Genomic DNA, 53,362 nt, shown 5'->3' on the forward strand with positions numbered 1-53,362 from the left:
ATCAGCATTTAATTAAAAAGCGAGGGAAAGCAGCTTAGTAGTATTAAATTTTGACAGAGCCTGAATCACTCTATAAAATGAAAATTAAAAAATAGAATAAAACTCTAGGATATCAGGGGTCAAAACATCCCTTGCTCAAAAATAATTGCAATAAATGCTTGCCTTTGCTCCTTTCATCAGTAAGTGCTTTGTACTTTTTTTATCCATTGCAGTTTGGCTTTAGCCAACTGAATTCAAAATATGCCAATCTTTTGCTTTAGCATCATTTTCAGTTCTTGCAATTCAGCACATGAAATTTGTATTGGTAAGCTAAGCAATTGGCAGATTGGTCCAAACCTTAGTTTGCCTATTACTCCCATTGTTTTTTATGTGGCTAAAGCCTATTTATTAATTTCTTGCTATCAGTTGGCTAAAGCCAAACTGCAATAGATGTTTTACTAAGTATCATATTATTTCTTCAATCATTTTAATTCCTGGTTATCTGTTGTTTGAAAACAATCACAATAAACACTCAACTTTGCTCCTTACATCAGGAAATGCTTTGTATTTTTTTATCCATTGCAGTTCGGCTTTAGCCAACTGAATTTAAAAGTTTCTCATCTTTTGCTTTAGCATCATTTTATTTCTTATAATTCAGCACATGGAATTTGTATTGGTAAACTAAGCAATTGGCAGATTGGTCCAAAGCTTAGTTTGCCTATTACTCCTATTGTATTTTATGTGGCTAAAGCCTATTTACTAATTTCTTGCTGTCAGTTGGCTTAAGCCAAACTGCAATAGATGCTTTGCTAAGCATCATTTTCATTTCTTCAATCATTTATATTTCATGCTTTAGCAGTTCGAAAACAAATACTGAAACTATGGAAAATAATATTTCATAATAACCAAATACTGTTTCGTGCATTTTGCAACAATAAAGTATTATTTTTGAAGTTTATTTTAAGTAACGAACAGGTGTAACGCCCCTGTAAAAAGTGCTACACACAAAGGCATGATTATTGATAATAGTAAGTTCTCCTGAAAAATTCAGGACAAGCCATATAACAACTAAAAAACAAATTATAAACATATGAAACGACCCGACGAAAAGTGTTACACACAGGAGAATGAGTGTAATTTGGGAGTTCCATATGGCAACTAAAAAACAAATTATAAACATATGAAACGGATCACATTATTTTTTTTATGCATTGCTGCAGCAGCACTTTTCTCAACCTCTTGTTCTGAAGAAGAAACTCACCCCAGTTTTGATGAGTCATTAATTATCGGCAAATGGAAAAGCGGGACTTTGTTCGAAAGATACGACTCTGACAAATCGGGTGCTACCTGGGATACTGCCGATGATGTTAAGGAATCAGAAGCTCAGAAATTTACCTGGACAATAACAAAAGATCAGCTGGAGCAGATCCACATTATCGAAAATGGCGGTAACGTTCCTAAAGTATACACCATTACGAATTTAACGGCATCATCATTAGAGTACGAAGACGCTTACGGAAAAACAAAATCATTTAGCAAACAATAGTAAAATGCGGATAGTAAAAAAGGCAGGAATAGCTTTACTGGTACTGGTTTTTGTAGGAATAATAACTGCAGCAATAGCCTTGTGGTATGTTCTTACGCCAGAAAAATTAACACCAATAGTTAATAAACAGGCAAAAAATTATTTAGCCTGCAATACGGTCATCGAAAAAGTTGAACCCACTTTTTTTAGTACCTATCCGTTTTTTGGCATAGAGCTGACAAATCTCTGTTTAACCGGAAATAACAATTCTGTGAAAACAGATACTCTGTTGTATGCTAAAAAATGCTTTGCCTCGCTAAATGTTAAGTCGTATTTATTCCACGGCGATATAAAGCTTAACCCGTTTTTGGTTGAAAATGGGTATTTGAATTTCAAAACAGACTCATCCGGGCAGTCTAATTTCGATATTTTTAAAAGCAGTTCCGATGCAGCAGAAGCTGATTCAGAAGCCTCTTCGTTGGGTGATATCGACATCAGCAATGTAGAATTTACAAATTTTAATGCCAATTATGCGGATGAGACTACATTTAGAAAGGCTGCTGTTATCAACGGAAATGCTGCGCTCGGCTTTGTATATACCAAGGGGAAACAGTCTTTTGATTTGGATCTGCAAGTCAGCCGATTGCTGTTTACAACATCCGACTCGATGGCTCTTCGTATTGATGCCAAAAACTGCGATCTGAAAATGACTTTGAAGGCTGCGGACAAAAACCGATTCAATTCCGATGCAAAGCTTGTTTGTAAGGAATTGTTTCTCGCTATGGCTGGCGATACAATTTTAACAAACATGAAATTGGACACACATCTGCCATGTGCTGTAAACATCGCCGAAAACAGTTTTGATTTAAAAGAGGCAAAACTGATTGTGAACAATGAGCAAGAAGTAGTATGCAGCGGGATTGTAAAAATACAGTCCGATAATTCGATTGCCACCAACATAAACTACTCGACCAACGAATTGGATATCGAAAAAATTATGGCTCTTGTTCCCAAAGCCTATTCGGCTCCGCTAAAAGATCTGATTGCTAAGGGTTATGCACAATTATCCGGATCGGTAACTGGCCTGTATTCTGACACAAGTTACCCTCTTGTAAACACAAACATAGAGTACAATAAGGGCGAAATTAACTATGCAGCCTATCCAAAAGTGAAGGATATCAAATTATCGATGTCGGCGAAGGTAGATCTAAATAAAAACCAGACTTCGGATATCACTGTAAACAGCAGTTCTGCCAAAATACGAAACAGCAAAGTTTCTGTTGCAGGAAATATATCGGACATATTGGAAACGACCCGCTACGACATCTATTCGAAGGGTGATGTTAACCTGGCCGATTTTCAGTCGTTTGTACCCAAAGATCAGAATGTAATTGTTCGGGGTTGGGTAAATGGAAATCTGCATACCCGGTTTTCTCAGTCTGATTTGGATCAGGAGGCATATCACCGTATCTATTTAACCGGCGATTTCAACACCCGGGATTTTGATGCCGTTTATAACGACACGACAAAGGTAAATCTCCCTTCGGCAAAAATTAAGCTTACTTTACCGAGCCAAGCCAGAGCAGACAAAAACCTTCTGTTTGCAAACATCAAAATGGATGCTCCGAACTTTACAATGCACCTATCTCCTACTGTAAGTGCGGTGACTGAGAATCTTGAGCTTTCTGTCGATATCAATCATCCGGCAAAAGGAGCCCCGGCACCCATAACGTCGTGTATTTTTAAATTGGGCAGTCTTACTGCTGTGTCGGATACTTTATCGGTTAGCGCAAACAATGCAAACGGACGATTCGAATACGTTCCAGGCCGTAACGGAAAACAAGAGATTGCTCTTATCAATTCAACAATTAACAGTGATGAAATTGCAGTAGCCGGCAAAGACTCTATTCTGTTTGATGCTAAAAAGCTGTATGCAAAAACGAATCTGAAGTACGACGACTCGCAAAATAATATCATTCTTAAATGGCAGCCCGAAGTGGCAATCAGTTTCTCCGATGCAGTTTATGATTTGAGTGAACAGCTAAAGGGTAAAATTCCCAACATCTCGTTTACACTTAATCAAGACACGATGGAGATTCAAAAAGCGGCTTTAACTTTGGGCAATTCCGACTTTAGCCTTACGGGCCAGCTTACCGACATCTCCAACTATTTAAACGATCAGGCATTGCTGAAAGGAAACTTTAATTTGGTCTCTAAAAATACCGATGTATATCAGCTGATGGACATTTTTAACGGCATGGGCAGTCAGGATTCAACTCTTGCCGGCAATAAAGATACTGCCCCCGAAGACGATCCGTTTATGGTGCCAAAAGGTGTCGAAATTCGGTTGAACACAACAATTGCGAAGACTTTAGTAAATAATAATGTAATCGAAAACATTAAAGGAGGACTAACTGTAAAAGATGGTACTCTTATTCTCGATCAGATGGGATTCACCAGCCGGGCTGCCAACATGCAGTTAACGGCCATGTACCGTTCCGACAGAAAAAACCACCTCTTTAGCGGCATCGACTTTCACCTTTTAGATATTGATATTGCTGAATTAATTGCTCTGATTCCTTCTGTTGATACAATGATTCCCATGCTGAAATCATTCAAAGGGAAAGGTGAATTTCATTTGGCCGGAGAAACCTATCTTAAGAGCGATTATTCTTTGAAACAATCTACAATTCGTGGTGCGGCGGCTTTTCAGGGACAGGAACTAACCCTTATGGATACCGAAACTTTCGACATGATTGCTAAAAAACTACTGTTTAAGAAAAAAACAGCAAATGTGATAGACAGCCTTAGTGTTGAAATGACTCTGTTTAAAGACGAAATTGATTTGTATCCTTTCCTTATTGTAATGGACAAGTACAAAGCTGTTATTTCGGGACGTCATAATATGGATAACAGCTTTAACTATCACATATCGGTAACAGATACTCCACTACCTGTTCGATTGGGACTGAATGTAACCGGAACAATGGATAACCTGAAATACGACCTTGTGGAATGCAAGTACAAACACTTGTACGATCCTAAAAAACAAGGAGCACTGGAGGAGCAAACTTTACGTCTGAAAAAGCTGATTTCGGAATCGCTTAAGGAGAATGTTAAAGAGATTAAATAGAGTGAACAAGTTTCAAGTAAAAAGGAGAAAGGAACAAAGAACAAGAAAACCAGCAAACAGTCAGCTGTGATCAATTCGTTGATTTTGTTGATTGCACAATGAAAAACCGGGGATTTTCCCCAAGCGGAATAGTAAAATCCTGACGGCGTAAATGCTCGTCAGGATTTTTTTTATTGTAGATATGATCCCATTTTACAAACAAATCTGAATTCTTAATTTTTTTCAGGGAGTTGTTGAATTTGGATCATGGGAAATGAATTAATTTTTAGCTGCATCGAGGCAAAAAAGTAAAGCACAGCCATGTTACGATACATCTTTTTTAACGAAGATATAGCTGAAAAGAAACTTTTTATAAGGCATGTTTTGATTTGGTATAGAAATACAATTAAGTCCGGCAGAATACATTGGTGCATTCTGCCGGACCTTGTTTGTGTGTTGCTGTATAAATTATAAACTGTTTATTTTAATGAATTTTTCGGAACCGGTCATTGAAATACCGCAACGTTCAGAAGGTGTTTGGTCGTAGGTATTTCCGCAGGTAGGACATATATAGTAAACATTGGGCAATTCGTTCACGGTGTTGTTATTAAGTGCGAGCAAAGCATTCCTGTACATTGCCTGATGTTTTTTCTCTACCTCGAAGGCGTAATTAAAACTTATTTGTGCCAATTGGGTTTTCGAGTTGGCCGCATCCTGCAAAAAATCAGGATACATGGTAGTCACTTCATACGATTCCCCCTCAATGGCATCCTGCAGATTCTCGCCGGTTGTTTTTACCGTAAATTCAGGTGTGATGTTTGGAACTGCTCCTCCTAATTCCACAATAACAGATTTATGATTATTGGCATGCACCTTTTCGGCCTTCGATGCGGCTGCAAACAGCAAAGCGATGTTATGATTTCCCTCCTGCTCCGCTTTTTTAGAATAAGCTGCATATTTGGCTGATGCCGTGGTTTCCCCTTTAAATGCATCCTGCAGATCTGCCATTGTTTTTGCCTTGGCTTCGTTAGGTGCTATCTGCTTTTCTTTACTTTCGGCAGCTACGGGGTTTTGTAATTTTGTCTCTTTTTTGTTTCCTGTGTTACATGAACTGAGGATGCCGATCACTACGGCTAATGCTGATAAGGATAAAAGCTTTTTCATTTTTATTCTCTTTTTTGTTTTAATTAATAATATACAATGCAAATATGGCACGCATACCATTAAAGCTTCCTTTAGCCTTTCTTAAAATCAGCTTAAAAATTATCCATTAAAATGGAGATGAAATTGAGTTCCCCGGTTTATCTGACTGTCTGCCTGTATTTGTATTCCCTGAATACCGGCAAGCATTTTAACAATGTACAATCCCAATCCGGTACTTTGCACCAAAGTACTTCCGGGAACGTCTACCCGGTAAAAACGATTAAAAATATGAGGCAAATGTTCCTGCGGAATGCCAGGTCCGTTGTCGCTAATCGATAAAATTCCGGTATCGGCCTGCCAGTTACAAACCAACTGCCCCTGTTTGTATCCGTATTTAACAGCATTGCTAACCAGATTCTCCATAATCATTTCAAGCAATCCAAAATCGGCTTGAACCACTGTATCCTCCGGAATATCCAATTTCAGAATCATCTGCTTGCTGTTCATCTGCAGGCGCCATCTGTTTTTAACGGCAAGCAGCATATCATACAGATTAACAGGTTTCTTAACAATTGAGAGATTTCCCGAATCCAACCGGGCTAAATAAAGCAACTGATTAATAATATGATTTATCGAATCAACTTCGAGAATTACCTGCCTCACTTTTTCCTCGTATTGCTGCGGTTCCCGGGTTTTGCGGATAAGTACTTCCAGAGTTCCTTTAATACTGGTAAGCGGCGTGCGCAGTTCGTGCGAAATATCTGCTGTAATCTGTTTCTCACGGCTGCGTCCGGTTTCAATTCGTTCCAACAGGGCATTAATAGTAGTCGTAAGATGGTAAATTTCGTCGTGATGAACCGGCAAAGGTAAACGTGGATCAATATTGTTGTAATTCATTTTTTCAGCGTAAGCAATCAACTGCTTAACAGGAGCTATACTTCGAGATGCCACCAGCGATGTTACCCCGTAAAAAAACAATAACATCAGCGGAAACGCTGCAAAAAAGGTATTCCGCAGATTGGTAAGAATTAATATGGAATCGACCTGGGAAATTCCAATATCGAGTTGTCCGATTATTTTACCACCTTCAGTTTTGATGGGAAATTGTCCCTGCCGGATCTTTTTCCCGTTAAACTCTACATTAAAAAACAGCTCCTCAGTCAGGGAATCGGCAAACTGCAACTTATCGTTCTCTAAATTCCGCGAATGAAAGATCACAGTTCCCCGGTCATCCACCATCTGTAAAAAAATGGGATCCACTTCTGCCCTATTGTGTTCCATCTCTTCCCACTCGGCATTCAGACTAAACACCAGAGAATCACCAACAGTGCTTATCTGCGAAAACAATTCCGCCCTTTCTTCCAGGATATTGCTATCGAGGTGCCGGTACGTAGTGATGTAAACCACAGCATACACCGCAGCGAATACCACCAACATGGTAATGGCAGCTGCAACGGTATTAAAAAGGGCTATCCGGTTTTTAAAATGCAGGTTCATGCTTCCTCATTTATACGGTATCCAACTCCCCGAATGGTTTCAATAAACGATTCGCTGTTTTTATCATCGAGTTTTTTGCGGAGTGCATTGATGTACACATCAATTACCGAGGTATCATAATCGAAATGTATATCCCACACTTTCTCGATGATGCGGGTGCGCCGACTTACTTTCCCCTTGTTGCGCAGTAAAAACTCAAGCAGGGCAAATTCCTTTTGAGTCAGTTCCACATTTTCATCGGCTTTACTTACACGGTGCGAATCTACATCGAGAATGATCTCCTTGTATCGAAAGACCGAATTTTCTCCGCTTTTTCCGCGCATCAGTACCCGAATCCGCGCTAGTAATTCGTCAAAGGCAAAAGGTTTCCGAATGTAATCATTGGCCCCGGCTTCAAGCCCAAAAACAGCATCGTCGGTGGTATCACGCGCAGTAAGGAAAATAACCGGTACCACATGACTCTCTTTACGAATATTCCGGCATATTTCTATTCCGCTCATACCTGGCAGCATCCAATCAAGAATTATGGTATCATATTCTTCCAGATTATCCAGAGCTAACTGCAGACCTGTTTTTCCATTATCGGCCACATCAACAGCAAAACCCTCCTCTTCCAGCCCATCTTTAAGGAAATTGGAAATGGAGGTTTCGTCTTCGACTAATAAAATTCGCATATGTTTTGTTTAAGTATTACACATTATTCTTCATTTTCATCAAGCCGTTCTACCAAAATGGACTAATCATCCTCCTCATCGTTCTGTAAGGTATCAAAATTACCAATACCTAATTCGACACCTGCTGCATGTTTAAACACCAACTGACCGCCCAGATAACCTGTACGGGCAACACTACCGGCAGCTGCGAACAATAAAGTAAAAGCCAGAATTTTTAGCCAACGCATTTCATTTTTAATATAATAGAGAACAATTTTTACTCCCGCCGCTGCCATGGTTAACCATAGAGTAAAGGCTGCAGATTCTTCATGAGCCTCCAGTGCCCGTTGTAAAGAGCCTCCATCCATACCATCGCCGGCAGCATCGCCTGTAAGATAGGCTGCAACAGCCCCTAAACCTGCCAATACTATAATATAAAACGAAACCTGAAGATAAAATTGTTTCTTAAATATAAGTCCAATTAGTTCCGATACAAATGCCACCAATACCAAGGCAACCGGGAAATGAACAATCATTGCATGTAAATGTGTCGCTGTAAACATCGTTTCAGTTTTTAAAAGTTTATACAAATATTAGTACTTCCTCTTTTAAATTGGCTTAAGCAAAACTTAAAATCAGCTTAAAATTTCTGTTTAGAACCATGCCATTGTCTGGTTAATTGGCCGGACAACGGCAGATTACACAGTCGTTTTCCTTCCATCTGCAATGAAATCTGAACGAACTGCAAAAATTGACATTCAGCACTTTTCACACCATTCTTCACACAAAATGTCAGGCTAAGTTTTTATTTACCTGTTCGTTAAAAAAGTCTTTTAATTTGTGTTTGCCGTATTGTGGTGCCTGCATATCCATTCCCATTACTGTCATAAAAAATTCAATAGGCCCGTATGTTTTTGAGTTAGTAACTGCTCGAACAGCACAAAGAGCAAATTTTCTTATCCAATCTGAAAGATGGACTATTTTTACCGGCTTCGAATAAGCTTTCAGCGCCAATTCTGCAATTTCATTTTGTGAAAGTATATCGGGACCTCCAACATTAATTTCTTTTGTTGTCTGACTTATAGCACCCACCACTATTTTTGCTAAATCCTCACCGTGAATCGGATTTAGTTTTAGTTTCCCATTGCCAAAGAGATAAACTTTTCCTCCTTTTGCCATTTTTAAAAAATCGCCCATATCAGAGAAAAATCCGTTTGGTCTGATGATGCAAAAATCCAATCCCGAAGATGTCAAATAATCGCCTAATTTTTCTTTGGCTTCACAAATTTTTAAGTTCCTAAGCTTTTCTCCGTTTAAAACCGATATATAAATGAATTTTTTCACTCCGCTTTTTTTGGCTTCATCAATTAAGTTTGCATTTGCCTGGTAATCGACATCCATATAGGTAAGGCCATCTTTTTGACGGGTGATTCCAACAGCACTAATTACAATGTCTATATCGCTGCAAATACCTTTTAGTGTTTCAGAATTAGTTATTTGAGCCTCAACTATTTTCAAATTATCATGCTCCAATTGAACTTTTGTCTTATCGCGAACAATAATGCTTGTATCATACCCATCTGATACTAATTTTTTGGTTATGTATTGCCCCAGATAGCCTGTTGCTCCAGCTAATAATATTCTTTGCTTTTCCATAATTTATTTTTTTTCAAAAATATAGAATGAGCATTTTTTTGCTCTTGATGTTCGTCAAGAATTTCCTTTGGATAATACTCTTTTTTTTATCCTGCTTAACGTTTCAGGTGAAACGCCCAAAAAAGAAGCGATGTATTGCTGCGGAACACGTTGAAATAATTCCCCATTAGTCTCCAAAAGTTCAATATACCTTTCTTCGGCCGATTTTGTGACAAATGAAGCAATAATTCGTTGACAGACTATCAATTCATTTTCAGTGGCAATTCGGGCAATTAACTCAAATTTTGAAGATACTTCCAATAATTTTTCAATATTGGTTTTATCGAAAACATAAATCTCAGTTTTTTCTATTGCCTGATAATTTTCTCTTGCCGGAACATTGTATGTATAACTCTCTCCTGCACAAATAAATTGACCATCGGTGTAAAAGAAAGCAGTCCGGTCTTTCCCATCAACATTATAAAATAAACGAACACAGCCTTTGGTTACAAAGTATATTTCATTTGCTATTTTTCCTTCGCTAAAAATTATTTCGTTTTTCTCAAAATGTCTCTTTTTTACGAAAAGCAGCATGTTTTCTTTTTCATACTCACTTAACTTGGCGTAGTCTTCAATATGTCTGATTAAATATTCCATTAACTGTTCGTATCTGCTAAAATTTTGCCTAAGGGCAAATTGAATGCTGCGTTGCTGATTGCACGGCACTTTTCTTTCACGTTACGAAAAAAAACAAAGCCGACTGCTACCGTTGAATTTACAGCTGTTTCGATTATTGTTTCGATATATTATTACGAGCTTTTTTTACTTCTCACTATTTTTACAATACGATTGTATACAATTTCCGCTAAATTCCAGTCGTATCCATCAAAGTTGGTTGTATTATTAAATTGAATGACAACTGTATCAATGTCTTTGTGGTATTTGGCAATACTCTGATAGCCAACAAGCAGACCTGTATGTTCGTACACGTAAATAGAAGAATAAATTTCCTGTTCCCCTTCATTAAACACTGAACCATCATTTAAAGCTCTTAAGAATTTACCCACATCCTCTGCTGTTGCCAGCATTAAACCTGTATATTCTGTTTTTAGATCCTCTTCAACTCCAACATAATAGCCACTCATCACATCATCTATATCCACATCATGAAGCGAACCGAAGGTATTGTTGAGTTTGAGAGGAATCAAAATTTCCTCCTTGATATATTGCTGATGACTATAACCAAGCACTTTATCAATAAGATCCTCAATCAACATATAGTTGGTATTTGAATAGCCATAATCTTCACCTGGTTCAAAGTCTGCGGGTAAGTCCAGTGCGTATTCAAGTGTTTCCTGTCTGTTTTTGGGCGGTTTTTTCCAATAATCAGGATGGTCTATAAAATTGGGAATGCCACTTCGATGCTGCACCATCATTCTCAAGGTAATTTTATCAGCATTTTCAATTCTTCCCGCAAGTTCCGGAAAGTAATCAGCGAGTGTTTTATCCAAGGACAAACGTCCGTCTTTGACTAATTTAGCAACAGCAACAGCGATGTATAGCTTGGTAATGCTGGCAATTTTGAATAATGCCTGCGGGCAGGCAGGAATTTTGTTTTTTCGGTCATGCCAGCCTGCGGCATAAAATTCCGGTGGCTTCCCGGCTTGATCTACATAAACAATCATTCCATCAAATCCATGATCAATGGCTTCATTTACTTGTTCCTGAACCGTATCAGGCAGTGGCAAAATCCAAGCCTTTACCAAAATCCATGGTACGAACCACAAAGAGGATATGCTTGCAAGAATAAATGCTATTCTGAGTATTCGTTTTATTTGTTTCTTTGCCATAATATCATATTTTTCAGAACGATGCACTTCATATCATTTATCTGTTGTTATTCGTTACTAATTCCACATAAATGACTTTTGATTCTTACAGGAGATCTTTCACTTCTTCAAGCGTAAATTCTAATTAAAGGTGATAATTAGTTTCGTCTTCTTCTGCTGTTCCAGTAATTGATGTAATGATCTTGTGAAATTAAGCCAATGGAACCGGTATAGATTCCGCCTCCCTGTGTGGCGTCGTAAACACGCACAACAATTCTGTTTGCTCCTTTTTTAATCAGATTTACAGGCAGATAATAACCTCTTAACTGCTTATAAGTATTTGAATAATGCTGCACCGTTGAAGGATCAAATTCACCGGATTGGCCAACCAACACTCCGTTTACAATTACCTGATCGAGATCATCAATTTTGCCCAAAACAAGAACCATTCTCTCTGCCAAAAACTTATCATTGGCATTAAAGTCGAGAACGTAACAGGCATATCCATCGTAATTTTTATAACCCTGATTCTCCCAAAATCCGGGAACAATAATATCATCCCAATTGGATGCATTTTGCAGATCTTCATGCGCATAACGCCCCGTTTTAAACTTCCATTTGCCTTGTAAATCAATATCAACGGGTATTGCATCGCGGTCTACTACAACAGAGATATCACCACGAACAATGCCTCCTTCTCCTACGTCATCGTAAACACGAACAGCTATTACATTATTACCTCGCAAAACGGCCGAAGGAATATTGTACATCCGGTTCGAATTGTAAGCGGTAGAATAACGGGGAGGAAAACTGCCCGATTGTCCGATTCGTATTCCATTCACAAAAACTTCATCCACATCATCAATATTTCCCAATTTAAGAAACAGACTCTGACCTTTTAGCGATGCCGAATAACTAAAACTGGTTCTGTACCATGCAAATCCATCGTAACCATGAAATCCCTGATTCTCCCATGCCGAGGGAACATCAACCCGTTCCCAGTTGGAATCATCATAATTAGGATCTGCCCAATTCGGATTGTCTCCAATTGAGAATTCCCAACGACCGTTTAAGTCAACCACTTTCTGATAATCCTGCGCTATAATTTCATTGTTAAATACACAAACAACCATCATTACAAACAGAAACTTCATCCATTGAATTATATGCTCACCCATTCTATTCATATTTTCTTTATTTGCACTATTTACAAAGCAGTTTAGGCTATTGTACAGCCCCAAAATTATTGCAGTAATTAATCAAACCAATAATCAAAAAACTTCTCCAGATTCGATCGGTTGTTCTTGTGTTCTCTTTTTACCATTTCCTCAGCCAGTTCGATATCGGTAATCCCGATTGGCCCCCGATAAATTCCACCTGGTCCGGTATAATCTTTAACCATCACCTCTATCACATTCATGCCACTGCTCTTCAATACGCCTTTGGGTATTGGATAAGCCCGAAAAGTGCTGTGGTACGAATTATCATGCCAATTATTACCTCTTTTGTACCCCATCCATTTGATTCTCTCTCCATTCAGCCACACTACATCCTCATCGTCAATCACTCCCAAGATCAATGCTTTTCCTGAAGTGCTCCTATCTGATGGATAGTTGAATTCTTTAGTATATTTGGCTTTCCCGTCTAAATCATTATAACCTCGGGCTTCCCAAAATCCGGGAACAAATATTTTTCCTTTTCGATAAGTTACACACTTTAAATTTCCTTGATCAACAGAGTTTCCGCATTCAAAATCCCAGTAGCCCGTTAGGTCTATATCCATTCTCTCCTGATCTTTATCTATAAAAATACCAACTGGTCCTTGTGTGATTCCTCCATTGTGAATTCCATCATAAACCCGCACTGCAATTACGTTAGTGCCTCCTTTACGAAGCAAATTTGTTGGCACAGGATACATTCTTGGAATATTGTATGCCGTTTTCATTCTTGGCGGAAAATTACCCGATGCGCCTATTAGCTTCCCGTTCAGGTACACCTCATCCACATCATCAATATAACCCATGTATAAATAAAGGTACTCTCGGTTAAAGGCCTCCCTTATTTGAAAACTTTTACGATACCAGGCAAAACCATTGTAATCTTCATAGCCATTATCCTCCCAGCTATTGGGAACAAATACATTTTTCCAATCGGAATCATTGTAATCAGGGATGGCTCTTGCAGGGTCATCCCCAATTGAAAATTTCCAGTTCCCTTCCAGGTTCACCAAACTTTTCAGATTCTCGGATTGTATCGTACCCACTTGAAAAATCAAAAACAGAAGTAGAATACATCCTTTCAAAATTTGGCTTTTATAGATCATACTATTCATTTCTTATCTCCTCTAATTTATACAAACACTTCCGGTCTACCATCTCAGCATTTTAAATTTAACCTTAAGGGCTAATTCTTCACCAACCAGACCGGGAATCGCCTTAATTCTTGAATCCTCCATTGTTTTGCGAACGGCTTTTTTCAGTTCTTCATTAAAACCAATTACTTTACTCACCACAACCTGATTGTTTTCATTTATTGTGCAACGCAAAACTATTAATTCAGATTCTCCAGGGTCGATTACATCTGCAAAATTTGTTTGTGACACTGATTTATGGATTTTATCCAGTAAAATACTTTTCTCTTTCTCTATTTTTTGTTTATCGGGAGTTGTTGCCATTCCCAAATTTGCAGCTAACAGTAAACATACCAATGCGAAAAATGCTGTTCTTATTGTTCTCATCATCCTAATTTTTAAGTTACCAATCGTTTTAGTTTTTAAAAGAGAATGGAGTCGTACGCCCACCATTCCATCTATCTTAACTTTCTATTGGTAAAATTAGGCTGCTGAAAAATCATTTGTGTCACCCCCGGGTTATAAGATGTCATCAATTGTCATCAGTTGTATTTTAAGATGATAAAGCTATCTAATAGTTCTATTTACCGACCTTTTGCCATTACAAAACTACTCCTAAATTCTCTAAAGGGGATTTTTATTTTCAGCTTTTTATTTTCACAAAACCCGAGCTAAAGCACGCGGCAATAGATATTTACAATTCCTATTAAATTACGGTACGCTGTACCTTCTTTATTAATTTCATTTCTTCTACAAAGACTACGCAACTCTGTTGCTTGATTTACAAAACTTGTTTCCCCTTTTACTTTTACAAACACCGAGCTAAAGCACAGTGCAATAAATATTCCTTTTGCCTTTCGACTTTTCAAGACCTTTTGACTTTTCCAGACTGTTCGACTTTCCTAAACCACCAGACGATAGCCAACACCGTGCACGGTTAGTATTATTTTTGCATGATTTGGATCCTGCTCAATCTTATGCCTTAGCTTCAATATAAAATTATCAATGGTTCGGGATGTTGGCTGATAATCCGTTCCCCAGATATGATCCAAAAGATCATCACGACTAACAATTGTATTCTTGTTGTCCCACAAATAGTTTAATATCTCAACTTCTTTGTGCGACATTTTCACTTCCTGCTGATCGACAAATCCTTCGAAAGAAGAAAAATTGATTGATAATTTTCCGATTTCAACTGAATGATTAGCTTTGCTTTCTGTCCTGTTTTCGGTACGCCTTAACACTGCACGTATTCGTGCCAATAATTCGCGCAAGCTAAATGGTTTGGTTATGTAATCATCAGCGCCAAACTCCAATCCTAAAACTTTATCGATCTCCTCGCCTCTTGCTGTCAGCAGAATTATTGGAGTCGCAATTCCTTTTTTTCGGACTTGTTTACAAATATCAAATCCCGAAATTTTTGGAAGCATTACATCCAAAAGCACCAGAGAGTATTCATTTCCTAAGATTTTATCCAGTCCAATTTCGCCATCATCGGCAACATCAACCTGATATCCCTCAAACTCCATATTATCTTTCAATCCCATTAACATGCCGGGCTCGTCTTCCACAATTAATATTGGTTTCATCTGTTTATAATTTTAAGTTTTTGTCAGATGAAACTTACCATATAATCATCTCCCTGTGTGTAGAAAGCTTTATACATGGACGTTTCATGTGTTTACAATTTCAAATCTTTCATTTTTCTATCTCAGAGGAAAACTTAGCGTGAAACAAGTTCCACCCTCTTTTGAACTCTGAACCGTTATCTGCCCGTTGTGAGCATCCATTATGTGCTTTACAATGCTCAATCCGATTCCCGAGCCTTTTACCTTATTGGCCAAATCACCCGAGCTCACTCTATAGAATTTATCGAAAATCAAGGGCTGATCTTTTTTCGAAATCCCTATTCCAAAATCGATCACATTTATATAGGCAAACTCCAGGTCGGTATGGCATTTAATCTCAATCCTCCTGGTCTCGCCACAGTATTTTACAGCATTATCAATCAAGTTGATAATTGCTTCGGAAACGGCTTCCTTGTCAATAATTAGCTTTGGTAACTCATCGAAAGCTTCAAATTTAATTTCAAAGCCCTTTTTATGCAGGTGCTGTCCGTAATTTTCGAGAATTGTTTCTATTTCGTCATTAATATCCGCTTCCTTAAAATGATATTCCCGTTTACCGCTTTCAATTTTACTGAAATTGAGGATATTATTCACCATGTTCGATAAACGGTTGGCCTCGGTGTTAATCACCTTATAGTATTCCTTCTTTTTTTCTTCAGATGGCAGACGTCCCATTTCCAAGGTCTCCGAATACATATTTATCAGTGCCAACGGCGTTCTTATTTCGTGCGATACATTAGATATAAAGTCCGATTTCAATTGGGTCAGCTTCATTTGTTGTCGGATGTTCCGATAAACTAACCAGGCGCCCAACAAAAGAATCAGATCCATCACAATCAGCATAATTATATTGGTATTTGTTCTTTCACGTACTAAATCCTCAATGGTATTTCCTTTCATCTGAATGCCCAAATCGTAAGCCGGGAACAGCCAAATCTGTCTGCGTTGCTGAATATTCTTTTCACCTTCATCGAAAACAACATTGGAATAAATTTCAGTATTCAACTTTTTATCAATCACCGAAATAAAAAACTGATCTTGTGCAATTCCCTGAATTTTAGGCCCCAGATTTTCTTTAATAAACTTCTCGGTGTCAACAAGCAGTAAAAGCGTTTCCACGGATAAAGAATCAACAGTTCTTGCAAACGCAAACAGACTTTTTCCTTTCCTGTTAAAGTCCAGAACACCTATTTTCTGATAACCGCTTTTAATGTATTCTTGTAATCTTTCAACATTGCCCGCATTATTGGTAAAAGCATTTTCCAGATTCCTTTTGAGAATCATGATGCTGTCTTCAGGAATTTTTTCTTTCGCGAAGAGTTGATATTTTAAAGAATCGATCAGAAAAAAAGCATCTATCGAATAATTTTTAGACACCAATAATTTTATTTCTGTTTCGATACCATATTTTCCTTTATCAAGCTGATTGGCCCAACCACTGATCACATCATCGGAATACTGATTGACAGAAAACAGAATGGACTCTAACTGACTGGAATAGACAGAATCAATAACTGCCTCATTTTGATTGATGTTACTGATCTCGTATGCAGAGAAAAACAAGGAAGGCAAAACCAATATAAGGGTAAGGAGTATGCCTATTTTCAATCCAGGTTTAATCATATAATTGTTTTTTTGTATTTCAAATATAAGGAATATTACCGATTGTATTCAATATGATTAAAGCATAAAAAAAGTCACGGTTCCATACGAGCCGTGACTTTTTTTTATTGATAAGATTTTGTTAATTATTAATTATCAGCACACTTAACAACATCTATTTTCCCTTTAAAGTACTTGTCTTTTAATCTCAGCGAAACATTTACCAAGGCGATTAATACCGGCACTTCAACCAGTGGCCCAATAACTGCGGCAAATGCAACACCCGAATTGATACCAAAAACGGCAATGGCTACTGCGATGGCCAATTCAAAATTGTTACTGGCTGCTGTAAAAGATAAACTAGCTGTTTTGGCATATCCTGCTTTAAATTTCTTTCCCATAAAGAAGGAAATTACGAACATGATCACAAAATAAATGACCAAAGGAATCGCTATTCGAACCACATCAAATGGCAACTGAACAATGTATTCTCCTTTTAACGAGAACATCACAAAAATGGTAAACAGCAAGGCAAATAAGGTAAGAGGGCTTATTTTAGGTATAAATTTCTTCTGATACCAATCCTTGCCTTTTGCTTTAATTCCGAAATATCGGGTAATCATTCCGGCAAAAAATGGAATTCCCAGATAAATCATTACGCTTTCTGCGATATCTCCCATGGAAACATCAACTACAGAACCTTGTAATCCAAAATATCCGGGCAGCACAGTGATAAATACATAGGCATAAACAGAGAAAAACAATACCTGAAAGATGCTGTTAAAAGCTACTAAACCCGCGGCATATTCAGGATCTCCTTTTGCCAAATCATTCCAAACAATTACCATCGCAATACATCTGGCCAAACCAATCATAATTAATCCTGTCATGTATTCTGGATAATCCTGAAGAAAAATAATAGCCAAAGCAAACATCAAAGTGGGTCCCAAGATCCAATTCTGCACTAAAGAGAGAATCAATATCTTCCGGTTTTTGAAAACATCCTTTAGTTCTTCATATTTTACTTTTGCAAGTGGTGGATACATCATGATCACCAATCCGATGGCAATTGGAACATTCGTGGTTCCAACCGATAATTTGTTCCAAAATCCAGACATGGCAGGAAAAAAATACCCCATTCCAACACCAATTGCCATCGCCGCAAATATCCATACGGTAAGATATCTGTCTAAAAACGATAATTTCTTATTTAAAGCTCCCATGTTTTATTTTTTTTAGGATGTATTCCTCATTAAATTTTGCGAAATCCCTGCGGATTTCATCACGTACTCTTCTAAATACATTGAAAATTTCTTCTTCAGTTCCCTCGGCATAAGCCGGATCGTCGAATCCAATGTGTAACCGGGTTCCAACTGGTCCAGTAAATGCAGGACAAGCATCTTTTGCTCCACCACACACTGAGATTAAAAAATCAACTCCATCTTTCAAGAATTCATCGACCATTTTTGGGCGAAATGAGCTAATATCAACTCCAATTTCAGCCATAGCTTTCACTGCCAAAGGATGTACCCGATCTGCAATTTTAGTACCTGCCGAAACAACCTCCAATTCAGGGTTAATTTCACGTAAAATTGCTTCACCCATTTGGCTTCTGCATGAATTTCCGGTACACAAAACCAATACTTTCATATGCTTATAATTTGTTTTTTAATTGTCATATGGAACTTACCATGCTGAGACAATCATCTCTCTGTGTGTCAAAATCACTTTGGCATGAACGTTTCATATGCTTATAATTTGTTTTTTAATTGTCATATGGAACTTACCATGCTGAGACAATCATCTCTCTGTGTGTCAAAATCACTTTGGCATGAACGTTTCATATGCTTATAATTTGTTTTTTAATTGTCATATGCAACTTCCAAGTTACGCTCACTCTCCTGCGAGCAACTCTTTTATAAAGTCGTTTCATATTTCTAACTAGAGATGCGAAAACTTAGATATGAGTGCATCTCAGTATTCTGTCTGCTCTTTTCCCATTCTGATTTATATTACTTATTTATGAACAATTCTTTTCTTCTTCAGGAGTTATTTCCTCCAAAAGATCACCAAATAATTGCTTCATTTTTTCAATCCCTTTTTTGTTCAAACAATACTTGATTTTTAAGCCTTCTACTTCTCCCTTTATTAAACCGGCATGTTTTAAGTCTTTTAAATGCTGAGAAACAGTAGTTCTGCTCAGCGGTAGAAAGTCAGAAATATCACCTGAGATACAAGTTGGTGTTGCAGCTAAAAACTGCAGAATTGCAATTCGTGCCGGATGTGACATTACTTTTGCAATTGCAGCTATTTCTTGTTGGCCTTTTTCGAATAAATCTAATTTCCTCATAGTTTTAACAAATATCAATCCTCCTTATTTCTAATGACGCAAACATACGACATAGACTTACAAATAAAAAATTAATGAAAAAAAATTAATGTTTTAATAACATTAAAAGCTGAAAAGATGCGGAATGGATCTCAACTCAAAATTGAACACTTCATATTGGCGCGATATTCAATTTTAAAACAGATGACTATTTATGCTTATATCCGGGTGAAAAATTTAAACCAATATTGTATGCTGATTTTTAAATTATGCGTTCTCTTATTTTCAAGTCAAAAAACGCATATATACTTTAATTATTATCCTTAATCAGAACTACAACCTTCAACAAGTGGCCCGGTTCTGTGTCTTTTCATTTTATAAAACTTCTGAAAAAATCAACAACTTTCAATTCATTAAAATATTATCAATTGTTTTGCTTATTTTTCCATCTACATCACCTTCTTTCACTTGTGATTTTAAACTTAATAATTCTTCTACAATTTGCTTTTTATCTATAACTGATTGTTCTTTCTTTTTAATTTCAGATGTTTTACCATCTTCCTCTTTAGAAGTTTGACCAACCAATAAAGTTTCAACAGTAACTACCATTCTATTCATTATTCGATAGAAAAGAGATGCAGAAAAACCTCCAAGCATTGCAATTAGAGGTACCGTAAAGAAACGAATATCTGAATTTTGTTGTGTCTCCAAAGTTACCAAATCAGGAAATAAAATGGCCAACATTAAACCTGCTATAAGTCCTAAAACAAAACGAATCCAATATGAACTTTCATATTTCGGATCATAATTTCCTTGAATGATGTATTTATTGGCCTGAAATAGATTGCTAAAACATGCTCCAAGCGCTGCTGCTGAAAGAAAAAAAATAATATTAAGCAACAACTCCCATCCATGATCATCTAAAATTCCCTTTAGAACAGAATCAGAATTAACACTTGGTGATAAACCTACAATAATAAAACAAGCCAAAGATAAAATTGTAGTTAACATCAAACGTCTTATTAGCCCCACAGGACCAAAAAGACGAAACAAACTCTTTTTTTGAGCTTCGCGATAAAGCAGACTAATTGCTTTTGGTTGAGCGGGATATACTTTTGCCGATAAATGATTGTGCAATTCCAAAATCTCTTTATTTTCCAGTTTAAGACTCTTGCCATTTTCTAAATTTTGATTCATTAATTTAGTTACATCTGATGGCATTAATAATCCTTCACCCGCAAGATACTTTACCATTGCTGCACATTCTTCCAAGAGAAAATTTTCGATGTTTTCAAAGTTATTTGTTTCCATTATCCCTTTAATTTTAACGGTAGATTATTTTTCTTTCAACATGTCTCAATATTCACAACACACTCTTAATCATTTAATTTACAACATTCGCATAAAAAAACCATACAATTGTCAATATTCACATGTTAAAACTTACTCATCTCATTTTTTCTAGAAACAAAGATATAGCCGCAGAACCATCGAAATAAATTACAAACTTAGAACCTCCAAAGAGAATCTGATGAATGATAAAGATCTAAAACACAGGAGCAAAAGACATGAAAAACCTTAAGCTGTATTTGAATAAATAAAATAAGGGGTTTAATAGACTTGCAATGAAAGGATTAAATAGTGCAAGCCTTGAATTTGGCTTATGTGCAACAGGCTTCTGTTTGACTAAAATTGCCGGAAAGATCAAGATTTCTTCTAAAAATAAAATTTTCACTCATGATTTAAATTAATTTTTGACTTGTTAAATCATTGTAAATTTGAATTAGCAGTAGTCTGCTAAAAAAAATCTTTTTGAACTTATAAACCAAAAAGAGGATGTCCTTAATTTTGGACACCCTCTTACTCATATTTGTAATATTGCTTTAAACCATACAATGTGAATTATATGGAGTTATTATAACCTAGATACAAGAATTTCAGCAACATCCTTTACCTCAACATCAGGAAGCATGCCAACAAAACCTCTTTCTTCGAAACGATTGGCAATAACATCAATACTATCTTGTCCCACATTGTGTTCGCTCAAACGGGTTTTAATTCCAACCTGATTGAAGAATGCCTCTGTTTTATCAATTGCGAGAGCCTTTTTCTCCTCATCAGAACCTTCGGTAATGTTCCAAACCCTTTCTGCATACTGAAGCAATTTTTCACTTCTCTTTTCTTTTAATTGGGTCAGTAATCCCGGCAAAACAATAGCCAAAGTCACGGCATGATCAATACCATGAAAAGCAGTCAGCTCATGACCAATCATATGCGTTGCCCAGTCGCTTTTCACACCCATTCCAATTAAACCATTTAAAGCCATAGTAGCTGCCCACATTAAATTAGCTCTGTTCTCGTAATCAGGAGTATCCGAAGCCAAGGCTTTTGGTCCTTCTTCCAACAAAGTGAGAAGTATTCCCTCTGCAAAGCGATCCTGAACAGGAGAATTTACCGGATAAGTGAGATATTGCTCCATTACGTGAACATAGGCATCTACAATACCATTAGTGACTTGTCTCTTCGGCAATGAATAAGTTGTTTCAGGATCTAAAACTGAAAATTTTGGAAACAGCAATGGATTTCCAAATGCCTTTTTTTCCTTTGTTGCAGCTTTTGTAACAACACCTCCATTATTCATTTCGGAACCTGTTGCAGCCAAAGTTAAAACTGCACCTAACTCAACAGCCTTGGTAATTGGCGCCCGCTTAGCCAAAATATCCCATGCATCGCCTTCAAAGTAGGTTGCCGCCGCAATAAATTTTGTTCCATCCAAAACAGATCCGCCACCTACTGCAAGAAGAAAATCTATCTTTTCAGATTTCACTATTTCAACAGCTTTCATTAAAGTCTCGAAATGAGGATTAGGTTCAATCCCACCAAATTCGATAATCTCATAACCTTTTAAGGCATCCACAACCTGATCATAAACACCATTTTTCTTAATGCTGCCACCACCATAAGTCATTAAAATCTTAGCACCTTTAGAAATGTGCTTGTTTATTTCTGCAATTTTTCCTTTTCCAAAAAGAATGTTTACCGGATTGTAAAAATCAAAATTTTCCATCTTATTTTGTTGTATTAGTTAATCTATTTTTTTCCTTTAATAATTTCACCAGTTCTTTCGCCATTTCTAAGTCAGAAGCAGGGTTTTGTCCTGTGATTAATCTGCCGTCAACCACCACATATTGCTGCCAATTTGCAGCGCAAGAATAATTTGCGCCCTTTTCAACCAAGGCTGTCTCTAATAGAAAAGGCACTTTCTGATCCATTCCTATTGCTTCCTCTTCTTTATTGCTAAAAGCAGTCAGGTTTTTGCCATCAATCAAGAAAGAACCATCGGCTAACTTTACATTGAGTAATCCTGCTCCACCATGACAAACCGCACAGACAACCCCGCCTTTATCGTAGATTTCTCCTGCTATTTTTGCAATTTTTTCACAATTTGGCAAATCAAAAACAACGCCATGTCCTCCCGGAAAATAAATCGCATCATAGTCATTTGAGTCAATTTCCTCAGGAACTTTTGAAGAGTAAAATTTTTCACTTGCCATTTTATCTGCAAAAAAAGATTTCACTTTAGCGGCATCCAAATCGCATTGCTTTGCAGGAACAGCTCCACCTTTAGGAGAAACAAAATCAATTTCCACTCCGTTTTTCACCAAATAAAAATACGGAACTGCAACTTCCAACACATAGCAACCAGATTCCCAACCGGAAGCATCTTTAAAATGGCTGGTTACTGCAAATAAAACTCTACTCATGGTTCTTATTTATTATTTAAACAAAGTTAAAGTCTGTTCTTCTATAAAAAAAGTTATTCTTTTTATACATTTATATAAAATAATTTATATCATATGTTGAATCTGGAATGGTACCGAACCTTTAAAGCAATCTATGAACGCGGCACCTTAACCGGCGCTGCAGAAAGTCTGCTGATTACCCAACCTGGTGTTAGTCAGCAACTATCTTCGCTGGAAGCTTATATGGGAGTTAAGCTGTTTGAGCGAAAACCACGAAGAATGCTTCCTACCCCTAATGGAATTCAATTGTATAATCAGATTGAAGAAGCAATTATTCAACTTGAAAAAACCGAAGAGAATTTTAAGAGAAAAACACTATTAAACAGGCCTAAAATAAAGGTTGGAATGTACTTGGAAGTATTCCACTATGCCTTTGCCCCAATTTTAAACCAACTTGAAATGGATGTAGAATTTCTTTTTGGTGAAACAGAAGAATTACAGGATAAATTGTTTCGAAAACAACTTGACTTACTCATCACCACAGATCAAAGTAATTATAAGGATATAAGATACGCTCCATTCTGCAAAGAAGAATTACTTCTTATCAGCAGTAAAAATTTAGATACCATTCCTTTTAATCAATTAGTATATGAAAGAAAGATGGATGAAGCCGAAAAGTGGCTCTCCGAGCAAGATTGGTATTCTTATTCTCACAAAATGGAAACCATAAAATCATTTTGGGCTGATAATTTTAAGAAGTATCCTTATTTCAGACCAAGATACGTGATCCCTAATTTGAATGCTATCCTCGATGCCATTCAGCACAACAATGGATTGTGTTTATTGCCTTTTAGTATGTGTAAAGATTTAATTGAGAAAAAAGAAATTAAAGAAGTATGGCAGGGAGTAAAAACGACTTATTCCACAAAATACTTTGCCTTACAAATGCAAAGTAAAAACCTAAAGCAGGCAGAAGAAATAATTCAGATTATTACCAATAACACAAATCAGTAACAATATAAATAAGGACTATGAGAAAAATATACCATCTATCAAGTTGTTCAACTTGTAAGAGAATAATTAAAGAACTAAATCCGGATGCCGGTTTTATACTACAGGATATAAAAACAGAAAAGATAACTGAAGAACAACTAAATCTGATGGCCGGATTATCCGGCAGTTACGAGAGCTTGTTCAGCCGAAGGGCAATTAAATACAAAGAGCTCAATTTAAAAGAGAAAAATCTAAGCGAAGAAGAATACAAAAATTATATATTGAACGAGTACACATTTTTAAAAAGACCAGTTATAATTATTGGAAAGAAAATTTTTGTAGGAAACTCTAAAAAAGTAGTAGAAAGTGCTGAAAAAGAGCTGCAAAAAAAATAGAAAAGCATTTCCCTAATTTTGTAGTTCTCTTATTTAATAATAACTTAAGCGTTCTAACCAAGTATTTTTTCTTGATAAATTAGTGCTCATCAGTTATTATTCATGAAGAATTTTAATCTTAAAACTTTTAGCTATGCCTTATTTAAAAGTTCAGACAAACAAGAGCTTTTCAAGCAAAGAACAACAAATTTTCCTAAAAGAATGCTCAACTTTAATATCGATAGAATTAAGTAAACCTGAGAAATATGTAATGACTGCATTTGCTCCAAAAGTTGAAATGACTCTTGGCGGAAGTGAAGAGCCTTCTCTGTTTCTGCAATTAAAAAGTATTGGCTTGCCGGATACAAAAACAAAAGATCTATCCAATAAGTTTGCTTGTTTGGCTGCCGAAAAGTTAGAGATCGCAAAAGACCGGGTTTATATTGAATTTATGGATGTTCCCAGAGGTTTCTGGGGCTGGAATGGGATCTTATTTTAGTGTAATTATTTCTTTATTAGTTAATATTTTAACAAATTGAATAATTTCAATTGGATTAATAAATAATTTTACACAACTTTACCCCGTCAAATAAAAAAAAGAAATAAATGATGGCGATTGCATTAAAATACAAGAAGCATTATAAACGCAATAAACGTTTTTGACGTTATGTGATGTGAATTGATGTGAAGCTATCGGATAAGAGATATAAGCCTGCAGAAATTCTGCAGGCTTTTTTTGAGGAAAATAAAAGAACCACAAGCTGAAAGTATTGTTTTTAGCTTAAACATCATTCATTTCCGAAAGAAATGGCAAAACTAAAATATTAATCAATGAAAGTTTTAAAATTTGGTGGTACCTCGGTAGGATCGCCCGAAAGAATTAAAAATCTTGCACAACTGGTTCAAAGTGATGAATCCAGAATCATAGTTCTGTCAGCCATGGCCGGAACAACAAATTCTCTTGTTGAGATAGCTGATCTTCTGTATAAACGGGAGATGGAACAAGCTGATGAGAAAATCACAGAGCTGGAAGCAAAATACAGAGTGCGAATTGAGGAACTATTCACAAGCAAAAATGGAAAAGACAAAGGAAATGAGCTAATCACATCTCATTTTAATTACATCCGCAATTTTGTTTACCGCAGTTTTACAGCTCTGCAGGAAAAAGCAATTCTTGCACAAGGTGAATTAATTTCGACTGCATTTTTTCATTACTATTTGACTGAAATTGGTGTTGAATCGATATTTCTTCCTGCACTTAATTTCATGCGGATTGATAAGGACGGAGAACCTGATTCATACTATATCAAAGAAAATCTGGAACGTGAACTCGCTCAATATCCTAACCATAAACTTTTTATTACTCAGGGCTTTATCTGTAGAAATACATATGGAGAAATTGACAACTTAAAGCGTGGAGGAAGCGATTATTCTGCCTCTTTAATTGGTGCTGCCCTACAATCGGACGAGGTTCAGATATGGACCGATATAGATGGTTTTCACAATAACGATCCCCGCTTTGTTGAAAATACCAGAGCTCTTAAACAATTGTCTTTTGACGAAGCTGCCGAGCTTGCTTATTTTGGTGCTAAAATTATGCACCCTTCAAGCATCATGCCATGCAAGCAATTTAGTATTCCTGTTCGTTTAAAAAACACACTGAGTCCATCGGACGAAGGAACTCTAATTACCGACGATTTAGTTGGAAAAGGAATTAAGGCAGTTGCTGCAAAAGATGGGATTACGGCAGTAAAAATTAAATCGGGAAGGATGCTGTTAGCTTATGGCTTTTTGCGTAAAGTGTTCGAGATATTCGAGATATACAAGACTCCAATTGATATGATTACAACCTCGGAGGTAGCCATTTCGCTCACAATAGATGATGATACTCATCTCTCTGAAATAGAATCGGAATTATTGAAGTTTGGTATTGTAGAGATAGATCAGGATCAATCGATAATTTGTATTGTTGGTGATTTTATATCCGAATCGGCAGGCAGTGCTAAAAAGGTACTGGAAGCACTTGAATCTATTCCTTTGCGAATGATTTCCTACGGAGGCAGCAAACACAATATTTCCGTTTTGGTAGATCAGAAGAATAAAGTAGCAGCCCTTCAGGCATTAAGTAGTCATTTATTTTAGTTGTTGTTTCCACAATTTTTTTATCATGTTTAACAGCTCAAGAATCAACGAATTCTCAAACATACCTACTCCATTCTACTATTACGATATGGAGATTCTCCAAAACACTTTGGAGATCGTTAAAAGAGAATCATCCAAATATGGATATCATGTTCATTATGCAGTAAAAGCGAATGCCAATCCGAAAATTATGACCAAAATTCAGTCGTATGGATTTGGTGCCGATTGTGTAAGTGGAAATGAAATAAAGAGATCTTTGGAATCAGGATATCCACCGAATAAAATTGTATATGCCGGTGTTGGAAAATCCGATCAGGAAATTCAAACCGCACTTGATTCAGACATTTTCTGTTTCAACTGCGAATCAATTCCCGAAATGGAATTGATTAATGAAATGGCAGAAAAAGCCAATAAGATTGCAAAAATTGCAATTCGTATCAACCCAAATGTTAATGCAAATACGCATCATTACATCACAACAGGGGTTGAAGAGAATAAATTTGGTATCAGCCGATGGGAATTTGACAGTGTTCTGGAAGGTCTTGCATCCTATAAAAACATAGAGTTAATTGGCCTGCACTTTCACATTGGATCTCAAATTACCGATTTGAGTGTGTTCAAAGGCTTATGTCTTCGCATCAATGAAATTAAGCAGTGGTTTTCCGACCGGCAAATTTTTGTTGATCATATCAATGTTGGCGGTGGTTTTGGAGTGGACTACAAGCATCCTGATCAAAATCCGATCCCTGATTTTGTGACCTTTTTTGGCATTTTTAATGAGTTTTTGAATCTGGAGGCAAATCAGGAACTTCATTTCGAACTGGGAAGATCAATGGTAGCGCAATGCGGCAGCTTAATTTCCAAAGTTTTATACGTTAAAAATGGTGTGAAAACCAAATTTGCAATTTTAGATGCCGGCATGACTGAATTGCTGCGCCCGGCTCTTTATCAGGCTTATCACAAAATCGAAAACTTAAGTTCGAATGGTGAAACTGAAAATTATGATGTGGTTGGACCTATTTGTGAATCATCTGATTGCTTTGGTAAATTAGTCAGCTTACCGGCTACAAAAAGAAACGATTTAATTGCAATTCGCACCGCCGGTGCTTATGGAGAAGCAATGGCATCCAGATATAATTTAAGAGATATCGCACCATCGATATTTTCGAATGAACTAAACTAAACTAAACTAAACGATAAGGGCGGTATTTTTACTAATTTTAGACCAGGCAGAAAGAATGCCGCCCTTTTTTCTATATTCCCTTATTTTAAACCAAGACGTTTCAGAAGTGTTTTTGAGGGTACGATAAATACTGAGAAATTGTAAAAAACTCCTCCTCCAACGGATGAATCTATAATACTGTTCTTATTGGTCAATTTGCTTCCAGACAGACTAAATCCATGGTTACTGTTGGTAACATCAAAATTAATATTGGTTCGGTAACCACATTCAAAAGAAGTCCACAGCCAGTCTGCAATTCCCTTTTCTATTTCCAGTGAAAAGTTCAAATCAGCTCTTCTTAATTCCAATGTCTTAAAATCATTCAATTCAGGATCGTTAAAATGAATGCTGTAACTACCCCCCTGCAATCTTGCTTTTGCATTGATAAAACAAAGTTTTGATGGTTGATACCGCAATTTTATCCTGGCAGGAAGTAAAGCTTCAACACCCCATTTATCAGCAAAAGAATGATTGTAAACAAAAACAGGAAACAGCAATGGGTCGCCAAAAGTATAGGAATAAGCCAAACCAACACCCCATGATTTTTTAGAATTCACTTTCCACCCAATTATAGGCGACATCTCCATTTTCAGAAAAGTATATTTACTCACATCACCAATGTGTTCTTTCCAGTAATCACCTTTTAACCTGGCATTGAAACGAAACATGAAAAACATATTCCTTTTTAGCTGAGCAGTAAGATAGAGACTGCCTCCTACACTCTTTAGGTTTTTATCATTCAGACTTTTATACAAAGAGTAATTATTGACTGGAATATCATCAAAATGGAATTCTTCATCACTATACTCTATACTACCTGCAATTTTCAATTTCTGATTAAGAAATATCGGAAAGTGTAACTTTGCCGTAAAAACACGATTGTAATCAATTTCAGATTTCCCGTTTCCATATACATCTGAAGACGATCGGATGTTATAATTTGTATTTGTTTGATAAGACATTTCCAGACCACGAACCGGACCCGTTCCTATTATTCCAGGATTCCAGCTGCACTTTAAAGTATCACCCATATTCTGACCGAACACTTCAATTGAAGTACTGCAAAAAAGAACCGCTAAAAACAAAATACTTTTATTCATAATAATCAGGTTTACCTGTCAGGAAAGTAGTAAGATTGAACTTATAAAACCTTTAAATTAGAGCCGAGAATCGATTAAAACCAAAAGCCTAAATTCACATAGTTTGAAATACCATTTTTCTTATCAGAATACATCAACGAAAATTCTATCGGGCCAATTAAACTATTGTACGAATATGTTAATCCTATTCCTCTAATCCATTCACCCTTTGTTAATACATTATTAACATCTTCAACCAATTTACCGGCATTGATTTTCAGAATTAAATAATTATTCCGAAATAATTCATACTGAAAATCGGCCCGGAAAACAAAAGAATTTACTGAAGCCAACTCCATACGTTCCAAACCAACAAAAGGCATTTGAATATCAAAATAATCTGTTTGATCGATTCCTCCGGTATAAGACATATAAAAATTAGGTATATTTTTACCCCATACAACCCTTCCATAAAATTTTGGATAAACCGTAAATGCAGAACTTACACTAATTGCCTTTTGAAATTTAAGATAAGCCACCGACGCTGGTCGGTTCATACCATCAAGTTTAAATCCGTTATTTGTTACTAATTTATATTCTCCATAAAGACTCATTCCGGTCTTTGGATAATAAGCCTTATCATGGGAGTCCAGATTTAAAAACGCATAATAGGTAAAGTAATAATCTTCATCCCGGGTATCCACTAAATCAAAAGTCCTGAATTCTGAATTAATATTGTAGTATTCCAACTTGCCACCTAATCCAACAGAATATGATTCCCGAAATATAGAATGTGTATTTACATCCAATTTCAGATAGTTAAAGTCATAACTTGCAAGTTTTTTACCATCCTCAAAAGCATCTACCTGAGAATCATTAAATTCAGCTTCCACATTCAAGCCCGGCTTCAAACCATTATCAACAGTATAAGTCGTTTTAAATCTCGGATTTTCTGCTAGTTTTAAATCAAACGATAAACGGGATCCACTTTTTAGTTTATTCCGAAATGTTGTATTTAGTAATACGGCAGCATTATTATCGCTATCGTAATGAAGTCCAACATTAAATCTCTTGGTGGTTCGCTCCTTCACATTTACAATAAGAGTCTTTTCTTTCTCTCCTTTCATTTGAAAATCTACACGATCGAAGTACCGGCTGCCATACACACGATTAATCCCATCCTGTAATTTGTATAAACTAACATTACTGTTCATCTCCAAATTCAGCTTACCATACAACAACGAATAACTCACTTCATTTAACCCATTAACCTCCATATCCTTAATAAAATAAGTGGATGAATCACATGGAGGCACATATGTTTTCATTTTTTTCTTTTCCAGATTATATTTCTTCTTTAAATCGAGTAAAGTTGGAATAAATGTTTGTGCAATTGCTTCTCCTCTATGAATTAATGAATCCGCATCCTGAAAACTCCCAACCGTGTATTCATCTATTTTAGGTTTAATATAGATATCGCAGTATTTCAGATTGTCTTTAAAATTATTCAATGCCATTAATGAAACCGTCTGATTCATTATATCCAAAATAGACTTTAATTCTTTTTTGGACTTAACACCAGACTGTACATCTACTCCAATAATAATATCGGCACCCATATTAATTAATTCCTTTACCGGAAAATTATTAATCATTCCCCCATCAGCTAATAATTTGCCATCTATCTCTACCGGAGAGAAAAAGGTTGGAATAGCCATACTGGCTCGCATAGCCAGAGGCAGATAACCCTTATCCAAAACTACAGCCTTCCCTGTTTCCAAATCAGTAGCAATACATAAAAAAGGAATGGGTAATTTATTAAAATCCGTCTGGTCATGGTATTCTATCGTTAACCGTTCAAATAAATTGATCACGTTTTGCCCCCCAACAATACCACTAGGCAATTGAATTCCTTTCGGTTTAATCGGAAATGAAAGGATATATCTTTCAAAATCCTTTTTCTCATAAATAGGTACAAATTTTCGCGACACATTATCTGAGAGGAGATTTTCCCAATTCTGACTCAAGATCATTTTCTCAATATCAACAGCGGAATATCCAATTGCATAAAAACCACCTATAAGGCCTCCCATACTAGTACCCGCGATATAGTCTATTGGTATACCTAATTCGTCAATAACCTTAAGAACACCAACATGAGCAAAACCTTTTGCACCACCACCGCTTAAAACAAGCCCTATTTTTGGACGAGCCATATTGGGCAAACTATCTGTTGCCAATTGAGCAAAATTCAAGAAACTTATTGTGGATAAAACCAGACTAAGACATAAAGATTTAAATTGCATAAATTTATTCTACTTGTATTCTATTTTAATTTTTTAAGATTATTGGCAACAAAAACTATTCATTCAGCTTCAATTCCTTAGCAACAGTAAGCACTTCATTCGGTTCTTCACCATTCTTAATTTGAACTCTTAGCGCTCTTAATCCATACACTCCTTGTAAATCTTCCAACTCCAAATGTTCAATATTGTTCTCGAAGTAGCCCTTAGCAGCCAAATACTCCAAATACCTCTGATACTCTGCCATTTCAGATTCCTGACTAAATATTACGGCTAATTTTTCAGGCTGAGTAAGGCGCTCACTGGTTCCTTTTATTACTGCCTTATCAATCCTTTTTTTAACAATCTCATAACGAATATTATAAGCCCCATCTACATCAAATTTTTTCTCATCTTGTCTGAACCTTATTGCCAAAGGTTGGCTATGTACTAAAATTAAACCTGTGGTTTCCAGTTCAATTGGCAATGAACTTTTTAAAGCACCTGTTTTCCGGGCTAATTCAGCACTTACAATTAACTGCCACAAGCGAAGATTCTTTAAATAGATTCGATCAAATGTTTTTTGTGCTGAAATACTTTGTCCGATATAAATATTATGCTCTACGCCATCTGTACGATATTTCTCAAAATAATGAGGAAACATCTTCTGTGCTTTTTCTTGCTCTTTTTCAAGATAAGAGATAACGCAATCATTAATCATCGCCAAACTATCCTCAAAATCTTTTCTTTGCTTGTAAACTATATTTAAGTCTGGATCAATATTTTTATTGTATTCTGCAATCGCAGCAGTTAAAGCAGATCCATTCTCTTTAAAATGCGGAAAAAGGGATTCTACATCATGACGAATAAAACTAAGAACGTTCATTTCATCACCCGAAGAAAGTCCTTTTTCAATCCCATCAATAAAATAGTCGATTTTGTATATTAACTGATCGTAAACAGGCATTTTACAATCCAAAAATGCTTCTTTCAAAACTTCACGTGCCAATTGCAATTGTTCCACCAAATCATCCTGAATTGTCCGGTTTCGAATCACCGAGGAATGACGGACATCAATGGCTCCGTACAATGGATATACTTCCCGAAAAACGATTTCTTCCATTTGCACCAGATCATCCAAATCTCTTTTGGCTAACAAATTACTGGCCGCCTGCTGAAACCGCCACTCTACACTTGGATGTATTGCTGTACATTCTTCTTTAATCGTAGCCTCTATTCTATTTTTTAATTCCTCACTCGTCCGATGAACGGCGATAGAAAATACCGGAATGATATCTTTTATCACACGCAGTTTCGTGAAATTGATATCAAAAGCCTTTGTTGATCCCAATTCCATCATGCCCACCAACTCTCCCTCGTAATAAAGAGGAATAATACAAATATTTTTAATGCCCTGATTTAGCAATTCTTGTTCTACAGGCTTTAAATCAGCCTTTTGAGAAAGGTCATTAATTAAAACAGGATAACCGGATAGACCTGCCTCTTCATATATTGTTCTCCGGTATGCATCGCACGAGTATTTATTAGAATCAATGAATCCATGCCAAAAATTAGAAGGATTTTCAATACAACCTTGAGAAATCCCCAAAGCAAGTACTCCTAAATTTAAATTTGACAGAGTTAATAATGAGCGGATATTCTGTTCGAGAGCTTCAAAGTTAGCCCTGTTAATTATTGAAGATTTTTCCAGCAATTGAGATTTTAATGATGAGATTACTTCGATCTGAGTAACATCTACATATTTGAATGACATAAATCCACAAAAAGTAAAATTATCCAAAGGAATCGTCTTCATCCAAAAATCCATATTCATTGGATCGTTAATCATTTCTCTAATATCCTCCTCCGAGGCTTCCGGCGGCTTCCCGTTAGAAGTCACTTCTATACATGACTCATCATACTCCAATTTATAATACTTCACCAAACCATTCAACTTATCTGTCATACGATACAAAAACAGATAATCCATATCCAATTGAAAATTATAGTATTTGGGAAGAATCATTAGATATGCATATATTAACTTCGTAAAAGTCTGATAACAATTATCCTGATTCTTCTGCTCTACATGTTCAATTTCAATATTCTGATCATTATAAATTTTTAAGTAATTTGGAGTGAAATAAAAATTATGATCGTCGAACGGACTTGCTGCAACAGCTATATCTTTTTTGTATTGAGATGGTGTGAAAAAATAAGACATTATTGTATGAATCTCATCCTCATACTTACTAACATCCTCAATATTAAAATCGGTTTTTGCTAAATCGGGATTCCTGTTAACTACATCCAAAATAATGTTTGCCAGTGAATCATTTCCGGCTCCATTTCTTTGTTCACTCTTTAATTTATTAATTAAAGGAAGAAAACTCAATGATTTTTTGAATGGAATATGATCTATATTTAATTTCAACTGATCCAACTTCATGTATTTGTTTTTAGCCATGTACTGTTAAGAACTACTAAAGTAGTTGTTTTTAAATCTACATAAAAATTAAAGCGTGCCCGATAACTGACAATTAAAGGAATTTTAACAAAGTTACCCGATTTACCATACGAAAGTGCGGGAAGACATTCCCAAAGGATGATCGACCCGCACACAATTCAAGTAAAATTTCTTGAAATTCTATTTTTCAATGATACAATTAGAATTCAGACACGAATTCAATCGCCTTTTCTTTTGCCAATTTTTCAATCTCCGGAATATCCAGTCCCATTGCAATTCCTTCAACAGGAACAAATTTCAATTCTGATATTCCAATAAATCCCAAAACTGATTTTAAATAACGATGCGAAAAATCCATTTCACTTCCCGCCCCATTTGAATAAACTCCTCCTGATGCTTGAATGTGAACAGCTTTCTTTCCTTTCATCAATCCTTCCGGGCCATTTTCTGTATAGTGAAATGTTTTTCCTGCCTGCAATATGACATCAATATATGCTTTAAGTACAGGAGGAATAGAAAAATTCCACATCGGGTTAACAAACGCATAGGCATCAGCTTCCATAAATTGTTCCAAAAGTTGATTTAGATTTCCAATCTGCTGCATCTGCTCTTGATCCAAATCGTTTAAGCTGCCACCATTCTGCAACTTCGAAAAACCATCAAAAACCATTGCATTTAAATAGGGAACATCTGTTTTAAACAAATCAAGTTCTGTAACCTCGTGATTGGGGTTTTGCTTTTTGTATTGCTCAATAAAAGCTCTTCCTACCTTTAAGCTATATGAATCCTTTTCTTCTTTTGGGTTTGCGCTAACATATAAAAATTTCTTACTCATATCTTTTACTATTAATTCAACACATTTACTATTTCTTACTCAACAAAGCTAGGAAAGCAAAACTCATTCGTAAATGGATAAAACAAAGGTATTCTTGTACTTTTTATTTTTTATACCTGCGACTAAAATTGATGAAAAAAACTATTATCTCTGCAAGGAAAAAATAAAAACCGGAAGTGAATCAAAAAGATTCTCTGAGATATTAGACCCTAAAAATCCACCTAAAGTATTCACTAACTGATCATTCATCTGATTTGGCGAATAAGATAACTGATATAACAAGATAGAATATCTTCGTTCAAAGTGCAGGAAATAGATTAAAAAGAAATCTATTTCCTACTTTTACGCAATGATCTCAACACAACATATTCTGCTTTGTATATTTCTATTGTTATGGTGCTTTTTTCACAGCAGTTTAATTTCGAATCAGTTCATCAGCTATATAAAACCTAAACTTGGCAAACAATTCAGAACCTACCGGATTCTCTACAATCTATTTTCACTAATTACATTCTTACCACTGATTTGGTATTCCTATTCAATAAAAAGCGAGATGATTTTTACCTGGTCAGGTAATTTTATGGTTGTACGTGTTTTTATTCTCCTAATCAGCTTTTACTTGTTTTTTGCCGGTTCCCGTACATACGATCTATCGTCCTTTTTAGGCTTTCGCCAGATTCAGCAAAAAGAACATCACAAAACTATATCTGATGATGAAAATATAAATACTTCCGGAATTCTTGGTGTAATCCGCCATCCTTGGTATACTGCAACTTTCTTATTTATATGGGCAGGAAATTTAAATACCAGCTCATTGATCGTGAATGTAATTCTTAGTATTTATTTGATTATTGGCTGTCTTTTAGAAGAAAAAAAACTAGTTTTAAAATACGGTGAACAGTACCGGATTTATCAAAAAAATGTATCAATACTGTTCCCCTGGAAATGGTTGAAAACAAAATTAAAAAGATAAGACATGGATTATCGGGACGAAGTATTTATTGCTGTGGCAGAAAACCTAAATTTCTCGAAAGCCGCCGAAGAACTGTTCATCAGCCAGCCTGCAGTTACCAAACACATTAAAGAATTGGAAAGCAAATTAAATACCGCTCTTTTCGAACGAAAAGGAAACAAAGTTTATTTAACTAAGTCCGGCAAATTGGTGTATCGCAGTCTTAAACAAATCAAACAGCAGTATCGTGATTTGGAATATGAATTGGGCAGATTAAATGAGGCTTTTAATGGTTCTTTGCGAATTGGTGCCAGTTCCACAATTTCCCAATACCTTATTCCATCGGTAATTGCATCCTTTCATAAACGATATCCCAAAATCAAACTCGATTTATTCAACGGCAATTCTTTTGAAATGGAGCAAAAACTGCTCGATAATGAAATAGATTTGGCTCTGGTAGAAAATGAAACGTCCAATTCCAACATCAAATACATGGATTTTCTGGATGATGAAATTATTGCCGTTACAGGAACACAAAGTGTATACGCAAAACGCAAAAACATTAAACTAATCGACATTCAGGAAATACCTTTGGTACTGCGCGAAAAAGGTTCCGGAACATTGCAGGTTATTCAGAAAACACTCGCTAAGCAAAATATAGATCTGGAAAAACTAAACATTCTGATTCATCTGGGAAGTACCGAAGCAATTAAAAATTTTCTTTGTGATTTTGACGGTATTGCTCTGATATCCGAAAAGTCTGTTAAGAAGGAAATGCAGCTGAAAAGTCTTTGCAAACTAAATGTAAGTGAATTAAATATTCATCGGAAACTAAGACTGGCATCGCGTCAGGGCTCTGAGTTAAAAATCCCCGGTTTATTTATAGACCTACTTCATCACCATAACTTTTAGTTATATATAATAATAATTTACAATTTCCATAAGCTATTCATACATCGTATTTTTGTTCCTGAAATCAAAGAACAAAAACAAATGTATCAATTCTCTAAAAAAACCAGCTACTTATTCTTAATCGGCATTGCACTTTGCTTTATGCCCGGCTTTTCACCAGCTATTGCTCTAATCACCGGACTCTTCTTTTCTATGTTTGGGATTAAAACCGCCCGGTTTACCAAATACACATCTTCTGTTTTACAGGCATCCATCATTCTAATGGGTTTTGGCATGAATCTGACCCTGGTAATAGAAGCATCTAAATCAGGTTTTGGTTTTACGGCCATGTCGGTAATAACAACCATCAGTATTGGTTTGTTACTCGGTAAACTTTTTAAGGTGGAGAAAGCCACAAGCATATTAATTGCGGCAGGAACTGCTATTTGCGGTGGTAGTGCCATTGCAGCTGTTGCACCTGTTATTAATGCAAAAAACAAGCAGGTTTTGTTTGCAATGGCTGTTGTTTTTGTGCTAAACTCTGTCGCATTGATCCTATTTCCAATCATCGGACATTATTTTGAAATGAGTCAGGAAACATTTGGTTTTTGGTCGGCAATTGCGATTCACGATACCAGTTCTGTAGTAGGTGCTTCATCTGCTTATGGTGAAAAAGCTTTGGAAATTGCGACTACGGTTAAACTAACCCGAGCCCTTTGGATCATTCCTGTTTCAATTGTATTTGCAATTTTCAACAAAAACACAGAATCCGGTAAAATAAAAATACCTTGGTTCATCGGCGTGTTTGTATTGGCAATTATTACAGCTCACTTAGTTCCACAATGGCACGATGGTTTTGCAATCTTAAATTGGTTGGGCAAAAAAGGAATGATTATCGCCCTACTATTTATCGGTTCAAGTATTTCTGTTTCCGAAATCAGGGAAACCGGCAGCAATGCTTTTATCATGGGAATTCTACTTTGGATTTTCATTGGAACAACATCGTTGTATTTATTACTAACTCATGTTTAGTTATTCAGCTCAATAAATCAAATTCTGAAAAAGCACTAATCTCTAATTTTTCCAAAGAGACAAGTACAAGTAATGAATATAAAATAATTGGAATCATCCAATCAAAGATTTTTAGCAATGTCCCTTAATTTATCATGAGGATGTCCAAAAAGCATTGTTCTATTGTCATTCTGATCCCGATGAATCGGGACGAAGAATCTTTCACTTAGAAAAACAGATGTTTCGTTCCGATAGCCATCGGGATCGCTCAACATGACAATCCATTACAAAATATTCCCTTTTGGACACCCTCTTTAATTTATTAATGTCAGCTTATATGAAATAAACCACAACATACAATATTGCCTTCTGACATTTTGAGATTATCATAAAATTTCGTAATTTAGATGGAACTATCCAAATTGGGTATAAATCCAATGATTTTGATGATAAAAAAATTGCCATGAAAACAGACATCACACATACAAATGAGCGGTTTAGTGAACTGAGCGAATCAAGTGAATTTTTAAATCTGATTCTAAATAACATTAGTTCGTGTATTATGCTATTGGATAAAGATCTTAAATTACGGGCTTATAACGATCCATTGCTAAGCATATTTTCCAATAAAAAAAATGAAAATTTATTATATCGAAAATGTGGTGAAGTAATAGGCTGTGCGTATCAAATAGAAGAACAGGAACTATGCGGTAATACCAGCATGTGCAGAACCTGTGAATTACGAATCTCAGCACTTAACTCTTACGCTAGTAATGAAGCTGTTTTCAACGAGAAAATTACGAAACCGTTTTTTAATTTTGAAGGTGTAAAGGTTGACAAACATTTACAGTTTTCAACACGACTGTTTCCCTATCAAAAAGAAAAATACATTATTATGATTCTGGAAGACATAACAGAATTAGTTTGTATCAAAGAAAAAATGAATCATCTCTCAGAAAATCATGCATAAAAGTAAAAACTACTCCTACCAAATAAACACAGACTAATTTCAATTGAAAAAAGGAACATCACAATGGTGTTCCTTTTTCGTATTTTGAATTGTCTAGATCAATTCAATTCCCAATAAACCACAGGCCAATTGTAGTTTCTCAAGCTGGTTCCCTTGTAAAATAAGATGATGATTTCCTAAAGGATTTTCCTTTAATTTAGTAATTGCAGACAGAGACAGTTTTACCTCAATTTGCGTGCGGCATGCTGTTGCATATCTCGGACGATCCAAAACCTCACCTGTGGTGATAAAAGCCTTGTTTAATTCGCTGTTGAAACGAAAAACAGTAATGTCATTGTAACGGTACATTCCCCGAATCGCAGTTCCCAAACCTGTTTCAAAATGGGTTGTTACCTCATAATCCGACAATAAATTGGTTCCGATTGTACAATGAGCGAATAAAGCAGTTTCTGCAGATATTTTGGCAACGTTTGCCATCCACGGAATTGAACCGGAAAGTTCTTTGGCAAACATCATTCCCACAATACTGGCCAAATCGCCTTCGCAGCCCGCAGGTATTTGCTGATCGTTAAAAAGAGACAACGCCAGACAGGCAGTTACCGATTTCTGACGGACCAAAGGAAAACACTCAACGGTTAAGGCATCCAATTTCTCATTCTCAACGCAATCTTTCAGGATATTGTAAATCTTCGAAGCATTCAGTTTCTCCTGATGATCTGTATATTCAAATTTGTTTAAAAAATCATTGTTAATTTCAGCATCCCCGAAGCTGCAAAGGCTTTTCCAATCAATTTGTTTCAAATTGATTCCCAACCTACTCATCAAGACATTCTTCTCAACACTTGAAGCAATCAGCCAATCGGAAACATTGCCAATTAACCCCAGCTGCTTTCCCTTTAACGCCTCAATGGCCGAAACTACTTTCAGGTAACTAGACATGTATGCCTTCATTTCCTCCGGATTCGACAGCAATACAGAACCAATCCCTTCGCGGTTCATCCACGCCTTAATTTCCAGAGCGGCTGCATTCGAATTGTCCAATTCATTCGACAGAAGAATATAAAATCTGTTTTTTTCTGCCAATAATTTAGCGCCTTGCTCGCTCCCGCCACTCAAAATAAATAAGATATCCGCATCATCTTCAACAAATTGAAAATGATCAACAAATTCAGGAAGCATATTTAAAAGTCTTTTCTTTCCCAGATCAAGGTATTTAGCATCAGCCTCTTTAAAAGCTAAAATTTTTACTCGTAATTGAATCATTAGAATCGTTTAAAGTTTTGATTTGTTTCAACGGAATTGAATGGCGTTCAAAAATACAAAATATATGATATTCTCAAAGATTCCGCATTCTAAAATAGCTCCGCCATACAAATTTAAGGGATCTATAATTCAAAATAAAAACATGGAAGGGCTTCTGTTTCAAAATACAAAAAATCCCTATCTTGCGTAGCTAATTAGCATTGAAATGCACATATCAAACCAGACAAAATGAAGAATTCAGATACTAAAATAATACGTTGGGGAATATTGGGTTGCGGCAATGTAACCGAAGTTAAAAGCGGCCCGGCTTATCAAAAAACGGACGGATTCGAAATTAGGGCTGTTATGCGCCGCGATGCAGACAAAGCGCAGGATTATGCAAAAAGACATCATATTACTAAGTTCTATACCAATGCTGACGAATTAATTAATGACAGTGAAATTGATGCCATATATATTGCAACACCTCCTGATTCGCACAAATATTACGCTCTAAAAGTTGCTGAAGCAGGGAAAACCTGCTGCATAGAAAAACCACTGGCTCCAAGTCATCAGGACTGTCTGGAAATCTGTGAAGCATTTAAAATAAAAAGTCTCCCCTTATTTGCAGCTTACTACCGCCGTTCCCTGCCTCGTTTTCAGCAGGTAAAAACATGGCTTGAAAATAATTCAATTGGAGAAGTAAGACATATCCGATGGCATTTGAGTAAACCGGCAAACGAAACGGATCTGTCTGGCAAATACAATTGGCGAACCGATTCGAAAATAGCACCAGGTGGCTACTTCGACGATTTAGCCAGCCATGGAATCGACTTGTTTATTTATTTGCTGGGAAATATAAAAACAGTAGCTGGCCTCAGTACTAATCAGCAAGGCCTGTATGATGCAAAAGATGCTGTGACGGCTTGTTGGCTGCACGAAAATGGCATTACGGGAACAGGAAGTTGGAATTTTGGCTGCAGTCAAAGAGAAGATCAAGTGGAAATATTTGGCAGTAAAGGCAAAATTGAATTTTCTATTTTCGACGATGCCGCACTCTTGCTGACAAACGAAAATGGCACAGAGGAACTATTCATCGAAAATCCGGAAAACATTCAGATTTATCATGTTGAAAATATGAAAGAAGATCTTTTAGGCTACAGCAAACACCCATCTACCGGTGAAACTGCAGCCCATACCAGTTGGGTTATGGATAAAATACTTGGTAACTTGTAAGCTGTATCAGTAAGCTCTCCTAATACAACTCAACCACACGATAATATCAAAGCCTGTGAAATCTCTCTCGGATTGCAAAATTTATAATTACGGCTCGTACCCACATTTATTATTTTACTTATCATACGGTACAAGAGTGAGATAGGAGATGAAACCCTAGTTGATAACAATCAGAAAAGTGATAACCGGTAATTGGTTACCGATTTTTGCTGTCGAAAATATTAATCGAATCTTCTCACAACCTAATCCTGATCATTCGGGGCTCTATGTGTAGGGAGAAGCCTTTAAAAATACCTGATGTTAAAAATTATTTATACATAAACCCTCTTGTATTATATTAATCTTTTGAAGCGCCTGGTGTGAGAAATTTTCTACTAAGCTAATAGCTTAGTGAAACCTGCGATTGTATACTAACCGTTTATCAATTATGAATTTTATTTTGCAGTCTCATCATTCTTTCCTGTCTTGGAACGCGACGGACTAAAGGCTCTTTCTAAAAATTTGGTTTCGTGCTGGAATAGAGCGTTTACAGCATGTGCCTAGATGTGAAGGGATAATGTGCTAAGATTAATATTTTTTCTTATCGTTTTTTCAATATTTTTTTTTACATTTGCATCATTGTTGCAATTAAAACATGTCTGCATTTATGAAAGCTGTTGATATACTAAACAGATATAATCTAAAACGAACAAGTTGCCGAGAGGGAATTATTGATGTAATAACAGCAGCAAACCAAGCTCTGTCTGAAAATGAAATCAGAGAACAATTGGTTGGTAATTACGACCGAACTACTTTTTACCGCTCTTTCAAAACACTTGAAGAGCATAAAATAATCCATAAAATTATTGTAGATAATCAATTGGTCAAGTATGCTCTGGATAATACTGTAACACAAAAAGATGAACATGCCCATTTTTATTGCAATGAATGTAATACTGTAAAATGTATGAATGATGTTCCTGTACAAAAATATCAATTACCAGATGGTTATTCTGATGTTGAAACAGAGGTTTTAATAAAAGGGATTTGTTCAAATTGTAAAAATCAAAAAAACAATTGATAAAGCTTAGAAAACATATTGCTTTCATGTTGTTTGTAATTTTCTTTTTTCCAATTACATTTCAATCGGTTCATATCGTATGGCATCATGCGCATGGTTATAAATGCGGACATCACCTTTGTCGTGCAGAATCATCTGATAAGAATTCCCATACGAGTACTGAAAATTTATCAGAAAAAGAAAACGCATGTTCAATATGTGAATATCAATTTTTAATAAATAATTTACCTGAACTTTCCGTTATAAAATCAGAAATTCCTGTATTGGCCTTCTCTTACAATCAAGCAGCTTCAGTACAGCAATACGTCCAAATATTCACCAATAAAACTCCAAGAGCACCACCCATTCTTGTCTCATAGAATAATTTTCTTCTAATTTTCAGGCGGTTAAACTCTCAATAAATTTTATATGAGCAAATTTTTCATGCTTTTTTTGAGCATGAGCATGTTATGTAGTTTTTTGTATGGGCAAACATTTTTTGAACTTAAAGGTATCGTTGCTGATGAAAACAATGAACCATTAACAGGTGCTTCTGTGTTTCTATTTCCTATAAAAAAAGGTACGGTTACTGATGCTAAAGGTAATTTTACCATTGATAATTTATCAAAAGGTAAATATGAACTGGAAATCTCATTTGTTGGTTACAAAACTCTTGTTGATACTATTTCACTAACAGGAAATAAAACATACAATGTACAATTAAATGTTTCTGCACTTAGCCTGCAAGAGATCGTTGTAACCAGTAATTATTCCGAAACACGTAAAAAAGAAGAATCACTCAATATTGAAATTGTAAATGACGATTATCTGAAACAAAACCTTGGCGGTAGTCTTATGAACTCACTTGAAAGGTTGCCGGGTATAACAAGCATTGATATTGGTTCAGGACAATCGAAGCCTGTAATTCGCGGGCTTGGGTTTAACCGCGTTGTGGTGGTTGAAAACAATATCAAGCATGAAGCTCAGCAATGGGGCGCAGACCATGGGCTTGAAATTGACCAATATGCTGTTGATAATATTGAGGTGATAAAAGGTCCTGCTTCCCTTATGTATGGCTCTGATGCTATTGGCGGCATTGTAAACATAACAAACAGAAAAATATCTGTCAATAATTCCTTTGGTGGAACAATTGATTTGTCTGGCAAAACGAATAATGATTTTCTGGGAACATCCATTTCATTATATGGTAGAAAAAAATGGTTCTATGCAGATGTGCGTGCAACCATAATTGATTACGGTGATTATAAAGTTCCTGCTGACAGTGTGGATATTTATTCATATCGGGCAGCATTGTATAAAAACCATTTGCGGAATACAGCTGGTAATGAAAAAGACATCCATTTATCTTTTGGGATTCTGCAAAAAAGGTATCAAAGCAAATTTTATGTAAGCAGTGTAAATAGTAAAAGCGGATTTTTTGCCAACGCACATGGTTTGGAACCCCGCAATGTAGATGCCGAATTACATGATAAGTCAGACAGGGATATTCATTACCCATATCAGACAGTAAACCATTTAAAGGTCACGAATTCAAGTAATTTCCAGTGGAAACAATTGAAATTTGATCTGGATTTGGGTTTTCAGCGTAATTTCAGGAAGGAATGGAGTCAATACGTTAATCATGGTTATATGCCACCAATTTTTCCTGACACATTAAATTTTAATCCCGACCTTGAACGACAATTTGAAAAATATGTGTATTCGGTGAATCTAAAGTTGTCCTATCAATGGAGTGATAAAACGCAATTTAATTTTGGAATAAACAGTGAACATCAGGACAACTGTATTGATGGCCGTGGTTTTATAATTCCGGCTTACCAGCTGATGCGAATAGGAGGTTTTGTTTTTGCAAAACATTCAATTTCAGACAAAAGTATGGTTCAATTGGGTATTCGCTATGACTATGGTCATATAATTACCGACGAATATTTTGATTGGTTTCCATCCCCGGTTGTTGAAAATGGTAGTACAAGCATGCCGTATTTGCAAAGAGCAGGAAATATTCACCGTAGTTTTTCAAACCTAACATGGTCTGTTGGGTATAATTACAATCCCGGGAAGTGGTCATATAAAGCCAATATTGGTAAAAGTTTCCGTATGCCAATTGCTAAAGAATTGGCCACAAATGGTGTCAATTACCATCATTTTAGTTACGAGGTGGGTAAGGCTGATTTATCTCCTGAAATATCATATCAACTTGATGCAGGCATAGAATACAGTTCAGAGAAATTTGCGATTGGGATAACACCATTTCTGAATTATTTTTCCAATTACATTTATTTGAACCCTAGTTCGGAACACGACAGACTTTACGGAAATGGAAACCAGGTTTATTTTTACACCCAGGCTAAGGTTTTTAGACACGGAGCAGAAATACATGCACACTACGAATTGTTGAAATCCCTGCAATTCGGCATTATCGGTGAATATGTTTATTCAGAGCAGCTTTCAGGTGAGAAGAAAGGATTTACCCTGCCTTTTTCACCACCTCCTTCCGGTATTTTCAATATCAGATATCACAGGGATAAGATAAAGTTTGTTGAACAAGCCTATATATCCTTTGATTACAGGATTACAGCAGCTCAAAATAATATTGTACCACCGGAAAAAACCACCGATGGGTATCAGGTAATCAATCTTGGATTGGGGGGAGATATTGCAGTGAAAAAGCAAAGAATAACTATTTCATTGCAGATTAAAAACCTCTTAAACACTAAGTATTTTAATCACACCAGCTATTATCGGCTGATAAATGTACCTGAACCAGGAAGAAATTTTATTGCGAATATTTCCATTCCTTTTTCAGGAAAAATAAAGAGTAAGTAAATATATTAAACAATTTAAAATTATGAATACAAAGATTAAATCAATAGCTTTTATTTTAGCAGTAATGGGGATTGTCTTTTTTAGTTCCTGTGATAATAATGATGATGAAACTGTTCAAAAACCTGTTGTCAGTAATTTAGAATTGGGAATAGGTGACAGTCATATCGGTTACATAGGTGCTGATTTGCACATCGAAGCAGAAATTGTTGCTGAAGGGAAAATAGACAAAATAACTGTCGAAATTCACCAGGAGGAAGGTAGCACAGACGAAATTGTAGTTGAATATGATGAGTTTGCCGGGCTCAAAAACACTACTTTTCATAAGCATGTTGATATTCCTGCCACAACGTTTGCCGGTACATACCATTGCCACATTACTGTAACCGACATGGATGGCAACTCGACAACGGTAGAAGAAGAAGTATCAATTGAGTCAATGGTTGATGATAAAGCTCCGGTAATAACCATTTCATCATCACCGGAAAATGGAAAAAACTTTGCTAATGGTGAAACAATTTCCATTTCAGGTTCAATTACCGATAATATTTCGTTGGCTGGTTTGGTAGTAGCTTTGGTTTATGAAACAGATAAGATTGCTGATGCTGATGTTTCAGGTGCTGCCAATACTAAGGTAATTGTAATGCTTCACACCCATGATTTTGAAGATCCAGATGAATCTGATTTCTCAGCCACTATCGAAGTGGGCGCTGCAAACGACAACAATATGACTCCTGTTGCCATTCAGGGAGATAATGCATGGAAATCCGGCAACTACTATATCCTTGTAAAAAGCAAAGATGCAATGGGAAACTGGGCATTCTCAAATCATTATCCAATAGTAATAAATCTTTAGAATCATTAGAGGGTGTCCAAAAAAGTATCATTCTATTGTCATTCTGAGCTGGCCGAAGAATCTTTCACTTTGAAAAACGGATGTTTCGACTTTGCCCAATATGACAATTCAATACAAATAATTCCTTTTTGGACACCCTCTCTAATATAAATCTGGCATGAAAAATTTAACAGCTATATTTATCCCTCTTTTTCTGCTCATTATTTTTAACTCTTGTGGGAAAGATGAAGAAATAGATAAAGAAAAACCAATAATTAATTTGACAGCTCAGAATGCATTTCCCTTAAGTTGTGATACCCTTTATTTTGGAGAATCCTTTGATCTGAAAGCTTTGTTTTCCGATAATGTTGAATTGGGTTCTTTCAGCATTGACATACACAACAACTTCGATCACCATTCGCATAGCACCGAAGTTGCGGAATGCAATCCTGACCCAATCAAAACCCCGGTTACTCCATTTTTATATATTGAAGAGTATGATATTCCCACCGGTCAGACAGAATATCAAACCAACTTGTCCATTTCAATTCCATCCGGTGATGAAAACGGGCTATTTGATGAAGGTGATTATCATTTTTTTATAAGTCTTACCGACAAAGAAGGATGGTCAAAACAAAAAGGACTAAATATCAAAATGCTACATCGTTAATCAGGGGTGTATTGGCAAAAAATAATGTGTGTGGCTGCGAAGGGATGTTTTACAGCCACACACTCCTGCTTTTGCAGGCTGGATTTTCCTTTTTCCAAATATGCAATCATGTTACTGCTGTGTTGTTTATTCCACTTAAATACAACGTAAAAGTATTTTATCCTTTTGTTTTTTAAAATTAACAAAACATTATTTAGAAGACTGATTTCAGATTCTGAGAATAATTCTAAATAAAGGATAAAATAAAATTGGGCAATGCCCCCACTGCCCCACGATTTTAGCATCTGCTTACTGCATCACCTCAATCATTCCTGATCAACACACCCAAGCATTCAACTTCAGCAAAACTTACAAAAGGAAGCTTTAAAAACCCGATAATCAGCATGTTTTTAAAGCTCACATCTTATTTTTTAAAAATCGCAATTGGTTGTGCAGCGGTTACTTTTGTTAACAGCTGATTTATATAACGCTATTTTTTCAGGATTCCATTTTTTACGCTTTCGTTTATGAGTTCCTCAGCAAATCCCCAAATTGACTTAGAGCCTTTTTTTATAAGCTTCTTTTTGTCGTAAACACTTTCATATTTAACATTAAATTCAGACCACGTCCCACCATTGTTAGAGGTGTTTTGTAATAGTGGTTCAAATCTGTCCATTGCCTTGGCAAATTTGGCTTCATTGGTTTCGCCTTCTTCAAATTCCTCCCAAATCGCGATAAACTCTTGTGCTTGTTCAGTGGGCAGCATCCCAAAAATTCTTTTCGCCGCTTTCAGTTCTTCTTTTGTGTTAGAGTGATTCTTAACAGAATCATAAATAAAGATATCTCCAGCATCTATTTCAACAATATCATGGATCAAAACCATTTTTAATACTTTCAATACATCTATTTGCTCATTTGCATGCTCCGACAAAACAATAGCCATCATAGCCAGGTGCCAACTATGCTCAGCGTCATTTTCATGTCTGTCGCTATTGAATAGTTTTGTTTTTCGTTGGATGTATTTGATCTTATCAATTTCTTTAATGAATTCGACTTGCTTAAGTAGGTTATCAATTTTCATAATTATTTGATGTCTTCTATTTTGTGAACGTTAAATTGTATAAGTAGCAGCATATTTGCAGGCAAGCTTTCCTATCAAACCGCTATGCAGTTTGAGCTCTGTCGAGTATTACTTGTCATTGTGTGGGTTAATAGTATTTGTCAATACCTCCAAAGCCTGAAATAAGTTTGTTGTCCTGTGTTTTTTGAATAAAGTTTGTCAGTCGTTTGGTAAATTCTTCGGGCCGCTTTCTGGCACTATCAATGTATGCAATTCGTATTCGTTTGTAACAGTCTGAAAAATCTTTAAAGTTTTTCCAAGCTGTTTTGTCTTTTTTTATTGCATCTAAAATATCCAAAGGAAAAACATACTCTTTTGAAATAATTTCCTGAACCGTTTTAAGAAAGGAATGATGAATCAGATTTTTTTCAGCCAACCATTTCAGCCGTTCTTTATTTGGTTGTGAATAACTGCTCTTTGATTGTCTGGGAGTAAACCGCTGAATTGTGTGGTCTTTGTCAAGGGTTTTATTTGTGCTGTCAATCCAACCAAAACAGAGAGCTTCTTCAACCGCATCATTGTATTGTATGCGTTGTTCACCGGTTGACTTTTTAGCGTAGACCAACCAAACTTCATTCTCAATGTTGAAATTTTGCTGAAGCCAGTTTCTCCATTCAATCCTTGTTTTTATGTATAGTATCTTGTCTGTTTTCAAGTTGCTGATTTATTTCATTTACAAAGTTATTCAAAATTTCACTCAATTCTTTCGGTTTACTTATCATGAGCAAATCACCCGATAAAAATGTGCGGCAACGGGAGTCAAATTTTGAGAACGACCATTACTCTTAAAAGGTTGAAGAAACGTAGTAGGGAAGTGTAAAAAAGAAAGTTGAGCCCTTGGATTCTTCACTATCTACCCAGATTTTACCACCCAACATTTCTACGTAAGCCTTTGAAATAGCTAATCCCAATCCTGCTCCTTGCCGTGCCATTTTATCGGCAATATCAGCTTGAATAAAACGTTCAAAAATGACTTCAACCTTTTCTTTTGGAATTCCTATCCCTGTATCTTTTACATAGAATTCCATTTTTTCTCCTTTTACTGCATATCCAAACTCTACCGTTCCCTTGTCGGTATATTTTAAGGCATTTTTAACCAGATTTGAAAGTATTCCATAGAACTTTTCACTATCGGTTATTGTAATAGATTTATATTCAGGCAATTCACAAACAAAGGAGAGTTTGAGTTTTTTATGATAGGCATCGAGTTTTAAAGAATCGTAAACAAATTGCAACTGATTGTTTATGTTTGTTTCGGAAAGGTGAATGTCAATTATTCCCGATTCTATTTTGGAAATGTTAATAATGTCGTTTATAATGTTGAGCATGCGCTCACCACTTTCTTCGATAATTCGAATGTACTCCTTTTGTTGCTCACCAGATAATTCCGGCTCTTTAAGCAGGCCGGCAAAGCCTAGAATACCGTTCATGGGAGTACGGATTTCATGACTCATATTGGCCAGGAAGGCTGATTTTAACCGGTCGCTTTCTTCGGCTTTTTCTTTGGCTTTTAGTAATTCAAACTCTGCTTCCTTTCGGTCAGTAATATCTAACCCAACCCCGACAATACCAGCCCGATTATCAGACATTGACATAGGATTAACTATGCTCAAATAGTGTACTCCGTTAACATTTGATTCAAAAAGAGCAGATTCACCTGAAAGCGCTTTATTTATTGCTTCTAATGTTTTGGGAAAATCTTTGTATAAATCAAAAACAGATTGCCCGACTACCTGATTGGGCAACAAGCCAATACCTTTCAGACCTGCCCCAATGGAAAGATTGAAGATGCCATCTTTGTCTATCAAATAAAATACAATAGGCAGATTTTCAACAGCAGTACTAATTAAAGCTTCGTTTTTGATTAATTCCTGTTCTGATTTTTTGCGCTGGGTAATATCTCTGCCAATTCCTAATACGCCCATAAATGTTCCATCGCTCTCGTATATCGGGGTTTTTATTGTTTCTATTATTTCCTTATGTCCATCGGCAAAAGTCAATTCTTCCTCATTTATGCTTGGTTTATTTGAAACAGCGGCTTCGTTATCCTTTTGCCTGAAAAAGTCGGCCAGTTCTTTGCCCACGAAGTCATAATCAGTTTTTCCTACAATTTCTTTTTCTGCAGCTCCATATAGCTGTTCAAATCGTTGATTGCATTGCAAATAGACGCCGTGCGGGTTTTTGACCCAAATAAGGTCGGGGAGCGTATCAATTAGTGCCCGTAAACGATTCTTACTTATTTTGAGTTCTTCTTCAGCCTGTTTAAAGTCAGTAATATCCTTTCTTATGCCAACCATACGTTTAATTCTACCTTGGTTGTCTTTTTCAATAATATGGCCTATAACCTGATACCATCGGTAACTTCCATCAGCGTGTAATATCCGGGCTTCATAAATATAACGATCTTCTTTATAAGCTAATATATCCTTTATTTTTGCCCGAACATATTCCCTGTCCTCGGGATGAATTCTGGCAAGCCAAACCCTTCGGTCCGATGGTTCGGCTACCGGCTCATATCCAAGCATCGTATAATATATGGGCGAGGCATACCAAATATCATTTTTCACATCCCAATCCCAATTTCCAATCTCTGTAGCTTCCAGAGTTACACGGAAGCGTTCCTCTCCAATATACAACGCTTCTTCAACCAATTTGCGATCCGTAAAATCAATAAGTGTTCCGCTAATGGCAGGTTTTCCTTTATAGGATATTAAATTTCCAAGAGCTTTTATCCATACTATACTTCCGTCTTTCCTTACTCCACGAAACTCATACTCCATCGATTTTGATTCTTTGGAAATTAGTTTTCTAATATTTTCTTTCACAATATTTTTATCACTTCCGAAAGCAAGAAATGCAGGGCTTATTTTTTCCACAATATCCTCGTATGAGTATCCGAAAATCTCACAGAATTTTTTATTACCGTATCTAAAACAATCATTCTGAATGATATATACTCCAACAAGCAAATGTTCTACTATTTCACGATATTTTACTTCGGAATCCAAACAGGGCTTGTCTCTTTTCTTTTTGAAAAGAAAGTGTAGGTTTCGCAATGAATTGAAATTAATCATATTTCGATTTTTTAGTTGCCCCCTATACCACTGAAGCTCAATACGTAATAAAAATAACGAAAATAGGAGAGCTTTGATTTTTTTAACAGAATGTAAAATTTATTTAAAATATCCAAATAAATATTAATTAGTTATCCCCTGATTCGCATAGTATATCATCTAATTGTAAAAACCTATCAATAGAGCAAGTGCAGGTAGTTGTTTGTTTTTATGTTTCCAGTCAAATTAGCTGCATCATATTGTTTGGTCAAATCCATTTTTGACTCTTAATGTCGAATTATTGCAACCTCTCAGCATTGGCTATAAGGTCAGTCTGTCTAAAAACCAATCAAACTTCTCAATTCAATTTTAAATATAGCAGTTTTAAGGATACATAAAAATGAAAAATCCTTTTTAAGCCTTCAATAATTTAATCTTTTGGATTTTTGAACCTAAAAAAGGAAGCTCTAAAATCATGTGAATTCACATGATTTTAGAGCTTTAATTATATCTGTTTTGAAATATTAGTTGGTTGTGCAACGGTTACTTTTGTTAGCCACAGTTCTTACATTCCGTAATATTTCTTAATAGCCTCTGCTAGTACACTACCTGCCGCACCAACACCAATATTCCAAGAACCGTCAAGAGCTTTACCAAACATCTTTTGTGTCCATAAGTTAACTTTTTGTCCAAAAGTTTTTTTCTCTAAATCTGGTTCTTCCGTATCGATAATTTCAGAAAGTTCAACTATATCTTCTTCGCAGACACCACTAGTTTGCAAGTGTTTTTTGAGTTCTTCCTTATTTCCTTTATTTATATTGATATCTGCCGATATATTTGCTTTATCACCTGTATTGAGAACATTTCCATCACCAATATTATTAATTATCGTTTGGTTCATAATCGTTGCTATTTCTTCTTGTTTTGTTTTTAATTCTTCGATTTCTGTAATATTTCCATATTGCGAATCAATTTTCAGCATAAAATCTAAAAGATTGTTTCGAACATATGACAAGATCTCGTTTAATGCATTTACTGAAATTGAAATTTTACAGTTAATTAATTGTAAATATGGGTTTCCCATATTGCGCCAATTCTGCTGAATCATTGCTGTTATTTCAGAAGAAAATAAACTTTCAAGCAACCCTGATGTCCTTTCTCCTTTCATGTTTTCAAGACTTAAAATACTCTGAGCCAACTTTACTGAACGAATTGATTTTTCCATTTGCTTATTTAAACCAATAGTTGGAACTGGTTGGTCATTGTATTGCATCTCACCATTTATGTAGGTGCCAGTAAGAGCGCCATGAAATATTCTGTATTTGGGTAAATCGTCGTTACTATCATAACCCTTTAATTCTTTACTCACCCAATTTAGCAATTCTGCATTTTGCAATCTGCTTGCCAATACTTTCGTTTTAAGGAGTGGTGAAGTTATCGACATTTGAGTATCAACAAGTTCGTTTATAATGTCGTTTATTAGTTTCATTATCTTATTATTAATAGAGTTTTATAAATAATATTCAATGCTGTGGTGAATTGTGGCTAACGGTTTATGTAAGTGGAGTGCGGGATTAAAAGTGATGAACTTTCAAAACCGCACGTAGCCAATTCGTTTATTCAATATTTCAAATTTTCCGTCAATCGTCGAAGACGAATTGGCGGTGTTGCAACAACGAGCCGCAGCCCGAAAAACCACTGAAACCCGCATTACATTTACATTTTGTTAGCACCTGTTTTTTAATAGTTCCTTATCCACTCATGAGTTTTTATTCCTTTTTGATAACATTCGAATAAACAATTTCTAGTTTTTATATTCAGCTCCATATAAAATCCTAGAATATACCCGCATACATGCTCAGGTAATACAACACCATCAAAAGACCAAATGTCATCATAGTTGTCTTTTGTTAAGGCTCTTAAACGTTTTTTATCACTTTCCTTTTCCTTTTCAGGTCTATTCGATTTTTTCATTTCGATTGCAATCAAGTTGTCTTGTGCTACAATATTTCCTCTACTATGTAGAATTATATCACAATTTATATTGACAACATTCATCTCTTCATCTAAAATCGTTTTTACTTGTCCGTTTTGTTTACGGTTATATTCAGGGTCAGCATAATAGCCCTCAATTTTTTTCTCTTTTGCTATGTTTTCAAGATAAATAGCCAGTCTTCCGCAAAGGTTCCTTTCGTTTACATCATTTAGAATATTCTCTAATTCTTCAGTAAAGAATATGTCAATCGATAATTCAAAAATATTATGTAATAATTTTTTCATTGTACCCCTAATTATCTCTTTTCTTAATTCCATTTTTTGCTCCCTCTGGGATGTTAGTATTATAGAATTCTTGAATTTTTTTTGGTTGGCTAATAAGTACTTCGCAAATAATATTTACGAATCCAAATAATGCATATGCAATTTCAATTCTATCATTTAAATCAATAGTTCCAGGGTGAACGGCATTATTTCCAATGACACGTACACTATCTAGTGCTTGTTGCATGGTTTTTGGTAAACCTTTCTTCACTAAACTTGCGATATCCTCATTAATATTTTTTCCTTTTTCTCCAAGGTGAGTACAAAGCTTCTGAATGGCTAATCTTAATAAGGCAGCAGCTCCACGAGGGGAAATATTAACAATATCTTTTGCTTCGTTATAATCATTCTTGATATCATCTGGTAGGTCAGGATTAGCTAATTCAACATTACCTGTCAATGGATAAACCATTTTTTCTTTATGCCATAATGAAAACAAATTACAGTGTTTGCATTTTGCTGTCAATGTCTCTTCTAAGGGGTATGTACTGACAACGTTATTCCCATTAGGCTGTTTTTGAACATAACTACAGTTTACTCCATGGCTAGACCATGTTTGTTCAGCTAATACGCCACAATGTGGACAATGAAAAGATTTTAGGTTTAAAGTTGGTGCAATATGTTTCATATTTTTCTTGGTTTTTAAAATTGGTGCTAACGCTTGTGAATGTGTATGTACACTTATATTTCTTTTATCAATCTTAAAACATACACTTATCCATCTCATAGAGAGGTGTAAGTGTATATAGCTACCTGTACAGGCCAGTAAATGTACACATCCT

The 53,362-nt window shown here is 35.9% G+C and carries 46 protein-coding genes; 17 read left to right on the forward strand and 29 right to left on the reverse strand.

All coding sequences use genetic code 11. The annotated features are described in order from the left end of the window. Window positions 1–1,159 precede the first annotated feature (1,159 nt). Both GQR60_RS18990 and GQR60_RS18995 read left to right on the forward strand, forming a co-directional pair. A complete protein-coding gene (locus GQR60_RS18990) occupies window positions 1,160–1,525 on the forward strand; it encodes a hypothetical protein (RefSeq protein WP_101311342.1) in 366 nt (121 codons plus the stop codon). Between the two features lie 4 nt (window positions 1,526–1,529). Beyond that, a complete protein-coding gene (locus tag GQR60_RS18995) occupies window positions 1,530–4,637 on the forward strand; it encodes an AsmA-like C-terminal region-containing protein (RefSeq protein WP_124994455.1) in 3,108 nt (1,035 codons plus the stop codon). Window positions 4,638–5,084: 447 nt separating this feature from the next. Here GQR60_RS18995 and GQR60_RS19000 read toward each other — a convergent pair whose 3' ends face one another. The 16 genes from GQR60_RS19000 to GQR60_RS19075 form a co-directional block, all read right to left on the reverse strand. Further along, entirely contained in the window at window positions 5,085–5,780 is a 696-nt protein-coding gene (locus GQR60_RS19000) for a rubrerythrin family protein (RefSeq protein ID WP_160463526.1), read from the reverse strand. Window positions 5,781–5,879: 99 nt separating this feature from the next. Further along, window positions 5,880–7,256, reverse strand: a complete 1,377-nt coding sequence (locus tag GQR60_RS19005) for a sensor histidine kinase (protein ID WP_124994457.1) — start codon at window positions 7,254–7,256, stop codon at window positions 5,880–5,882. Next, window positions 7,253–7,930: a response regulator transcription factor gene (locus GQR60_RS19010; RefSeq protein WP_124994458.1), complete on the reverse strand. Its 678-nt coding sequence runs from the start codon at window positions 7,928–7,930 to the stop codon at window positions 7,253–7,255. The genes GQR60_RS19005 and GQR60_RS19010 overlap by 4 nt, the downstream gene beginning before the upstream one ends. A 62-nt stretch (window positions 7,931–7,992) precedes the next feature. Beyond that, the gene (locus GQR60_RS19015) at window positions 7,993–8,472 is read right to left on the reverse strand and encodes a DUF2231 domain-containing protein (protein WP_101311337.1); all 480 of its coding nucleotides are present in this window, start codon (window positions 8,470–8,472) and stop codon (window positions 7,993–7,995) included. A 229-nt stretch (window positions 8,473–8,701) separates the two neighbouring features. Continuing rightward, on the reverse strand, window positions 8,702–9,565 hold the full coding sequence (locus tag GQR60_RS19020) for an SDR family oxidoreductase (protein WP_124994459.1): 864 nt from the start codon (window positions 9,563–9,565) through the stop codon (window positions 8,702–8,704). A 54-nt stretch (window positions 9,566–9,619) separates the two neighbouring features. Beyond that, window positions 9,620–10,201 carry a Crp/Fnr family transcriptional regulator gene (locus GQR60_RS19025; RefSeq protein ID WP_124994460.1) on the reverse strand — a complete coding sequence of 194 codons (582 nt, stop codon included), beginning with the start codon at window positions 10,199–10,201 and terminating at the stop codon, window positions 9,620–9,622. 152 nt (window positions 10,202–10,353) lie between these two features. Then, window positions 10,354–11,394, reverse strand: coding sequence for a serine hydrolase domain-containing protein (locus GQR60_RS19030; protein ID WP_124994461.1), 1,041 nt, complete (start codon window positions 11,392–11,394; stop codon window positions 10,354–10,356). 137 nt (window positions 11,395–11,531) lie between these two features. Next, on the reverse strand, window positions 11,532–12,560 hold the full coding sequence (locus GQR60_RS19035; protein ID WP_124994462.1) for a beta galactosidase jelly roll domain-containing protein: 1,029 nt from the start codon (window positions 12,558–12,560) through the stop codon (window positions 11,532–11,534). A gap of 68 nt (window positions 12,561–12,628) precedes the next feature. Further along, window positions 12,629–13,696, reverse strand: a complete 1,068-nt coding sequence (locus GQR60_RS19040; RefSeq protein WP_160463527.1) for a beta galactosidase jelly roll domain-containing protein — start codon at window positions 13,694–13,696, stop codon at window positions 12,629–12,631. Window positions 13,697–13,741: 45 nt separating this feature from the next. Next, window positions 13,742–14,110, reverse strand: coding sequence for a hypothetical protein (locus tag GQR60_RS19045; protein WP_124994464.1), 369 nt, complete (start codon window positions 14,108–14,110; stop codon window positions 13,742–13,744). 515 nt (window positions 14,111–14,625) lie between these two features. Then, the gene (locus GQR60_RS19050) at window positions 14,626–15,312 is read right to left on the reverse strand and encodes a response regulator transcription factor (protein ID WP_124994465.1); all 687 of its coding nucleotides are present in this window, start codon (window positions 15,310–15,312) and stop codon (window positions 14,626–14,628) included. Window positions 15,313–15,429: 117 nt separating this feature from the next. Then, window positions 15,430–16,974 carry a sensor histidine kinase gene (locus GQR60_RS19055; RefSeq protein ID WP_124994466.1) on the reverse strand — a complete coding sequence of 515 codons (1,545 nt, stop codon included), beginning with the start codon at window positions 16,972–16,974 and terminating at the stop codon, window positions 15,430–15,432. A 128-nt stretch (window positions 16,975–17,102) separates the two neighbouring features. Continuing rightward, window positions 17,103–18,176, reverse strand: coding sequence for an ACR3 family arsenite efflux transporter (arsB, locus tag GQR60_RS19060; RefSeq protein ID WP_124994467.1), 1,074 nt, complete (start codon window positions 18,174–18,176; stop codon window positions 17,103–17,105). Further along, window positions 18,160–18,603 (reverse strand): arsenate reductase ArsC, encoded by a 444-nt coding sequence (locus GQR60_RS19065; protein ID WP_124994468.1) that lies wholly within the window; start codon window positions 18,601–18,603, stop codon window positions 18,160–18,162. Before GQR60_RS19065 ends, arsB begins: the two co-directional genes overlap by 17 nt. Window positions 18,604–18,973: 370 nt before the next feature. Then, on the reverse strand, window positions 18,974–19,303 hold the full coding sequence (locus GQR60_RS19070) for an ArsR/SmtB family transcription factor (protein WP_124994469.1): 330 nt from the start codon (window positions 19,301–19,303) through the stop codon (window positions 18,974–18,976). A gap of 384 nt (window positions 19,304–19,687) precedes the next feature. Then, a complete protein-coding gene (locus GQR60_RS19075; protein ID WP_124994470.1) occupies window positions 19,688–20,593 on the reverse strand; it encodes a hypothetical protein in 906 nt (301 codons plus the stop codon). Window positions 20,594–20,907: 314 nt separating this feature from the next. Between GQR60_RS19075 and GQR60_RS20255 the strand changes: the two genes are divergently transcribed. Next, entirely contained in the window at window positions 20,908–21,033 is a 126-nt protein-coding gene (locus GQR60_RS20255; RefSeq protein ID WP_262885280.1) for a hypothetical protein, read from the forward strand. A gap of 164 nt (window positions 21,034–21,197) precedes the next feature. Here GQR60_RS20255 and GQR60_RS19080 read toward each other — a convergent pair whose 3' ends face one another. Both GQR60_RS19080 and GQR60_RS19085 read right to left on the reverse strand, forming a co-directional pair. After that, window positions 21,198–22,349, reverse strand: coding sequence for an iron-containing alcohol dehydrogenase (locus GQR60_RS19080; protein ID WP_124994471.1), 1,152 nt, complete (start codon window positions 22,347–22,349; stop codon window positions 21,198–21,200). 1 nt (window position 22,350) lies between these two features. Next, window positions 22,351–23,046: a type 1 glutamine amidotransferase domain-containing protein gene (locus GQR60_RS19085; protein WP_124994472.1), complete on the reverse strand. Its 696-nt coding sequence runs from the start codon at window positions 23,044–23,046 to the stop codon at window positions 22,351–22,353. Between the two features lie 93 nt (window positions 23,047–23,139). Here GQR60_RS19085 and GQR60_RS19090 point away from each other — a divergent pair, with 93 nt between their 5' ends. From GQR60_RS19090 to lysA, 5 genes are all read left to right on the forward strand, one after another. Next, window positions 23,140–24,039 carry a LysR family transcriptional regulator gene (locus tag GQR60_RS19090; protein ID WP_124994473.1) on the forward strand — a complete coding sequence of 300 codons (900 nt, stop codon included), beginning with the start codon at window positions 23,140–23,142 and terminating at the stop codon, window positions 24,037–24,039. Window positions 24,040–24,056: 17 nt separating this feature from the next. Then, entirely contained in the window at window positions 24,057–24,413 is a 357-nt protein-coding gene (locus tag GQR60_RS19095; protein ID WP_124994474.1) for an arsenate reductase family protein, read from the forward strand. A gap of 133 nt (window positions 24,414–24,546) precedes the next feature. Then, window positions 24,547–24,891, forward strand: a complete 345-nt coding sequence (locus GQR60_RS19100) for a phenylpyruvate tautomerase MIF-related protein (RefSeq protein WP_124994475.1) — start codon at window positions 24,547–24,549, stop codon at window positions 24,889–24,891. Window positions 24,892–25,223: 332 nt separating this feature from the next. Then, a complete protein-coding gene (locus tag GQR60_RS19105; protein WP_124994476.1) occupies window positions 25,224–26,534 on the forward strand; it encodes an aspartate kinase in 1,311 nt (436 codons plus the stop codon). Window positions 26,535–26,559: 25 nt separating this feature from the next. Next, a complete protein-coding gene (gene lysA, locus GQR60_RS19110; protein WP_124994477.1) occupies window positions 26,560–27,717 on the forward strand; it encodes a diaminopimelate decarboxylase in 1,158 nt (385 codons plus the stop codon). A gap of 80 nt (window positions 27,718–27,797) precedes the next feature. Here lysA and GQR60_RS19115 read toward each other — a convergent pair whose 3' ends face one another. The 4 genes from GQR60_RS19115 to GQR60_RS19130 form a co-directional block, all read right to left on the reverse strand. After that, on the reverse strand, window positions 27,798–28,856 hold the full coding sequence (locus GQR60_RS19115; RefSeq protein ID WP_124994478.1) for a DUF6268 family outer membrane beta-barrel protein: 1,059 nt from the start codon (window positions 28,854–28,856) through the stop codon (window positions 27,798–27,800). A 74-nt stretch (window positions 28,857–28,930) separates the two neighbouring features. Further along, a complete protein-coding gene (locus tag GQR60_RS19120) occupies window positions 28,931–31,090 on the reverse strand; it encodes a patatin-like phospholipase family protein (RefSeq protein WP_160463528.1) in 2,160 nt (719 codons plus the stop codon). A 106-nt stretch (window positions 31,091–31,196) separates the two neighbouring features. Continuing rightward, window positions 31,197–33,566 carry a GAF domain-containing protein gene (locus GQR60_RS19125; RefSeq protein ID WP_160463529.1) on the reverse strand — a complete coding sequence of 790 codons (2,370 nt, stop codon included), beginning with the start codon at window positions 33,564–33,566 and terminating at the stop codon, window positions 31,197–31,199. 217 nt (window positions 33,567–33,783) lie between these two features. Further along, window positions 33,784–34,419, reverse strand: coding sequence for an FMN-dependent NADH-azoreductase (locus GQR60_RS19130; RefSeq protein WP_124994481.1), 636 nt, complete (start codon window positions 34,417–34,419; stop codon window positions 33,784–33,786). A gap of 349 nt (window positions 34,420–34,768) precedes the next feature. Between GQR60_RS19130 and GQR60_RS19135 the strand changes: the two genes are divergently transcribed. The 4 genes from GQR60_RS19135 (at window position 34,769) to GQR60_RS19150 (ending at window position 38,243) form a co-directional block, all read left to right on the forward strand. Further along, window positions 34,769–35,392 carry a methyltransferase family protein gene (locus GQR60_RS19135; RefSeq protein ID WP_124994482.1) on the forward strand — a complete coding sequence of 208 codons (624 nt, stop codon included), beginning with the start codon at window positions 34,769–34,771 and terminating at the stop codon, window positions 35,390–35,392. Window positions 35,393–35,395: 3 nt separating this feature from the next. After that, entirely contained in the window at window positions 35,396–36,283 is an 888-nt protein-coding gene (locus tag GQR60_RS19140) for a LysR substrate-binding domain-containing protein (RefSeq protein WP_124994483.1), read from the forward strand. A gap of 81 nt (window positions 36,284–36,364) precedes the next feature. After that, window positions 36,365–37,294 carry a YeiH family protein gene (locus GQR60_RS19145; RefSeq protein WP_124994484.1) on the forward strand — a complete coding sequence of 310 codons (930 nt, stop codon included), beginning with the start codon at window positions 36,365–36,367 and terminating at the stop codon, window positions 37,292–37,294. A gap of 442 nt (window positions 37,295–37,736) precedes the next feature. Then, a complete protein-coding gene (locus GQR60_RS19150; RefSeq protein WP_124994485.1) occupies window positions 37,737–38,243 on the forward strand; it encodes a nitrogen regulation protein NR(II) in 507 nt (168 codons plus the stop codon). 93 nt (window positions 38,244–38,336) lie between these two features. On the opposite strand, the gene GQR60_RS19155 is transcribed toward GQR60_RS19150, so the two are convergent. Next, window positions 38,337–39,506: a hypothetical protein gene (locus GQR60_RS19155; RefSeq protein ID WP_124994486.1), complete on the reverse strand. Its 1,170-nt coding sequence runs from the start codon at window positions 39,504–39,506 to the stop codon at window positions 38,337–38,339. A 228-nt stretch (window positions 39,507–39,734) separates the two neighbouring features. Between GQR60_RS19155 and GQR60_RS19160 the strand changes: the two genes are divergently transcribed. The 5 genes from GQR60_RS19160 (at window position 39,735) to GQR60_RS19180 (ending at window position 46,109) form a co-directional block, all read left to right on the forward strand. Beyond that, window positions 39,735–40,721 carry a Gfo/Idh/MocA family protein gene (locus tag GQR60_RS19160; protein WP_124994487.1) on the forward strand — a complete coding sequence of 329 codons (987 nt, stop codon included), beginning with the start codon at window positions 39,735–39,737 and terminating at the stop codon, window positions 40,719–40,721. A gap of 634 nt (window positions 40,722–41,355) precedes the next feature. Then, window positions 41,356–41,781: a Fur family transcriptional regulator gene (locus GQR60_RS19165; protein WP_124994488.1), complete on the forward strand. Its 426-nt coding sequence runs from the start codon at window positions 41,356–41,358 to the stop codon at window positions 41,779–41,781. Window positions 41,782–42,189: 408 nt separating this feature from the next. After that, window positions 42,190–44,607: a TonB-dependent receptor gene (locus GQR60_RS19170; protein WP_124994489.1), complete on the forward strand. Its 2,418-nt coding sequence runs from the start codon at window positions 42,190–42,192 to the stop codon at window positions 44,605–44,607. Window positions 44,608–44,629: 22 nt separating this feature from the next. Next, window positions 44,630–45,460, forward strand: coding sequence for a DUF4625 domain-containing protein (locus GQR60_RS19175; protein WP_124994490.1), 831 nt, complete (start codon window positions 44,630–44,632; stop codon window positions 45,458–45,460). 157 nt (window positions 45,461–45,617) lie between these two features. Beyond that, the gene (locus GQR60_RS19180; protein ID WP_124994491.1) at window positions 45,618–46,109 is read left to right on the forward strand and encodes a DUF4625 domain-containing protein; all 492 of its coding nucleotides are present in this window, start codon (window positions 45,618–45,620) and stop codon (window positions 46,107–46,109) included. Between the two features lie 469 nt (window positions 46,110–46,578). Here the strand turns inward: GQR60_RS19180 and GQR60_RS19185 are convergent, their stop codons facing one another. From GQR60_RS19185 to GQR60_RS19210, 6 genes are all read right to left on the reverse strand, one after another. Further along, a complete protein-coding gene (locus GQR60_RS19185; RefSeq protein ID WP_124994492.1) occupies window positions 46,579–47,169 on the reverse strand; it encodes an HD domain-containing protein in 591 nt (196 codons plus the stop codon). A 127-nt stretch (window positions 47,170–47,296) separates the two neighbouring features. Continuing rightward, window positions 47,297–47,863 carry a YdeI/OmpD-associated family protein gene (locus GQR60_RS19190; protein ID WP_124994493.1) on the reverse strand — a complete coding sequence of 189 codons (567 nt, stop codon included), beginning with the start codon at window positions 47,861–47,863 and terminating at the stop codon, window positions 47,297–47,299. Window positions 47,864–47,993: 130 nt separating this feature from the next. Further along, window positions 47,994–50,282 (reverse strand): PAS domain-containing sensor histidine kinase, encoded by a 2,289-nt coding sequence (locus tag GQR60_RS19195; RefSeq protein ID WP_124994494.1) that lies wholly within the window; start codon window positions 50,280–50,282, stop codon window positions 47,994–47,996. 544 nt (window positions 50,283–50,826) lie between these two features. Continuing rightward, a complete protein-coding gene (locus GQR60_RS19200) occupies window positions 50,827–51,750 on the reverse strand; it encodes an AbiTii domain-containing protein (protein WP_124994495.1) in 924 nt (307 codons plus the stop codon). A gap of 251 nt (window positions 51,751–52,001) precedes the next feature. Further along, window positions 52,002–52,541, reverse strand: coding sequence for a hypothetical protein (locus tag GQR60_RS19205; protein ID WP_124994496.1), 540 nt, complete (start codon window positions 52,539–52,541; stop codon window positions 52,002–52,004). 7 nt (window positions 52,542–52,548) lie between these two features. Beyond that, window positions 52,549–53,362, reverse strand: an 814-nt coding sequence (locus GQR60_RS19210) for a DUF4145 domain-containing protein (RefSeq protein WP_225441458.1), incomplete at its 5' end; no start/stop codon positions are given.

Source organism: Labilibaculum euxinicum, from assembly GCF_009795715.1.
GTDB classification, from domain to species: Bacteria; Bacteroidota; Bacteroidia; order Bacteroidales; family Marinifilaceae; genus Labilibaculum; species Labilibaculum euxinus.

What these genes read in the sequence shown, in the direction of transcription:
- GQR60_RS18990 (WP_101311342.1), top strand. Translation starts at nt 1,160, where the DNA reads ATGAAACGGATCACATTATTTTTTTTATGCATTGCTGCAGCAGCACTT.
- GQR60_RS18995 (WP_124994455.1), top strand. Translation starts at nt 1,530, where the DNA reads ATGCGGATAGTAAAAAAGGCAGGAATAGCTTTACTGGTACTGGTTTTT.
- GQR60_RS19000 (WP_160463526.1), bottom strand. Translation starts at nt 5,780, where the DNA reads ATGAAAAAGCTTTTATCCTTATCAGCATTAGCCGTAGTGATCGGCATC.
- GQR60_RS19005 (WP_124994457.1), bottom strand. Translation starts at nt 7,256, where the DNA reads ATGAACCTGCATTTTAAAAACCGGATAGCCCTTTTTAATACCGTTGCA.
- GQR60_RS19010 (WP_124994458.1), bottom strand. Translation starts at nt 7,930, where the DNA reads ATGCGAATTTTATTAGTCGAAGACGAAACCTCCATTTCCAATTTCCTT.
- GQR60_RS19015 (WP_101311337.1), bottom strand. Translation starts at nt 8,472, where the DNA reads ATGTTTACAGCGACACATTTACATGCAATGATTGTTCATTTCCCGGTT.
- GQR60_RS19020 (WP_124994459.1), bottom strand. Translation starts at nt 9,565, where the DNA reads ATGGAAAAGCAAAGAATATTATTAGCTGGAGCAACAGGCTATCTGGGG.
- GQR60_RS19025 (WP_124994460.1), bottom strand. Translation starts at nt 10,201, where the DNA reads ATGGAATATTTAATCAGACATATTGAAGACTACGCCAAGTTAAGTGAG.
- GQR60_RS19030 (WP_124994461.1), bottom strand. Translation starts at nt 11,394, where the DNA reads ATGGCAAAGAAACAAATAAAACGAATACTCAGAATAGCATTTATTCTT.
- GQR60_RS19035 (WP_124994462.1), bottom strand. Translation starts at nt 12,560, where the DNA reads ATGAATAGAATGGGTGAGCATATAATTCAATGGATGAAGTTTCTGTTT.
- GQR60_RS19040 (WP_160463527.1), bottom strand. Translation starts at nt 13,696, where the DNA reads ATGATCTATAAAAGCCAAATTTTGAAAGGATGTATTCTACTTCTGTTT.
- GQR60_RS19045 (WP_124994464.1), bottom strand. Translation starts at nt 14,110, where the DNA reads ATGAGAACAATAAGAACAGCATTTTTCGCATTGGTATGTTTACTGTTA.
- GQR60_RS19050 (WP_124994465.1), bottom strand. Translation starts at nt 15,312, where the DNA reads ATGAAACCAATATTAATTGTGGAAGACGAGCCCGGCATGTTAATGGGA.
- GQR60_RS19055 (WP_124994466.1), bottom strand. Translation starts at nt 16,974, where the DNA reads ATGATTAAACCTGGATTGAAAATAGGCATACTCCTTACCCTTATATTG.
- arsB (WP_124994467.1), bottom strand. Translation starts at nt 18,176, where the DNA reads ATGGGAGCTTTAAATAAGAAATTATCGTTTTTAGACAGATATCTTACC.
- GQR60_RS19065 (WP_124994468.1), bottom strand. Translation starts at nt 18,603, where the DNA reads ATGAAAGTATTGGTTTTGTGTACCGGAAATTCATGCAGAAGCCAAATG.
- GQR60_RS19070 (WP_124994469.1), bottom strand. Translation starts at nt 19,303, where the DNA reads ATGAGGAAATTAGATTTATTCGAAAAAGGCCAACAAGAAATAGCTGCA.
- GQR60_RS19075 (WP_124994470.1), bottom strand. Translation starts at nt 20,593, where the DNA reads ATGGAAACAAATAACTTTGAAAACATCGAAAATTTTCTCTTGGAAGAA.
- GQR60_RS20255 (WP_262885280.1), top strand. Translation starts at nt 20,908, where the DNA reads ATGAAAGGATTAAATAGTGCAAGCCTTGAATTTGGCTTATGTGCAACA.
- GQR60_RS19080 (WP_124994471.1), bottom strand. Translation starts at nt 22,349, where the DNA reads ATGGAAAATTTTGATTTTTACAATCCGGTAAACATTCTTTTTGGAAAA.
- GQR60_RS19085 (WP_124994472.1), bottom strand. Translation starts at nt 23,046, where the DNA reads ATGAGTAGAGTTTTATTTGCAGTAACCAGCCATTTTAAAGATGCTTCC.
- GQR60_RS19090 (WP_124994473.1), top strand. Translation starts at nt 23,140, where the DNA reads ATGTTGAATCTGGAATGGTACCGAACCTTTAAAGCAATCTATGAACGC.
- GQR60_RS19095 (WP_124994474.1), top strand. Translation starts at nt 24,057, where the DNA reads ATGAGAAAAATATACCATCTATCAAGTTGTTCAACTTGTAAGAGAATA.
- GQR60_RS19100 (WP_124994475.1), top strand. Translation starts at nt 24,547, where the DNA reads ATGCCTTATTTAAAAGTTCAGACAAACAAGAGCTTTTCAAGCAAAGAA.
- GQR60_RS19105 (WP_124994476.1), top strand. Translation starts at nt 25,224, where the DNA reads ATGAAAGTTTTAAAATTTGGTGGTACCTCGGTAGGATCGCCCGAAAGA.
- lysA (WP_124994477.1), top strand. Translation starts at nt 26,560, where the DNA reads ATGTTTAACAGCTCAAGAATCAACGAATTCTCAAACATACCTACTCCA.
- GQR60_RS19115 (WP_124994478.1), bottom strand. Translation starts at nt 28,856, where the DNA reads ATGAATAAAAGTATTTTGTTTTTAGCGGTTCTTTTTTGCAGTACTTCA.
- GQR60_RS19125 (WP_160463529.1), bottom strand. Translation starts at nt 33,566, where the DNA reads ATGAAGTTGGATCAGTTGAAATTAAATATAGATCATATTCCATTCAAA.
- GQR60_RS19130 (WP_124994481.1), bottom strand. Translation starts at nt 34,419, where the DNA reads ATGAGTAAGAAATTTTTATATGTTAGCGCAAACCCAAAAGAAGAAAAG.
- GQR60_RS19135 (WP_124994482.1), top strand. Translation starts at nt 34,769, where the DNA reads ATGATCTCAACACAACATATTCTGCTTTGTATATTTCTATTGTTATGG.
- GQR60_RS19140 (WP_124994483.1), top strand. Translation starts at nt 35,396, where the DNA reads ATGGATTATCGGGACGAAGTATTTATTGCTGTGGCAGAAAACCTAAAT.
- GQR60_RS19145 (WP_124994484.1), top strand. Translation starts at nt 36,365, where the DNA reads ATGTATCAATTCTCTAAAAAAACCAGCTACTTATTCTTAATCGGCATT.
- GQR60_RS19150 (WP_124994485.1), top strand. Translation starts at nt 37,737, where the DNA reads ATGAAAACAGACATCACACATACAAATGAGCGGTTTAGTGAACTGAGC.
- GQR60_RS19155 (WP_124994486.1), bottom strand. Translation starts at nt 39,506, where the DNA reads ATGATTCAATTACGAGTAAAAATTTTAGCTTTTAAAGAGGCTGATGCT.
- GQR60_RS19160 (WP_124994487.1), top strand. Translation starts at nt 39,735, where the DNA reads ATGAAGAATTCAGATACTAAAATAATACGTTGGGGAATATTGGGTTGC.
- GQR60_RS19165 (WP_124994488.1), top strand. Translation starts at nt 41,356, where the DNA reads ATGTCTGCATTTATGAAAGCTGTTGATATACTAAACAGATATAATCTA.
- GQR60_RS19170 (WP_124994489.1), top strand. Translation starts at nt 42,190, where the DNA reads ATGAGCAAATTTTTCATGCTTTTTTTGAGCATGAGCATGTTATGTAGT.
- GQR60_RS19175 (WP_124994490.1), top strand. Translation starts at nt 44,630, where the DNA reads ATGAATACAAAGATTAAATCAATAGCTTTTATTTTAGCAGTAATGGGG.
- GQR60_RS19180 (WP_124994491.1), top strand. Translation starts at nt 45,618, where the DNA reads ATGAAAAATTTAACAGCTATATTTATCCCTCTTTTTCTGCTCATTATT.
- GQR60_RS19185 (WP_124994492.1), bottom strand. Translation starts at nt 47,169, where the DNA reads ATGAAAATTGATAACCTACTTAAGCAAGTCGAATTCATTAAAGAAATT.
- GQR60_RS19195 (WP_124994494.1), bottom strand. Translation starts at nt 50,282, where the DNA reads ATGATTAATTTCAATTCATTGCGAAACCTACACTTTCTTTTCAAAAAG.
- GQR60_RS19200 (WP_124994495.1), bottom strand. Translation starts at nt 51,750, where the DNA reads ATGAAACTAATAAACGACATTATAAACGAACTTGTTGATACTCAAATG.
- GQR60_RS19205 (WP_124994496.1), bottom strand. Translation starts at nt 52,541, where the DNA reads ATGAAAAAATTATTACATAATATTTTTGAATTATCGATTGACATATTC.